Origin of the sequence: Lentibacillus songyuanensis (genome assembly GCF_039548255.1) — a bacterium.
Classification (GTDB): Bacteria; Bacillota; Bacilli; order Bacillales; family Amphibacillaceae; genus Lentibacillus_C; species Lentibacillus_C songyuanensis.
Map to the genome: position 1 here is coordinate 1 of NZ_JBCLVH010000021.1, position 57,671 is coordinate 57,671.

Annotated in this window: 53 protein-coding genes and 4 pseudogenes; 8 read left to right on the forward strand and 49 right to left on the reverse strand. The window is 37.0% G+C overall.

The annotated features are described in order from the left end of the window. Positions 1-207 (reverse strand): annotated as a pseudogene (locus WMZ97_RS16945) (IS21 family transposase); the annotation flags it as partial. A 477-nt stretch (positions 208-684) separates the two neighbouring features. On the opposite strand from WMZ97_RS16945, the gene istA reads away from it, so the two are divergent. Together istA and WMZ97_RS16955 are read left to right on the forward strand one after the other, a co-directional pair. Further along, positions 685-1,599: an IS21 family transposase gene (gene istA, locus WMZ97_RS16950; protein ID WP_343273283.1), complete on the forward strand. Its 915-nt coding sequence runs from the start codon at positions 685-687 to the stop codon at positions 1,597-1,599. A 49-nt stretch (positions 1,600-1,648) separates the two neighbouring features. Further along, positions 1,649-1,861, forward strand: a complete 213-nt coding sequence (locus WMZ97_RS16955) for a hypothetical protein (RefSeq protein ID WP_343273284.1) — start codon at positions 1,649-1,651, stop codon at positions 1,859-1,861. 293 nt (positions 1,862-2,154) lie between these two features. Here the strand turns inward: WMZ97_RS16955 and WMZ97_RS21975 are convergent, their stop codons facing one another. The 14 genes and pseudogenes from WMZ97_RS21975 to WMZ97_RS17020 all read right to left on the reverse strand — a co-directional run bounded on the left by WMZ97_RS21975 (position 2,155) and on the right by WMZ97_RS17020 (position 13,596). After that, a complete protein-coding gene (locus tag WMZ97_RS21975) occupies positions 2,155-2,319 on the reverse strand; it encodes a transposase domain-containing protein (RefSeq protein WP_405027710.1) in 165 nt (54 codons plus the stop codon). A gap of 84 nt (positions 2,320-2,403) precedes the next feature. Continuing rightward, positions 2,404-3,071: pseudogene (gene tnpC / locus WMZ97_RS16960) on the reverse strand (IS66 family transposase); the annotation flags it as partial. 100 nt (positions 3,072-3,171) lie between these two features. Further along, positions 3,172-3,873: an SDR family oxidoreductase gene (locus WMZ97_RS16965; RefSeq protein WP_343273285.1), complete on the reverse strand. Its 702-nt coding sequence runs from the start codon at positions 3,871-3,873 to the stop codon at positions 3,172-3,174. 268 nt (positions 3,874-4,141) lie between these two features. After that, complete coding sequence (locus WMZ97_RS16970; RefSeq protein WP_343273286.1) at positions 4,142-4,879, reverse strand: glutamine amidotransferase; 738 nt, start codon at positions 4,877-4,879, stop codon at positions 4,142-4,144. A 75-nt stretch (positions 4,880-4,954) separates the two neighbouring features. Continuing rightward, positions 4,955-5,989: a linear amide C-N hydrolase gene (locus tag WMZ97_RS16975; protein ID WP_343273287.1), complete on the reverse strand. Its 1,035-nt coding sequence runs from the start codon at positions 5,987-5,989 to the stop codon at positions 4,955-4,957. Positions 5,990-6,165: 176 nt separating this feature from the next. Next, positions 6,166-6,975 carry an energy-coupling factor ABC transporter ATP-binding protein gene (locus WMZ97_RS16980; protein WP_343273288.1) on the reverse strand — a complete coding sequence of 270 codons (810 nt, stop codon included), beginning with the start codon at positions 6,973-6,975 and terminating at the stop codon, positions 6,166-6,168. Position 6,976: 1 nt separating this feature from the next. Further along, entirely contained in the window at positions 6,977-7,828 is an 852-nt protein-coding gene (locus WMZ97_RS16985; protein ID WP_343273289.1) for an energy-coupling factor ABC transporter ATP-binding protein, read from the reverse strand. After that, entirely contained in the window at positions 7,819-8,619 is an 801-nt protein-coding gene (locus tag WMZ97_RS16990) for an energy-coupling factor transporter transmembrane component T (RefSeq protein ID WP_343273290.1), read from the reverse strand. Before WMZ97_RS16990 ends, WMZ97_RS16985 begins: the two co-directional genes overlap by 10 nt. Before the next feature lie 38 nt (positions 8,620-8,657). Beyond that, complete coding sequence (locus WMZ97_RS16995) at positions 8,658-9,299, reverse strand: hypothetical protein (RefSeq protein ID WP_343273291.1); 642 nt, start codon at positions 9,297-9,299, stop codon at positions 8,658-8,660. A gap of 58 nt (positions 9,300-9,357) precedes the next feature. Further along, positions 9,358-10,257: a ribokinase gene (locus WMZ97_RS17000; RefSeq protein ID WP_343273292.1), complete on the reverse strand. Its 900-nt coding sequence runs from the start codon at positions 10,255-10,257 to the stop codon at positions 9,358-9,360. Beyond that, the gene (locus WMZ97_RS17005) at positions 10,258-11,346 is read right to left on the reverse strand and encodes a LacI family DNA-binding transcriptional regulator (RefSeq protein ID WP_343273293.1); all 1,089 of its coding nucleotides are present in this window, start codon (positions 11,344-11,346) and stop codon (positions 10,258-10,260) included. Positions 11,347-11,791: 445 nt separating this feature from the next. Beyond that, a complete protein-coding gene (locus tag WMZ97_RS17010; protein WP_343273294.1) occupies positions 11,792-12,007 on the reverse strand; it encodes a DUF1433 domain-containing protein in 216 nt (71 codons plus the stop codon). 377 nt (positions 12,008-12,384) lie between these two features. After that, on the reverse strand, positions 12,385-12,651 hold the full coding sequence (locus WMZ97_RS17015; protein WP_343273295.1) for a hypothetical protein: 267 nt from the start codon (positions 12,649-12,651) through the stop codon (positions 12,385-12,387). A 663-nt stretch (positions 12,652-13,314) separates the two neighbouring features. Beyond that, the gene (locus WMZ97_RS17020) at positions 13,315-13,596 is read right to left on the reverse strand and encodes a DUF1433 domain-containing protein (RefSeq protein ID WP_343273296.1); all 282 of its coding nucleotides are present in this window, start codon (positions 13,594-13,596) and stop codon (positions 13,315-13,317) included. Positions 13,597-13,689: 93 nt separating this feature from the next. Between WMZ97_RS17020 and WMZ97_RS21980 the strand changes: the two genes are divergently transcribed. Continuing rightward, on the forward strand, positions 13,690-13,911 hold the full coding sequence (locus tag WMZ97_RS21980; protein WP_405027707.1) for a helix-turn-helix domain-containing protein: 222 nt from the start codon (positions 13,690-13,692) through the stop codon (positions 13,909-13,911). Between the two features lie 409 nt (positions 13,912-14,320). On the opposite strand, the gene WMZ97_RS17025 is transcribed toward WMZ97_RS21980, so the two are convergent. Next, the gene (locus WMZ97_RS17025; protein WP_343273297.1) at positions 14,321-14,470 is read right to left on the reverse strand and encodes a hypothetical protein; all 150 of its coding nucleotides are present in this window, start codon (positions 14,468-14,470) and stop codon (positions 14,321-14,323) included. Positions 14,471-14,585: 115 nt separating this feature from the next. On the opposite strand from WMZ97_RS17025, the gene WMZ97_RS17030 reads away from it, so the two are divergent. Together WMZ97_RS17030 and WMZ97_RS17035 are read left to right on the forward strand one after the other, a co-directional pair. Continuing rightward, entirely contained in the window at positions 14,586-15,848 is a 1,263-nt protein-coding gene (locus tag WMZ97_RS17030; protein ID WP_343273298.1) for a lipase family protein, read from the forward strand. 29 nt (positions 15,849-15,877) lie between these two features. Beyond that, positions 15,878-16,204: a hypothetical protein gene (locus WMZ97_RS17035; RefSeq protein WP_343273299.1), complete on the forward strand. Its 327-nt coding sequence runs from the start codon at positions 15,878-15,880 to the stop codon at positions 16,202-16,204. Positions 16,205-16,444: 240 nt separating this feature from the next. Here the strand turns inward: WMZ97_RS17035 and WMZ97_RS17040 are convergent, their stop codons facing one another. The 18 genes from WMZ97_RS17040 to argH all read right to left on the reverse strand — a co-directional run bounded on the left by WMZ97_RS17040 (position 16,445) and on the right by argH (position 38,063). Further along, the gene (locus tag WMZ97_RS17040) at positions 16,445-16,720 is read right to left on the reverse strand and encodes an NAD/NADP octopine/nopaline dehydrogenase family protein (RefSeq protein WP_343273300.1); all 276 of its coding nucleotides are present in this window, start codon (positions 16,718-16,720) and stop codon (positions 16,445-16,447) included. A 240-nt stretch (positions 16,721-16,960) separates the two neighbouring features. Continuing rightward, on the reverse strand, positions 16,961-18,385 hold the full coding sequence (locus tag WMZ97_RS17045) for a YfcC family protein (protein ID WP_343273301.1): 1,425 nt from the start codon (positions 18,383-18,385) through the stop codon (positions 16,961-16,963). Between the two features lie 252 nt (positions 18,386-18,637). Beyond that, complete coding sequence (locus tag WMZ97_RS17050) at positions 18,638-19,933, reverse strand: CapA family protein (RefSeq protein WP_343273302.1); 1,296 nt, start codon at positions 19,931-19,933, stop codon at positions 18,638-18,640. A gap of 20 nt (positions 19,934-19,953) precedes the next feature. After that, complete coding sequence (locus WMZ97_RS17055) at positions 19,954-21,216, reverse strand: amidohydrolase (protein WP_343273303.1); 1,263 nt, start codon at positions 21,214-21,216, stop codon at positions 19,954-19,956. Between the two features lie 202 nt (positions 21,217-21,418). Further along, a complete protein-coding gene (locus WMZ97_RS17060; protein ID WP_343273344.1) occupies positions 21,419-22,651 on the reverse strand; it encodes a threonine synthase in 1,233 nt (410 codons plus the stop codon). A 48-nt stretch (positions 22,652-22,699) separates the two neighbouring features. After that, complete coding sequence (locus WMZ97_RS17065; RefSeq protein WP_343273304.1) at positions 22,700-23,074, reverse strand: Rid family detoxifying hydrolase; 375 nt, start codon at positions 23,072-23,074, stop codon at positions 22,700-22,702. A gap of 11 nt (positions 23,075-23,085) precedes the next feature. After that, complete coding sequence (locus WMZ97_RS17070; RefSeq protein WP_343273305.1) at positions 23,086-23,736, reverse strand: helix-turn-helix transcriptional regulator; 651 nt, start codon at positions 23,734-23,736, stop codon at positions 23,086-23,088. A gap of 560 nt (positions 23,737-24,296) precedes the next feature. After that, complete coding sequence (locus WMZ97_RS17075; RefSeq protein WP_343273306.1) at positions 24,297-25,208, reverse strand: aminopeptidase; 912 nt, start codon at positions 25,206-25,208, stop codon at positions 24,297-24,299. Between the two features lie 473 nt (positions 25,209-25,681). Then, positions 25,682-26,350: an AroM family protein gene (locus WMZ97_RS17080; RefSeq protein WP_343273307.1), complete on the reverse strand. Its 669-nt coding sequence runs from the start codon at positions 26,348-26,350 to the stop codon at positions 25,682-25,684. Further along, positions 26,347-27,291, reverse strand: a complete 945-nt coding sequence (locus WMZ97_RS17085; RefSeq protein ID WP_343273308.1) for a DUF1177 domain-containing protein — start codon at positions 27,289-27,291, stop codon at positions 26,347-26,349. The genes WMZ97_RS17080 and WMZ97_RS17085 overlap by 4 nt, the downstream gene beginning before the upstream one ends. 14 nt (positions 27,292-27,305) lie before the next feature. After that, positions 27,306-28,355, reverse strand: coding sequence for an S-methyl thiohydantoin desulfurase domain-containing protein (locus tag WMZ97_RS17090; RefSeq protein ID WP_343273309.1), 1,050 nt, complete (start codon positions 28,353-28,355; stop codon positions 27,306-27,308). Positions 28,356-28,370: 15 nt separating this feature from the next. Further along, a complete protein-coding gene (locus tag WMZ97_RS17095) occupies positions 28,371-29,942 on the reverse strand; it encodes an OPT/YSL family transporter (protein ID WP_343273310.1) in 1,572 nt (523 codons plus the stop codon). Positions 29,943-29,944: 2 nt separating this feature from the next. Continuing rightward, the gene (locus WMZ97_RS17100) at positions 29,945-30,586 is read right to left on the reverse strand and encodes an aspartate/glutamate racemase family protein (RefSeq protein WP_343273311.1); all 642 of its coding nucleotides are present in this window, start codon (positions 30,584-30,586) and stop codon (positions 29,945-29,947) included. Positions 30,587-30,739: 153 nt separating this feature from the next. Beyond that, the gene (locus tag WMZ97_RS17105) at positions 30,740-32,335 is read right to left on the reverse strand and encodes a PucR family transcriptional regulator (RefSeq protein WP_343273312.1); all 1,596 of its coding nucleotides are present in this window, start codon (positions 32,333-32,335) and stop codon (positions 30,740-30,742) included. Between the two features lie 195 nt (positions 32,336-32,530). Then, positions 32,531-33,613, reverse strand: a complete 1,083-nt coding sequence (locus WMZ97_RS17110) for an NAD/NADP octopine/nopaline dehydrogenase family protein (RefSeq protein WP_343273313.1) — start codon at positions 33,611-33,613, stop codon at positions 32,531-32,533. Continuing rightward, positions 33,610-35,544, reverse strand: a complete 1,935-nt coding sequence (locus tag WMZ97_RS17115; RefSeq protein WP_343273314.1) for a TRAP transporter permease — start codon at positions 35,542-35,544, stop codon at positions 33,610-33,612. Before WMZ97_RS17115 ends, WMZ97_RS17110 begins: the two co-directional genes overlap by 4 nt. Before the next feature lie 33 nt (positions 35,545-35,577). After that, complete coding sequence (locus tag WMZ97_RS17120; RefSeq protein WP_343273315.1) at positions 35,578-36,567, reverse strand: TAXI family TRAP transporter solute-binding subunit; 990 nt, start codon at positions 36,565-36,567, stop codon at positions 35,578-35,580. A gap of 20 nt (positions 36,568-36,587) precedes the next feature. Continuing rightward, on the reverse strand, positions 36,588-38,063 hold the full coding sequence (argH, locus tag WMZ97_RS17125) for an argininosuccinate lyase (protein WP_343273316.1): 1,476 nt from the start codon (positions 38,061-38,063) through the stop codon (positions 36,588-36,590). Positions 38,064-38,322: 259 nt separating this feature from the next. Here argH and WMZ97_RS17130 point away from each other — a divergent pair, with 259 nt between their 5' ends. Further along, on the forward strand, positions 38,323-38,703 hold the full coding sequence (locus tag WMZ97_RS17130) for a helix-turn-helix domain-containing protein (RefSeq protein ID WP_343273317.1): 381 nt from the start codon (positions 38,323-38,325) through the stop codon (positions 38,701-38,703). Between the two features lie 442 nt (positions 38,704-39,145). Here WMZ97_RS17130 and WMZ97_RS17135 read toward each other — a convergent pair whose 3' ends face one another. Next, a complete protein-coding gene (locus WMZ97_RS17135; protein ID WP_343273318.1) occupies positions 39,146-40,270 on the reverse strand; it encodes a zinc-dependent alcohol dehydrogenase family protein in 1,125 nt (374 codons plus the stop codon). 167 nt (positions 40,271-40,437) lie between these two features. Here WMZ97_RS17135 and WMZ97_RS17140 point away from each other — a divergent pair. Beyond that, a pseudogene (locus WMZ97_RS17140) lies at positions 40,438-41,009 on the forward strand (DDE-type integrase/transposase/recombinase); the annotation flags it as partial. On the opposite strand, the gene WMZ97_RS17145 reads toward WMZ97_RS17140, so the two are convergent. Beyond that, complete coding sequence (locus WMZ97_RS17145; protein WP_343273320.1) at positions 40,990-41,190, reverse strand: hypothetical protein; 201 nt, start codon at positions 41,188-41,190, stop codon at positions 40,990-40,992. The pseudogene WMZ97_RS17140 and the gene WMZ97_RS17145 sit on opposite strands and share 20 nt — an antisense overlap. A 100-nt stretch (positions 41,191-41,290) precedes the next feature. Then, positions 41,291-41,389, reverse strand: coding sequence for a transposase (locus WMZ97_RS21985; protein ID WP_405027708.1), 99 nt, complete (start codon positions 41,387-41,389; stop codon positions 41,291-41,293). Between the two features lie 125 nt (positions 41,390-41,514). Here WMZ97_RS21985 and WMZ97_RS17150 point away from each other — a divergent pair. Beyond that, positions 41,515-41,902: pseudogene (locus WMZ97_RS17150) on the forward strand (transposase); the annotation flags it as partial. A gap of 312 nt (positions 41,903-42,214) precedes the next feature. Here WMZ97_RS17150 and WMZ97_RS17155 read toward each other — a convergent pair. The 12 genes from WMZ97_RS17155 to WMZ97_RS17210 all read right to left on the reverse strand — a co-directional run bounded on the left by WMZ97_RS17155 (position 42,215) and on the right by WMZ97_RS17210 (position 57,094). Beyond that, positions 42,215-42,778 (reverse strand): hypothetical protein, encoded by a 564-nt coding sequence (locus WMZ97_RS17155; RefSeq protein ID WP_343273321.1) that lies wholly within the window; start codon positions 42,776-42,778, stop codon positions 42,215-42,217. A gap of 2 nt (positions 42,779-42,780) precedes the next feature. Continuing rightward, complete coding sequence (locus WMZ97_RS17160; RefSeq protein WP_343273322.1) at positions 42,781-44,346, reverse strand: sodium:solute symporter family protein; 1,566 nt, start codon at positions 44,344-44,346, stop codon at positions 42,781-42,783. 496 nt (positions 44,347-44,842) lie between these two features. Next, positions 44,843-45,994 (reverse strand): CdaR family transcriptional regulator, encoded by a 1,152-nt coding sequence (locus tag WMZ97_RS17165; RefSeq protein WP_343273323.1) that lies wholly within the window; start codon positions 45,992-45,994, stop codon positions 44,843-44,845. A 312-nt stretch (positions 45,995-46,306) separates the two neighbouring features. Continuing rightward, complete coding sequence (locus WMZ97_RS17170) at positions 46,307-47,497, reverse strand: thiolase family protein (RefSeq protein WP_343273324.1); 1,191 nt, start codon at positions 47,495-47,497, stop codon at positions 46,307-46,309. A 19-nt stretch (positions 47,498-47,516) separates the two neighbouring features. Next, positions 47,517-49,103, reverse strand: a complete 1,587-nt coding sequence (locus WMZ97_RS17175) for an acyl CoA:acetate/3-ketoacid CoA transferase (protein ID WP_343273325.1) — start codon at positions 49,101-49,103, stop codon at positions 47,517-47,519. Between the two features lie 354 nt (positions 49,104-49,457). Continuing rightward, positions 49,458-50,609 (reverse strand): glycerate kinase, encoded by a 1,152-nt coding sequence (locus WMZ97_RS17180; RefSeq protein ID WP_343273326.1) that lies wholly within the window; start codon positions 50,607-50,609, stop codon positions 49,458-49,460. Positions 50,610-50,647: 38 nt separating this feature from the next. Further along, positions 50,648-51,094, reverse strand: coding sequence for a hypothetical protein (locus tag WMZ97_RS17185; protein ID WP_343273327.1), 447 nt, complete (start codon positions 51,092-51,094; stop codon positions 50,648-50,650). A 63-nt stretch (positions 51,095-51,157) separates the two neighbouring features. Continuing rightward, positions 51,158-52,549 carry an MFS transporter gene (locus tag WMZ97_RS17190; RefSeq protein WP_343273328.1) on the reverse strand — a complete coding sequence of 464 codons (1,392 nt, stop codon included), beginning with the start codon at positions 52,547-52,549 and terminating at the stop codon, positions 51,158-51,160. An 11-nt stretch (positions 52,550-52,560) separates the two neighbouring features. Then, positions 52,561-53,331, reverse strand: a complete 771-nt coding sequence (locus WMZ97_RS17195) for an N-acyl homoserine lactonase family protein (protein WP_343273329.1) — start codon at positions 53,329-53,331, stop codon at positions 52,561-52,563. A gap of 13 nt (positions 53,332-53,344) precedes the next feature. Further along, positions 53,345-54,916, reverse strand: a complete 1,572-nt coding sequence (locus WMZ97_RS17200; RefSeq protein ID WP_405027709.1) for an acyl CoA:acetate/3-ketoacid CoA transferase — start codon at positions 54,914-54,916, stop codon at positions 53,345-53,347. 294 nt (positions 54,917-55,210) lie between these two features. Beyond that, positions 55,211-55,951, reverse strand: a complete 741-nt coding sequence (gene fabG / locus WMZ97_RS17205; protein WP_343273331.1) for a 3-oxoacyl-ACP reductase FabG — start codon at positions 55,949-55,951, stop codon at positions 55,211-55,213. 141 nt (positions 55,952-56,092) lie between these two features. After that, positions 56,093-57,094, reverse strand: a complete 1,002-nt coding sequence (locus tag WMZ97_RS17210; protein WP_343273332.1) for a LacI family DNA-binding transcriptional regulator — start codon at positions 57,092-57,094, stop codon at positions 56,093-56,095. Positions 57,095-57,671: the final 577 nt, after the last annotated feature.

Below are 57,671 nucleotides of genomic sequence, written 5' to 3' on the forward strand. Positions count from 1 at the left end.
CTTAATCCATTTATCTAAAATCGGTTTAACTGGATCCATAACGGGTGATTTACGCTTTTGCTTTTCTTTTTTCTTGAATTCCTCCTGATTAGCGTATTTATTAACCGTACGTGGATCCACCCCCATTCTTTTACCTACACTGGCATATGTTTCTCCTTTTTGGTTAACCTCATGTCTGATATAATCAACTTGTGCCACTGCTAACATCTCCTAATATCCTCCTGTCGAACGTTGTTGGTCCAACGAGGAGTTTAAAGTTATTTGGAGAGGTTGGCAAGTGGTTTTTTAATTTTCATTTAATTTATGTAGGGCCCGGAGGGCACTACATAAATTAAATGCCAATCCTTACATTATTAGTTTGCCATAAACAGTTATTGAGCTGGCAAAAAGAAAAAGGGTGGTTTGTCCATTAGAAGATGAAATGTCGGATAAATGGTTGGAAGAATTACTTTATCCAGGGACAACGTTGGAGGCGTCGGGGTGAAAGCCATTAGATTTTGAATATATTCATAAAGAACTGGCCAAGCCCAATGTGACTCTATCGCTGCTTCATCATGAATATGAAATGGAATGCCCCGCGAATCGTAAAATTCCATATTCCTATCGTAGCTTTGTTCGGCACTATAGTAAGTATGCGGATAAATATAAAGCTACATTACGCATTCGGAGAAAGCCTGGTGAATCATGGAAGTTGATTGGGCCGGTTCAACAGCCTTCATTATTGATAGAGATACTGGAGAGAAATTAAAAGCCTATATCTTTGTCGCAACTTTACCATGCAGTCAATTGTCGTACGCTGAAGCAACATTATCCATGGATTTAAGTTCTTGGATAACAGCCCATAATCATGCGTACGAATATTTCGGCGGTTCCACGCAGATTATAGTACCGGATAATCTGAAGACGAGTGTAACAAAACATACAGCGCGTGATTTAGTATTAAATCCTACTTACAAAGAAATGGCAGATTACTATAACACTATAGTTATGCCTGCCCGGGTGCGTATGCCAAAGGATAAGGCGAATGTTGAAGGCTCTGTTGGTGTTATTTCAACATGGATCATTGCAGTATTAAGAAATACACAATGTTTCAGCATCGATGAATTAAATAAAGAGGTTCAGGCGAAATTGGATGAGTTTAATCAGCGCCCTTTTACTCGCAAACAGGGATGTCGCCTGTTAGCATTTGAAGAAGAGGAGAAATTTGCGCTTTCCCCTCTTCCAAACGCACCTTATAAAATGTCTCAATGGAAAACAGCGAAGGTGCGACCTGATTACCATGTCTCTGTTGAGAGCATGTTTTATTCTGTTCCATACGAGTATATCAATAGAGAAGTGGAAATAAAACTCTCGGATGATCTCATTGAAGTCTTTTTTAACCATATGCGAATTACCTCTCACAAGCGATTATATGGGAAATTCGGTCAATTAGCTACAATACGTGATCATATGCCTGATAATCATAAAACTTTTGTAGATCAGACATCGGAGGCGGCTGAATGGGCTGAAAGCATTGGTCCATTTACCTTAGATATTGTTCATTACATCCTAAACAAGACTCAAGCAGAAAAACAAGGATTACAATCTGTGTTTTCGTAAAAAATTAGAGCGTCGTTATACGAAATACGAAATAGAGCGTGCGTGTAAAATGGTAACAACGATGACGAACAGACCGACAGTCAAGGGTCTTCAAATGATTTTAAAGAACAATAAAAAGAACGATGCCGAGCAAAAACTAAAACGCAAAACGGAAGCAAAAGAAAATAACTTGGCAAATCATTTTTGGCAACTGCATTTGGTGTATCGCAAACAAACGCTCATTACGAAGCGACACCCCCCTCTAAAACCCACATATGAGTGAGCCATATTCAATGGTGATATTCGACTAATAAGCCAAAAAATTACTCGGCCTAACATTGGCCAGTAGGGATTTTCAATCATTGGAAATACATTGGCAACGAGTGGTAAATAACTTGGCAAACGGTGGTAAGAAAGATGGCAAGGGTGGTAAATTCCAATGGCTGTAATCAACAAGCAGACATTCATATCCTCTATCATTTGCTTCGCGCATGGTGGTATGGACGCAACCATCCGTAGTAACGTAAGCATCAAATAAATCCCACCTACTAATGCAGGCGGGATTTGATGTATGCTTTATTTAGATTTAATTGGAACGCGGCATTCTTCCGGGATTGTCTCTGACCATGGAAGGAGTTGAGCGAGTTTCGTTTTATCTGTTGTATCTATATTGGGAAGTTCCCCAAACAAGTAGCTGAGATAGTGAAATGGATTTAATCCATTTTCCTTGGCTGTCTCCACAACACTATAGATGATCGCACTGGATTCGGCTCCCTTTTGTGTGTTGCTGAAAAGCCAGTTTTTTCTTCCTATAACGAAAGGTTTGATTGACCTTTCGCCGCGATTGTTGTCTATCTCTAGATGGCCATCTAGTAAGAATGCCTCTAGTTTTTCCCATTGGTTACGACAATATTTAATTGCCTGCCCAAGCGCGCTTTTCGGCAGTACACGTGGAGTTTGTTCACGAAGCCATGCTGAAAAAGCCCCCTAGCACCGGCTGGCTGCGCTTTAGATCCTTCTTCGGGACTGACGTCCTTGAGTTCGCGCTCGATTGCGAAAAGTTGATTACAAAATGCCAGACCTTCTTTCGCTTTGACTGTAGAAGTACTCGCCGAATCTGGAAGGGCCTTTAAGGCATCTGTATATTTGCGGCGCGCATGCGCCCAACAACCAACAAGCGTTACATCTGAAACTATATGATAACCAGCATATCCATCCACATGCAGATAACCCTGGAAATCCTCTAGGAAACGGGCAGGGTGTTTGCCAGCACGGGTTTGCCGATAATCGTATAGGACATTAGGCGTATCTTCTTTCCCAGTACGATAAAGCCATATATAGGAAGTTGATGTCGCAGGCCGCTCCGGTTCAGAAAGCACCTGCAGCATTGTTTCATCCGCATGCAAAATATCCCTTGTCAGGAGTTGCTCATGCATTTCATCGAAAACCGGACAGAGCCAGGTCTCTGCACCATATAAAATCCAATTGGCCAAGTGCGGTATGGAAATACCAAAGCGTAAGCATCAAAACCGCAGTAAACTCATTTTGAAGTGAATTTACTGCAGTTTTTATTATTTTAAGAACTAAACTATTTTAGTGATTCTCAATAATTACTTCTGGTACATTGAGATTTTTGCGTAATGAGGTATTTACAAAAATTATTTCAGCAACATCACAGGGCTGCATCATGCTGCTTTTCTCATCTTTTTCAAATACACCGTCCCAAAACGGCGTATCCATTCCACTCATATAAATAGCATGGACATGAATATCGGTCTCGCTCAATTCCTTAATAATACTTTCTGTAAACCCTCGTACACCAAATTTGCTTGCACAATAAGCTGATTCATTAACTTTTCCTTGCACACCTGCAGTCGAAGTAATATTAATAATTGAACCCGAGTCGCGTTCTTTCATCGTACCAATCACTTGTTGAGAACAATAAATCGTTCCTTTTAAATTCACATCAATCATTCGATCAATCTGTTCTACTTCTAGATTTTCCGCTAAATCAAAGAAACCTAAACCTGCATTGTTTATTAAAATATCAATCGGTTGTACTTCAGAAGTGATTTTCTCAAACGTTTTTGCTACATCACTATATGAAGAAACGTCCATTGCATAAATTGAATAACTTGAGTTCTTAAAGGTATCTGCAGTGCGTTCCAATTTTTCTCGGGTACGCCCTGTCAATGTGACATAAAAGTCTTCATCATTATACTTTTTTGCCAACGTAGCACCTAACCCACTACCTGCGCCAGTAATAACAACATGCTTCTGTAACTTTTCCATCATTCGCCCCCTTTTTATTATTATTTGAATTATATTATTCAATAAACACATCATCTAAATGATTATTCCATCAACTTTAATATAACAACAACAAGATATACTTGATGTTCGACTTCATTAATAAATGAAACTCATCAGCAATCAGAGTATAAGCATTCGCCATTTAACAATCCATAAAAGGTTAGTACTGAGCCATATCTGTTTTTATTAACCGAGTTTACCCAGCATAGAGCTACCTTCGTATGAATTGGCTGATAAATCTATATTTAAATTAATTAGTCAAATTCTTAATTATGTTATCCCATAATTTAGGATAATACTTCCAATTAACAAATTCCTCACTACCCCAATGTGGAGCCATATCTGAAGTAAACACAAGTGATTTTCCTTTCCCAACTTCTTTCGTTGCAATAAAAGGATCACCATTGATCGTCGCAAGTGTTTTTGAGTCTTCTAAACTAATAGTTTTATTATACCCTAAGAAATGAGGCCATTCTTTGGGAATATCATTGAAGATTGAATGATCTTTAATTTCTGGCAAAGACCCTTCAGGTGTTTCAACTCGATCATCAACTGTCAAACATTCCACAGGTAAAATATCAGCGATCGGGGTGAAGCCATATCGACTAGCACCATTAATTCCTGAAAAGGCCATATAGCCACCAAACATAATAAAGCTACCACCATTTATGACATATTCCTTAATCAATTCAAGCTTGTTAGGAGTTTTAGCGCCATCTACAAATGTTTTATCTGGTAACAAGAACGTATTAGATCCGATATCTGATAAAATGACAACATCATATTGATTAATTTCAGTTAAACTCTCAGGAAAATCATATTGTACTCTATGGTTAGGTATATGTGTTAATTTATAACCAGTTTCCTCCAAAGCTTTGCTAAACCAATATGTCCCTTCCTCGTATGTCGTAGTTGTAAAAGTATCCATTCCTTTTTGATGTATTGAATGTATTGTCCAACTTTCTCCTGCTAATAAAATTTTTTTCATTATTATTCCTACTTTCTTTTATTATTTTATAAAATCAACTGTTAAGCACATTTGATAACAGTGTATTGCGCCTCATTAATTATTATCTTTTATCATATCAACTATTACTTCATCTTTATGAAATGTAAAATACTCGATATCTTCTTTGTCATAATCATTATTATCAAACTTTAATTTTTGTAGCGTTCTATTCTCATAAAAATGAATATATAATGTCTTTTCCGAAACGTCGTGATACAAAGCAAACTGGGTCCATGGCATAATTACTTTGCCATCATCGTAAATTCTCAATGACCCTATTGGGTTATCAACTGTTGCAAGTAGATGTATTAATTGTATTAATGCATTTTCCTTATCTACTTCTACAGAAAGTAACTTGTTATAAGCAGCCCTTAAGAACCTTGATTCAGGTTTAAAGTCACTTGATATTCCCATTAAACCGGTTGTGAATTCATCCTCTTTAAATCCTTCAATTGGTTCATCAATTGAATATTTATATTTTCTATATGAGGATCGTTCTAAGTGTGTTTTAAGATTAGACAAATGCCACTTGAAATCAGGAGCATTGGTAAATACGCCTGTGGGATTTTCATAAATATCAAAACCGTCCTCCCTAGTTGGCTCGACTACTATACATTTTCCTGACTCATCCTGAAATATTGAATGTTGTGGCATTGATCTTCCCGTCATAGGTCCTGGTTCTGAAGTAACGGCAATATCTTTGTTTAAATTTTCAACGATATCATCAACATCTTTATAATTAGTTAAAATCCAAGTAGCTACCTCTTCTCCTCTTAAAGGGATTTTTCCATTTTTTTTGATTTCATCTGCTGGCTTGTATATATAAAAATTATCGAAATAGAATGACCCACCTACTAAACCATTTTCGTTTATTCCATCTAGAAGGACTGGAAATTTTTTAACATCACTTTCCGCCCAAGCAATGCCCATAACGGCATATTTTGTTTTATATGATGTGTACATTGAATCATAATTCCAGTTTCTAGGAATCTTCACGCCAGCATAATCAAAGTTTTTTTCAAAGTCTTGTGTTCTTCCCCAAAATACTTCGTTATTTTTTGTCATTAAATTAATTCCTGTGCATCCCATTCTATTACCCCTTCTTTATATATCTCCGAAATGCTGTTATCATCTAAGAATTGCTTTAAGTCTACCCTAAATAAATGTATTGCCTTCAGATGTATAACGAAGAACTTGGAACTTACAGATACATCCTAAAACATATTGTGTATTTAGAAAAAATGGCCTTTATATCATTTTAAAACTTAATAATTCTCTTCAATAAAATCAACAAATTGCTGAACATTAACGGGTTTGCTTTGCATTTTAACCTTCCGAGCGACGCGACTTACATATGGCTGTTGTAATTGGGCTTTCCGAAGTAAATCTATGTTCCAAAAAATTTCTTCGGGGTTATCATCTGCTAATTTCTTTCCTTGTGACATCACTATTACCCTTTTAAAATTATCAACTGTAAATTCCATATCATGCGTTATTGTGATAACGGTTTTGTTTTTTGACAATAAATACTCAATGATATTTTTTATTATTCTCATACCATTTTTATCTTGACCCGCAGTCGGCTCATCTAAAATAACCACTTCAGAGTCCATCGTTAAAATAGAAGCTGTTGCTACAAATTTTCGTATGGAATATGGTAAATCATAAGGATTTTCTTCAAATGAATCGTCCAATTCGCAAATCTTTGCAACTTCAGTTACTATATCTTCAATTTCTTCATCATCTGATTGTGCTTTTTTGGGGCCAAATGCCATTTCATCATAGACATTATCATGAAATATTTGATCATCTGGATTTTGAAATACATAACCTACTTTTTTAGATAGCTCAGCAGTTGTATGTTCTTTTGTATTCATTTCTCCAATTAGAACATCCCCTTTTGTAGGTCTTAACAATCCATTTAACATCTTAACTAGTGTAGTTTTTCCAGCACCATTCTGACCCACAATTGCTACTGATTCACCTTTGTCTATATCAATGTTAACGCCTGTAAAAACATTTTTTTCATTACCTTTATATTTAAAATCGATGTCATTAATTTTCACAAGAACCATATTAATATCCACCTTTAATATTCTCAATCATTTCAATAGCTTCATTTTCTAAAACTGGAATTTTATTAATTTGATATCCTCTTTTTTTTAATTCCAGACTTAAATGCGTATATTGTGGTAAAAACGCTCCGTTTTCCTCGGTTGACTTTTTTGACAATAATTCATGGGGTGAACCTTTATCAAAAATGGAACCATTCTTAACTAGAAGGATCTCATCGGCATATTCTGCAACTAGCTCAATTTTATTTTCAACGATCACAACAGTTTTCCCTTTTGATTTTAGTAAAGATACAGTATTAAAAATTTCTAGTGTACCTACTGGGTCTAACTGAGATGTTGGTTCATCTAATATGAACAAGTCTGGATCCATAACATAAACCGATGCTATAGCTACTCGCTGTTTTTGTCCTCCTGATAATGCCGAAGGATTTTTTGTTAATAGATCTTGAATACCAAATAAATTAATAACTTCAATAATTTTCTTTTTAATTTCTTGTTCCTCTACACCCAAGTTTTCTAAACCAAAGGCTATCTCTTCAAATACTGTTTCAGTACTTCCAGTTATCTGAGAAAAAGGATTTTGGGAAACATATCCTATTGGTTGCACAAAATCGCTTAATTTTGATTCATACAGGTTTTTCCCATAAATATTTATCTCGCCCTCTAACTCACCTTTGTAAATATGAGGAATAAAACCTTTTATAAGATTACATATTGTACTTTTCCCACCTCCGTTCTCTCCTATAAACGCATATACTTTTCCTTCTTCTAATGATAGCGAAAGATTTTTTAAAACATAATCTTCAGAAGTTGGGTATTTATAATTTGCATTTTCAATTGAAACTATTTCCATATAAACACCCTCCCTATAATTAATAAAATTAAACAAGCAATTAAAGAGATCTGAAAGTAATTATCTAATTGTGTTTTCTTACTTTTATATAATCCAGTTCTTTTCTTATCGCTTGAGAAACCTCTGCTTTCCAATGTAAGCACTCTTTCTTCATTACTTGAAATGGTAGATAACGCTAAGGGTATAATCATTGGAACAAACGATTTTATTTTAGTAACTATTGACCCTTCTGTTTCTACTCCTCTTGATTGCTGTGCCTCTTTAATAGTATTTGATTGCTCTTTTGCCTGAGGTAAAAATTGAAGCGTAGAACTAATAACAAATACTGCATTCTTTGGTAAATTAGTGTTTTCTAAACTTTTAATAATTAAATTTGTACTAGTCATGTGAAAAAATAGCGTTATTGATGCAGCTATAGCTCCAATATTAGAAGAATAAGCTATAGCTGCGTGGACCGATTCCCTGGTTATTGAGATAAAGCCCATTGAAAATAATACTTCTTCCCCGGAAACAATAATCAATTGGAAGATAAATAATATAATAATGATTGGAAGTATCACTTTAATAAATTGACTTATATACGTTTTAAATACTCCTGTAATAAAGGAAAGTAAAATACAAAAAAACATAATGATATAACCGGCACTGTTTAATGGAATTAAAAAACTAGCCAAACTTAATACTATTCCTAACAGTAATTTAGTAGAAGGATATAGTTTTTCGTTATAATAATGTTTTCGAGCATATTCTTCCATTTTTATCATTTCTTCCACTTTTTCCACTTCTCCCATTGTTCAACCCCCCTGTTTCCATTTATTTAATATGACTTTTATCTTTTTCTTTTTGATCCCTTTTTCTCTTTCTTATGCTCCATATAGATATATCCATTTCTAAAATTAGATAACACTCTTGGAGATAATGAAAGAGCCATTAAAAGTCCGATTATTAAAGATATTGTTTTATCAAAAATATTAGAAGCAAGCTGTGTAACCGCGACTGCCGACCATAAAGGCATTCCCGCCTTTACAATTATTCCCGTAACAATATCCATCCCTGTACCGGTTACTCCACCTAATACAAGTACTTGACCTGGTAATGATAAAGCTGTAGTGACAATTGTGAGTATAATTGCTGCTACGACAAATTTCCCTACTTTTAACAACATTTTTTTCTGGGATAAAAACCCAATAGTTATTGCTATACCTGCCTGAACGGGAATACCCATAAACGTCATAGGATTCGTAATACCTAATAAAACATTATTTAATACACCAGTGATTAAACCTATCCATGGACCAGCGATGATAGAAACGAAGGCAGTACCAATTGTATCTAAAAATACTGGTAACTTCAGCAATACTGCTAATTGTCCAGCTACATAGTTTAAAGCTACCCCTAGAGGGATTAACAGTAATTGATATAAAGCAAAATTATCAGCGAATGTAAACTTTTTATTCTTCGTATTTTTCATATTTAATTCCCCTTTATTCATTAAATAAATTACCCAAATACAAAAGGTTTCGTATATTCTATCCCTCTATATTTAAAAGACCATTATTGCTTTTTTTAATAAAAGCCTTTAATTCCTCTTCAGTAGGAATTCCTGAATGCGTACCCAGTTTAGTAGTTGATAAACTAGCTGCATATACAGCTTTTTCACAAGCATTCTGCAATGAACTCCCTGTTGAAAGATAATATGCTAAGACACCATTAAACGTATCACCTGCCCCGGTGGTATCCCTTACTTCTACTTCTGGTGCTTTTATTAATTTTCTTTCATTGTTTTCGTGAAAAGCTACTCCGTTTTTTCCTAATGTAATGATAAATTTATCAATATATTTATTATTATAAGAATCACAGTTAGTTATAGCTTTAAACTCTTGCTCATTTGGTGTAATATAAGTTATCTTATCTAACCATTTAATTGGAAATGGCTTATATGGAGCAGGGTTTAATATAACTGGCACATTTTTTTGGTTAGCGATCTCTAGCACTTTTTCTATAACGTTATGATTGATTTCAAATTGAACAACAACAATATCGCTTTCTTCAATAAGCCTTTTTGAACTCTCTATATCCTTTACGCTTAATTTGCCATTTGCACCTTCTGAGTAAATTATACAATTATCATTATCTTCAATCGTTATCAGTGATACACCCGTCGGTATATTATTAATTACAGAAACATTTTCTGTATTTATACCAAATTGCTTTAATTCTTTTAAATAGCCCTTTCCATTTAAATCGCTTCCAACTGAACCAATAAATGAAACTTCTCCACCAATTTTAGATGCTGATATTGCTTGATTTCCTCCTTTACCTCCATACAATATATCTAAAGAATTAGAGCTAATAGTTTCACCTAATTCAGGTCTTCTATCAACAGAAACAACATAATCAGCATTTAAACTACCAACTACTGTAATCATTTAATTCCTCCTTCCTTCCGCCAACCTTTTAACTGATCCATATTTCATTAATTCTACACCCAAAGTGACTTTCCTCGGATTTACATCAATCTGTGACTCTCCCTTAATTTGTTGAATAAGCATCTGAGTAGCTTGTACTCCCATTTCATGGGTAGGTCGTTTGACTACTGAAACCCTAGGCCGAACAAATTCTGCTAGATTATTTTCATCAAAACCAACAAGGGAAATATCCTTGCCGATAACTATATCCATATCTCGAAGTGCCTTTATTGTACCTTGGCAAATCAAATTGTTTGCGGCAAATATTGCAGTTGGTGGTTCGTTTAGTTCCATAAGCTTTTTGGTTGATTGATACCCATTATCTTCAAACCAATTTCCAAACATTTGATACTCTTTTTTAGACTCAATATTATTATCTTTTTGTGATTGCTGATAACCCCAACAGCGTTCTAAACCATCATTAAAATCCTTTGGTCCCGTTATAATAGCAATTTCGGAATGACCATTTTCAATTAAATAATTTGTTGCTTCATATGCCCCTCTAAAATTATCTATCACAACACCACTAAGCCCAACACCCTCAATAAAACGGTCAACCAATACTACAGGTTTTTTAATTCCTTGATAAAATTCCTTTTCGTTATGTGTTCCAATTAAAATAATTCCATCAACATTTCTTCTAAGAAACCCCTCGAAAAAGTTCTTTTCTTCTTCTTTACTTCCATTTGTGGAAAATACGAAGGTGGAGAACCCCTCATTCTTAGCAACCGCTACCGTACCCTCTATCACAGCAGTATAGAAAGGATTTTGAATTTCAGGAACCACTACCGCAAGCATTTTTGTTTGTTTCGTTATAATTGATGCCGCCATAATATTTGGTTCGTAATCTAATTCTTCAATAATCTTTTGCACCTTGTTTCGTGTTGTATCACTAACTCTATCAAGTCCATTCAACACCCGGGAGACCGTTGCCACAGAAACATTAGCCTTTACGGCTACATCTTTAATTGTTATCTCTTTATGGGACATAAACATTACTCCTACTATATTTTTACATGTAAAAACGTTTATATTATTATTATCAATCAATCAACTTAAATGTTAATATAACAATTGTAAAAACGTTTACATGACTATAATAAATCAGATATTTACAAAAATCAACCTTTTTTTAATTTTAATAACTAGTCAAAAACCGACGATATCCGTCAACTATTACATATTCATCATTACTATCTTACTCAACACTTAATGGTACTTTTATCCCGCGACTATTGATAATACCTATTTTGTCCTCACGCTTTTTGCCTCCTAACAATCAATAAACCAACAAAAAAACGCGAACTCCTATAACCTCATGAGCTAGCGTTTTAATGTTTGCAAATGTATTCCAAATAAATATGACCCTACTCCTTACCTTTCGAGCCTAAACCAACCATCCCACCACCCTCTGTAGAAAAGAATCCACAATAACATCCTCACCAACCGCAATTGCTTTGGATCTTTTCTTCAATCTATCAAACCCCTTAATAACTCACCCCTCAAACCGCTCATGAATATCAATATCCGCGAAGAAACCGGCAGAATTGTTAACAGTTCCTAATATCGCAATCCCGCCCATCGGATGGGATTGAACCGGTTCAACTTCAACTGTCTCAACATTTTCATAGTTATTTCGAATGTAACTTTCAACTTTTTCTTGTGCCTTCTTTATTGTTTTATCATCATATTCTGCCTCATCTTTATTCACAAAACATCCTCCCAATAGTGTAAAAGAAATAATACTTAAAAAAACAGCCTTTTCAATTTAATCACATACTTTAATTAAGTTTACAATTGAATTGAGGTGTTGACCATGGGGAGTTTAACTGAAATTCAAGCTTCAATTGCTTGGCAATCCTATTGGGAAAAAAGATGTTCCAGTGGAAAGACGGAAATGATGAAGACGATAATTACCAGACAATCAGTTTACAAAAGCTACACCGATTGTCGATGAATATAAGACGGACGTTAATACGATGCGGATCTGACCCCAAAACGAACAACTTTATTATTTTTGAGTATATAGAAGAGGCGGCATAATCATTTATTTTCATTAAAATAATTCATACATTTCAATATTAATAATCACATACTTTTTTTACATTCTTCTTTGACTTTTGGAAATCCCTCGCTTTCTCCTATACTGCCGACACAAAAGGTCTCTTCGTCCATATCGATTGAAAAGCCCGCTTTACCATTGACTGTCAATAATCCTCCCATGGGACTTGAAAAATCACCATCATCAAATTCAACCGTCTCAACATTTTGATAGTTATTACGTATGTAACTTTCAACTTTTTCTTTGGCTTTTTCAACTGTTTCATCATTAAAATTATCTTTATAGGTATTCACAAAGCATCTCCCTAATAGTATAGTAAGTGATAGAGTTATTGGTAAACAGATTACTTTCAAATAAATCACCTCTTGCAAATAGATTATGTATTTTATTTAATTTGTTGGTAAAATTGCGCATGAAATCGGGGTTCTGTGAATTTTTTACAGCTATTTCGCGGTCGCATCCTGTGCGGGGTGTAAATGCATTATCAATCGGTGATAAATTCTGATGGCAGTATTCATATGGGTACGGCAACCTCCTCTGCCACCTTTTGTATCAATGGTACCAAATCATGTACCAAGTGAAGCCAACCTACTTACCACGAAGGAAAAGGGGCACCTCTGCTTCGCCTAAAATGGTACGAATGCAACAATCCCTCGCTACAGGTCTTTAGTTTCCAAAATGCAGGTTTCGATGGTTGAAAAGAAATTTTAGTGAGGGAAAATAGGAAAGTCAATTAAAATAAACGGTAAAAGTTCAATTTTAGTGTATTAAATAATATTTCGGTTCAACAAGTAATATAGCATCCTTAACCATCAAGCCATCTAGTTCGAAAAGGAAAGTAAATTCATTAAAACACACAACAAAGACCATTTCCATCCGGCAAAATATGACAAATTTCTGGAAGTGTCAAGCACGGGAACTAACGATCTAGCTTGGGCGCACGATCTAAACCACAGTTAATAATCACACACCTCATCTTCACACTCTTCTTTAACTTCTGGGAACCCCATTTTTTCCCCTAAACTCATGACCCTGAATGTATCCATATCTATATCTGCTGTAAAGCCAGCGGAATTATTAACAGTCCCTAATATTGCAATTCCACCCATCGGATGGGGTTTAACTGGTTCAAATTCAACCGTTTCAACATTTCGATAATTATTGCGTATAAAGCTTTCTACTTTCTCCTGTGCTTTCTTTATTGTTTTGTCATCATATTCTACTTCGTCTTTATTCACAAAACACCTCCTAATAGGATAATGATAATAATATTTAAAAGAAACAGTCTCTTCAATATAATCACCTCTAAGGATTAGTTTACAATAGAACGGATGCTTTTAATAACCTTGGAAAGCATTTTGGATAATAATAGTTCCTATAAATTAGCTGCTCAACAATTATTTGTCGTACGTCAAACCTTGTACCACCGTATGAATAAGATTAAGGAAATATTGAGGGAGGGTTTCCTGGATTCACCAAAAAGACTAGCGATTGAATTTTCCATTAAAGCCTACCGGTACCTCCAAAAATTAAGCAATAAATCATTAATCTAGGCAAGTGAATATTACTATGGGGGGACTTGTTGAAATGTTGATGGGTTTCTTACCAACAGGCGCTTATCAGGAGTTTTAATTCTCAAGCCTCATAAGTTCTCAAAATGTTGTTTTCCGCTTAAAAAGGATGAAAATTCACTTTTAAAATTTTATCTTAATCAAAAAAGTCATTGTTCCTATATCTAAGCTTTTGAAGCCGCCCATTTTAAATATAGGCACGAAAAAGGAAGCACCCAGATAAATAGGCATTTCCTATTGGTATATATATTGGCATTCTATTAATAATCACAAGCCTTATGTTTACATTCTTCTTTTCTTTCTGGAAAACCAGTTTTTTCTCCCAAACTCATAACTCTAAACGTGTCCATATCAATATCTGCGGAAAAACCAGCAGAATTGTTAACAGTTCCTAATATTGCAACCCCCCCATCGGATGGGATTGAACTGGGTCAAATTCAACCGTCTCTACATTTTCATAGTTATTTCGTATATAACTTTCAACTTTTTCTTGTGCCTTCTTTATTGTTTTATCATCATATTCTGCCTCATCTTTATTCACAAAACACCCTCCCAATAGTACAATAGAAATAATACTTAAAAAACACAGCCTTTTCAATATAATCACCTACTTTAATTAAGTTTACAATAGAATTGTGGTATTGACCATGGGGAGTTTGACTGAATTTGAAGCTTCAACAATTGCTTGGCAGTCTTATTGGGAAAATGTAAAAGATGTTCCAATAGAATTAAATAAAGATCATACAATTATATGGAAAAACCTAGACACCATCGAAGACAAAGATACCGGTCTCAAAGGATATGTCCTGCAAAATGAGGATACTGGTAAAGTGGTGATTAGTTTTGAAGGGACCCAGCTTAATCATGGAACGGGACAACTACTTAATGACGTTTCGGAGGATGTTTTTGGCATCGGTCTCGGTGGTCAATCGTATACACAACAAGGTACAACAAGCAAATATACAGGTTCCCAATATCAAGACAGCATGCTCGCTGGCGGGCATGCGGAAATCGATGAAGAGGGCAATTTCAGGACAATAAATAAAAATCAGTTTACGGAAGCTACGCCGATTGTCGATGAATATGTTGAAAAATATGGCAAAGAGAATATTACGTTTGTCGGTCATTCACTTGGTGGGGGATTGGCTGAATACTTTGCTGTCCAACATGATGCCAGTGCAATTACGTTTGCTTCTGCTGCCACCTACAGCTTGCTTACTGATGAACAGCAACAACGTGTGAAAAACGGTGATTATAAGGATAACATTATATCCTATACTTACCCGGATGATACTGTAGGAGCATGGATATATAAACAATCCATCGGATCAACCTACTATATGAGTGACCCCTCAGAACCATCGATGTTAGGAATTAGCACACACACCATGAAAGATAATTATGTGAAGGATCGTTTTTTTGATGAAGATGGATATTTCAAAGCGGGTCTTTTATATGATAGTGAACTCGGCATGCAAATCAATCATTCCCCACTTGAAATGAAAAATAACGGTATCCATAGCTTCAGTATCGTCATCCAATCGGAAATCATCCAATCATTTGCTAAAGACCTGGACATAAATACAGACCTCATAAAAAATACAGAAAAATCACTTGAGAAGTTTTATGATTATTACATACAGACCATGACAGAGATTAAAAGCAACTATTTACGATTAGTGGGCTCAGGCGAGTTTGATCAACTAACTGCAGCGGACGTCGAAGAAATTCTTGCAGAATATGGAAAAATGGAAAATGGTGTTCCTATTCGATTTGATGTTGCGCAATATGAACAACTAATAAACCTGTTTAAACAGTGTAAATCAGATACTGCAGAAATCGCCTTTCATATGCAAAAAATGGGTGATGAATTTGACCATACAGATAAAATGCTTGCTGGCTGGCTAGGATTCAAATAATTTGATGGATAAAAAAAGGAGTGATGAATTTGGGCTATGAAGGGTATAGCATTGTCGGGGATCTTTCAGAAAATGATGCGTGGAAAAAGAAAATGGAAACCTACGCTCAAAAAGAGCAGCTTAAATCCCGCATAAAGCAGAGCGTGGAAGAATCAAACCTGTATTTATCCACTTATTTAGAACACGCTAATGCCACGGGTTCCATGACAAATGATCATTTGCAAATACAAACGAGCGTCAATGCCCTTTTTGATGGAAAAGCGAAACGAGCTTTATCTGAACGTTTCTCAGATAACTTGATCAAACTACGAAATGCTAATATGGAATTCGATCTATTTAAAAACTCAATCACTTAAATTCATTAGAAACATGCACTTCCTTGCGGTCAAATGAGTCTTTACCATGTTATTTGAAAAGTCATTTATGTAAAATTAAACAACCCAAGTACTTTGTTCAATTAACTTCTTGAAACTTTTCCACTAAAACATCTAAAACTTGCGTTGTAATACGATAGTTTGTTATTTGCTTCAAGCAGACAAAAACAAAAAGAGAACCAGAACAAAAATCCTGATTCCCCAATAAACACCCATCCCCAACTACCAACTAACCCGCTCACCGCCCTTCAAATAACCAACCACCTCATCCGCCGACATACCATCCAATCCTAAATCTGCCAATTCAAGTGCATTTCCACGTAAATCTTCATTTCTCAATAAACAAGCTATATCAATAAGCAGATTCGCAACATTCATTGAAAGCCCCACCGCTCTCCCTAGCTTCCCCATTGGATTAAGTCCATATGAGATATACTCATAAATATAACGGTCTTCCAATGCATCAGGTGCCTTACCCGTTTTATAAACCGGATTCATTTAAATATTATCATATAGACTCTTTTCAAGTTGATAACTGAATCCCCAGTTTTTTACCAATCGCAAGCCTCTCTTCCTCTAATTTCTCCATTACCCAACAACAAAGGGAGTTGCGCCATCTGGATAAAAGAAAAACTCATTATCTAATTCGATCCTTCCTGCCACATGAAAGATTGGAATATTAACATATTACAGGTTGATTAAACTTTAGAAGCTTTCACGCGCCAACTCACATTTGTGTTAAAAAGGACCCCAATTAAATAGCATACCAATATATATCGCTATTGAGGCTAAAATCATCCATATTAGTATTAGGCGCCAGATGAATTTAAACCAAGCTCCATAAGGTACGCCCCCCATGGCTAAAGCGGCCATTAGAGTGCCTGATGTAGGAAACAAGCTATTTGTAATTCCGTCACCAAACTGGAAAGCTTGTACTGTAACTTGACGAGTAATTCCAAGAATATCAGCTAGAGGGGTCCATATAGGCATCGTTACCATCGCTTGACCAGAACCCGAATTAACAAAGAAATTAAAAATCGCATTGGCCCAAAGCATTCCAATTGCTGCAATGTTTGCTGGAAAAATTTCTAGTGCCTGAGCAAACCCATTTATAATCGTATCGACTATTTTTCCATCTTCTAGAACAAATACAACTGCCCTGGCTGCGCCCACTATTAAAGCAGCATATACAAGTCCACGCATACCGTTCATGAATTCCGTCACAATTTCGCTCGAATTTAACCCTGCTATAATTCCAGATCCAATAGCAATAACCAAAAATAACGCGGTCATTTCATTCATTCCAAAATCTAATTTCAGAGCCCCGAAAACGTAAAAAGCCATTCCAGCAATAAATAATAAAAGGACTAAGCTATGTTTGACAGTAAATTTAACATCAGTATTGATGTTCACCTCTGAAGTATCATCCGAAAACTTGTTTTCCCCCATATAGCTTTTGGATGGATCCTTTTGTATTCTTTTACAATACCAAATGACATATAAAATAGTGGCAGTGGTAAATACCAGAAAGAGAATAATTCTATACCCTATTCCAGAAAAAAGGGGTAATTCTGCAACCTGCTGTGCAATACCCAACACTTTAGGGTTAAGAAATGCAATATTAAATCCTGACATACTTGTTAGAAACACTATCGCAACCCCTGCAATGGCATCAAGCTTCAATGCCTTTGCAATAAGAATTCCAATTGGAATAAAAGCGACCGTAGCATTTGCTGAGAATCCAGTCGTCAAAAGTAATGCAAACATACTTCCTAATATGACAATTAGGAGAGTCCTCCTATTATCAAATTTCCTTATTAAGGATATGACTCCAGCATTTATTGCTCCTGAGGCCTCCATAATTCTGAACGCACCACCAAGAAATAATATTAAAAATATGATATTCGCTGAGTCAATCATTCCTTCTGAAATAGACATGAAAATTTTAGAAATACCAACAGGACTTTGTTCTACAGAGTGAAAACTATCCGGGTCAACAACCGTTATATCATCTTTTTGAACTCTGTCATATTCACCAGCAGGTATAATATAAGTGGTGACCGCTGCTAAAACGACAAGAAAAAACAATAACACGTAAACATCAGGCATTTTAAACTTAAATTTTCTCTTGTTTTTCTGTTTTATTTCCTCTATATCTTTCATCAGACAACTCCCCTATCTGTAAAGATAAATGATTTATTTTTAAATACCTTTTGCATTTTTTTGAACATCTAAATAAAGTGTGGTTGGAATTTCCTCATCTTTGGCCACTCGACTTATCAGATTCAAGAGTCTTATATCAATCATTATTTTTTTGAACTATTCAGATTTTTATCTTTATTAATGTCTTTAAAACAAATAGTCTAGCAGTTAACCCTGGATTTCAGCATTTCATTTTATCTGGCTGAAGTTACTTTATAACATGACTTTACCTATTCCGTCTGCCATTTGGACGCTCGTTCCGAATGGCATAGAAAGTTTTTGTATTTTCTCTAAAACATCATTACACTTTACAACTTTTGGCCAGCCTCTTTTTGAGCGGGGGTGTTCCATTCCGAGTTCTATGGGATATAAATTTAACTCAACCAGTTCTCCATCTTTGATCTTCCACACTGGGATGATAGAAGACCAAATATTTTTATCAACAACGAATCCCTTTGAATCGCTATCAGTCCTGGCATCAAATAAATCAGCAACCGTATTATTGTGATCTAAACTGAATTTATCATAGAATTCTTTTGGTTGTTTTGTCATGGTATCATTTTGAAAAATGAAGTTACCAAGGCTATAAAAGATTGGACGTTTTTTGTATATCTCTATCCCCCTTACTATGTGGGGACCATGACCAATAACAGAATCTGCCCCACCATCAATGCACTTTCTGGAAAATTGCTTTAAAAAATGAGCTGGTTCCTCGAGATTACTTCCCTCCATTTCGTGAGAATGAATGCTGACAAGAACAAAATCCGCCTGTCTTTTTGCCTCAGAAATAGCTCTTAGAATTCTTCCCAAATCCTCTTCATTTGGAGTTGTAACTTGTCTTTCCTTCTCTCCGATCCTAAACTTATATTCGCCAAATGAAAATAACTCATTATTCGATTCCTTTCTTAGACCTAGTTGAGCATGCAAATTGTTTACAGCATTTATCGATACATGATTAGCAACAGATTGTAACGTTTCCATACTTTCCTTTGAAACCTCATAAACAACATTATGCCGTAGGGGGTTAATACCAGGTCTTCCAATGAGATCCGGTCGTTGTTCCCCAGCTTTCCATGTTTCGTGAAATGTAGAGGTAACAGAGATGATAGCAACTCTACCATTGACAGTTTCCAGGTACCTTGGCTGACTAGCTTCAGCTAGATTACAGCCCGCTCCTGCATGCACAAAGCTATATTTGTTCAAATAATTTTCAGTAGCCTTCAGTCCGCCATAAGAAAAGTCCAGCGTGTGGTTTGTCGCCCATGCGATCAGGTTAAAACCGTATTTTTTTAAATCTTCCAGTACACCTGGATGGGCAATTGCCCAGGACCCACCACTTACCGCTGAGGGAAAACCTTCAAAATGATGGGTTGTAACTTCTAAATTAGTAAATCGAACATCTGCCTGTTGAATAATATCGGAAATCCTGCCAGCATTTTTATCATTCTCCGGTAATCTTCGTGTGATAAAACTATCACCTGTAGCAGTTATTGTAATTGGCTCAGACATATGTGTATCCCTCCATTCATTTAAACGGTATGCAATTCTCGATTCGCAATCCGTTCTAGAAGATTAACTGTTGGCACTAATACCTTTTCATCTATATCAAACGCCTGATTATGGTGAGGAGCTGCTATTGTCGTTCCTATTATCATATAAGTACCCTTGCCTCCATTTTTTTGTACTCTATCTATAAGAAGGCTAGCATCCTCACTCCCCCCACCTTTGTTGTAATCTTTAATTTTATGAAATGCAGTAATTTTTTCTGCTTCTTCTTTTACAACATCAATTAACACGTTATCACAAGAAATTGGTATCGCATTGCCAATCACTTGTGTTTCAAATCCAAGACCATGCATTTCAGCACTGTGTTTGATTATGTTCTTTACACGATCTTCAAATTCTTTATTCACTGTTGGGGAGGTTGACCTTGTTTCTATTAATAACTTTGCATGATCAGGAATGATATTGGCCGCCGCTCCACCTTCCAGCAATCCCACATTAACCCGCGTCTCTTCTGAACTATGTCTAGGTAAACTATGAATATTTAACAAAGCAGTTGCAGCACCAACCAAAGCATTTTTTCCTTTTTCAGGAGCTGCTCCAGCATGAGAAGGTACGCCATAAAAATATGAAAGTAACTTCGTATTTGCAAGCCAATCTTTTGATCCTCCACTAATTTCGCCTAATGGAACATCTAACCCCAAATGAAAGCAGTACAATTTATCCACATCATCAACAACGCCTTTATTAACAATGGAAAATGCGCCCCTTCCACCCTCTTCAGCAGGTTGAAATATCAGCTTAAGTGTTCCAGAAAAGTTCCCGTTTGCCATTTTTTTTGCAAATTCAAGTCCAATTGCTGTGTGGGCATCATGTGCACAAGCATGCATGTTTCCTTCATACTTGGAACAAAAACCATTTGCTTTAGGATGATGCTCCCTTTCGGAACTTTCTTTTATAGGTAATGCATCCATATCAAAACGAAAGGCAACGGTTGGGCCGGGACTTTTCCCTTTTAATCTTCCAATAACCGCAGTAAATCCCCCTTCCATCGCCTTTAAAAGATTGACGTTTGCTCCATCTTTAATCGCCCTTTGATATGCATGGTCTAGTTCTTCTTGTGAAGGAACGCCCCTTCTAGAATTCTTATCCATCGCATCCAAACCAAATAAACATTCATAACCCAGTGATTGCAGCGTTTCGACCACTTTACTTGCTGTCCTGAATTCTGTAAAACCAACTTCTGGATATTGGTGCAGTTCCCGTCGTAGATTAATAACCTCTTCCATGATAATTATGCCCTCCTAATTAATTTTCTGATTACACCTAGAAGTTTCCTTATTAATTACTGTACACTTTCAAAATACTTTTATTAACGTTGCCTTTGTTAACGTTTACATTTACAGGCTGATTTACTAAATATAACATCATGTTACTTTTTATAGGTATCCTCTCTAAAAATAGGGAGGATACCAACATTAAAATCCTTTGTTACAATTTAATAGTGGGATCTCTAACAATTTTTTCATCTTTTTGCAAAATAGGTGCATCAACTTCAATTGTATTTGGGTACTTAATTCCAGCACCCGTGTTCAATACCACTACCCGTTCATTACTTTTAATCCAATCTTGTTCCCGTAACTTTCTTGCGGCTGCAAATGCAGCAGCGCCTTCAGGACAAACAAAGGAACCTTCATTCGTTGCTACAAACTTCAATTCTTCTAGAATTGCATCATCACTTACTGAGATTGCACAGCCATTTGTTTTTCTAATCCCATCTAAGATTAAGAAATCACCCAGAGCCTTAGCTACATTGATACCAAACGCAACAGTAGAAGCATTTTCCCACGGGTCCGCACTTGTTTTGCCTTCCTCCCACGCTTTTACAATTGGGGCGCATCCCTCAGATTGTACAGCTACCAGCCTGGGCATTTTTTCTTCTGCTATCCATCCTAATTCTTGCAGCTCGCGAAGGGCTTTATAAATCCCTATTAGCCCAACACCCCCACCGGTCGGGTAAAGAATAACATCAGGGACCTCCCATTCAAATTGTTCGGCGATTTCAAGCCCCATCGTCTTCTTACCCTCAATACGATAGGGTTCCTTTAGGGTGGACGCATCAAATAGATTGTAGTCTTTCACTGCTTGACCAACAATTTTTCCCGCATCACCAATTAATCCATTTACAAGATACAGATCAGCCCCTGCTGCAACACATTCTTTTCTAGTAATTGCCGGTGCATCAATAGGCATTACAATAGTGGACGTAATATTTGCCCGTGCGCAATATAATGACCAAGCTGCTCCGGCATTTCCATTAGTAGGCATTGCTAATTCTTCTATACCTACTTCTTTTGCTTTTGACACACCTACAGCTGCTCCTCTTGATTTAAACGAGCCTGATGGAATTAAACCTTCATCCTTCATGAAAAGGTTGGGAATTCCCATATGTTCTCCCACCCTATTCATACGTAACATTGGTGTCATTCCTTCACCCAGCGTGACTACATTTTGTGGATCTTCTACTGGCAACAGCTCATGATAACGCCACAAATTTGGTTCACGTTCTACCAGACTTTCAGGTTTAAACGCTTCTTTAAGTTCATTCATCTTATAAGCAACGAGCAGCGGTGCTCCACATTCACATAATTGATTTTTCTCTTCAGAACTATAAGTACGCTCACACTTTGGGCAATATAAATGAGATACATAGCTATATGTCATTTTAATCCTCCTAAGTTTCTTATTTAGTAATGTTTCCAGCAAGTTGAATTATCGTATTGCAATTGATTCGATTTCTATTAATGCATTCTTAGGTAATTCTTTAACTCCCACCATCGCTCTTGCAGGTTTAAATTCGCCAAAAAAACGAGCGTATACCTCATTAATTTCTGCTGCTTTTTCCATAGAAGTCAGGAATATGGTATTCTTTACTACATTTTCAAGCGAAAGTCCCGTTTCTTTTAGTATTGCTTCAATATTCCTTAGTGACTGTTCCGCCTGTTCAACCACATTTGCTTTCATCTCATTTGTTTGAGCGTCTAAAGGTAACTGACCTGAAACAAACACGATATTATTTCTTTCTACGGCCTGAGAATAAGCTCCCACGGCAGCAGGGGCATTATCTGTATGAACTTTAGTAAACAATTAACCATCTCCTAATTATAATTAAAATTTGTTTCCGTTCGTATCTTTTGTAAATAGTTGTAAATAGTGAATTTAGATACTCCCAAAACACTAGCAGAATATTCTGTGGCGCCTTTTATCAAAAATGCCCCTTTTGACTCTAATTCCCTTACAACCTCTATTTTCTCTTCCGTGTCTAAAAGTGTCGGCGTCTTGTGATACTTTTGTAATGCTTGCTTAGTCATTGATTCAATAACATCATGAACATCTGTATGAAAGCTCTCCTTACTTTGTTCTTCATCATTAAAGCTTATAAAATCTTGAATTTCACCTCCAACCTGGACGAGTAAGCTTATATTTATATTGATGCATAGGGCACCAATAACCTCACCTTGATTATTCTTTAAAAAAACAGTGGAAGACTTCATAACCAAACCTTTGTTAGAAGTAGTTTTATAATTGGCGAAATCGGTTACATTTTCACTGCGCAATTGTTCCAATACAAGGTCAGTAATTGGAGAACCAATTTCCCGATCCGTCAATGTCCCGGCTAGATGAATTAAAGATTTTTCCAAGTTACTAAAATCATGTACCGCGACTTCGCAATTTGAACCAAACATCTCCACTAAAATATTCGCAGTTCGTATGGCATGGTCAAAAACTAGTTGATTTTCATTTTTCATTGTGATTACTCCTAATTCCGCTGTTTATTTATTCTGTTAATTATAACTGAGTAAAATGATAACACATGTTTTTTGGAATTACAACAAAATTTTAATTACTAAAAAAATATTGTAAATATGAATGACGTATAAAAGTGATCGACCGGCTGGAGCATTTATCAGGCCTGTTGTCATACTCTTTTTGCGAGTATTTATTCCCCCTATGAACTTCGAATTTTAACCAATATGATAAAGGAAAACTCATTCAGTCGGGGATTCCTTCCCCCACACTGAATAGAAGAACAAAGGCTAGATTCGCAACATCTGAGTTGCAACGCCTTTTTCACCTGCACCGTACAAGTACGAACAGAATCAAACCTTTACAGACAGTTGACTCCCATTTATCTTTTTTGGCCTCATCTCAAAATCTTGAAGTGGACGTCTTACTGCCCATTAAGACTGGGATAAATAAGTATTAAAACCAATAAAAAAGAATCCGTGCACCATGCACAGATCCTTCATATCATTCTATCCACACTAGTCCCCTGAAAAACAGCCTCTTCAAGATCCTTTCCATTCCTCTATTCCCACTCCAAACGAGGATCTTTCGTTACACAATCAATATGCACATCCGCTTTAATCCTACCGCCAAATGTATGGTTCGAACCAAATGCAACATGTATCGTATCATAAGCCTTTTCGTCCTCTAATATCTTGCCGGTTAATCGAGCAGCATAATTCGTACCAATGCCTAATTCGCCTAGAAGTCTTCCGTCACCATCACCAAGTAATTCCAATAGTCGCTTGCCAACTTCGCCAGTCGCATCAACCAACCGACCCTGTTCCACAGTCAAAAGTACTCGCTCATCCAGCAATCCGATTCCGGCAATAGAACCATTGATTTCAATTTCTCCATTCGCGCGACTTTCTAATGGAGCAATAAATGCTTCCCCAGAAGGAAGGTTGCCTGATGCCGCTTCACCCCGAAATACACCTGTACTCGCAACGCCATCTCTTCCCTCAATTGGAATCGTTAATTTATGACCATCTCCTGTAACTATGGTAACCTGATTCATTTCAGTTAATTTCACCGTCATTTCATTGGTTTCCTTTTCTACAATACTATAATCCGCACTCATCGCTCCATGTAACAACATATCCTCTGTAATTCCAGGCATGGTGATCACACTAATGCCTTTTGCATTCGCTTTTTTACGGGCTACTGTGTGTGTTAAAGAATGCTTAGTTAAGCAGAAAACGAGATTATACTGCAGCATTTTTTCAGCAGTTTCCGTGGGTGGTTCTTCACCGGATTTTGTTCGATCCTCCATCACGTGAAAATCGACATTCCATTCTTCAGCAGCTAATGCATTTTTAAATTTTTCAGCTAACTTCTCCGTACTCTTGTCAGTAATAACAAGGATAGCTACACTTTTTTCTACAAAAAAATTATTTTTCATAGTGTTCCTAACAATAGTTTGTATATCACTCATGTTATGCTCCCCTTTCCTTTTTTAGTATACACCTGCAATCAAATATAACGTAACTAAAATTCTGGTTCCAGCGATTAACTGCCAATAAAGTGAAACTTCATTCAATGGGGGGCCCTTTCCCCCACTGAATGTTAGTTGAACAGAATCGGTCCTTTATGGGCAGTTGACCCCCACTTATCTTTTTTAATTTTACCTCAAAATCTTGAAGTGGGGGGGCTTACTGCCCGTTAAGGCGGGATAAACCACCTAAAAAGATGGCTAAAGCAGTCAATGATTCACTATGTAATTATTCCGCGATGGTTGCCTTTTCAGATCCAATAATAGACCATACTCCTAAGAATATGAAAGTAACAAGGAGGGCAGAAATACCGTCCCACCGAACCAATCATCATCAAGAGCCAGCATTAGCCCTCCCCTATACAAACACCCTCATCATACATCTATTTCGCCCATAAGCAGATATTCAACCTTACCTAACCAACATACTCCTTGGCAATCCGAGCAACCAACGTCCGTGGCAAAATAACCGGTAACCCGCTTCCTTTAATGGCATCTTGTTTATGCTGTTCGTTAAATCCCATACAATCAAGAACAATGATATCTGCACCATTAGCTTTTAACGCCCGAGCTGCACCAGCAACATCACTTTCCTCATAAGGTGAAGCAACCTCGATGAGTAGCTCTAAATCTTGATCTTTCCACTTTTCCACAAGAGAATGTCTCTGTTCCTCAAGTGGGATGACCAACCCTAACGAACCCGACATCATAATTGCCTTCATTGTATGATTCAGTACGCGATCTGGATACAGGATAGGTTTATTTACTCTCAGTGTTGGGAAGTCTCCCGTACATAACATAATCACAACATCTACTTTTTCCTCTAATTTCGACAGTTCATTCTGTAATAAAGGAAGTAGCTTACTCTTTCCTATTTTCGTTGATTCGCCATTTCTTAATCTTGAAATATAGGTTGTATCTGAATTACTAGGGAGAATTTCATGCATATTCCCCTCAGTGACGCTGTCCAGTCCACCACTTTCCTTGATTACAACTTCTGACCCTAAAATAGACTGTATTGAGGGCGTTACATCCTTCCTTGGGGATTGACCAATTGTTAATACACCTACAATACCTTTATTCATTCATGACTATCCTTTCCTAATGTCTGTAAATGCCGCATCGAACCATATAGTTCTTCAAGATGATTAAATTCCTTCTCATCATAAAATTCAAATTGCCCCTGGGTAAATTCTTTAGCTGCTTCTATACTAAAGCGTACCGCTTGAGCGACATCTACTTCATGGCTTGCACCAGTACCACATCCCGGAACCGCTGATTGCGTTGTAATAGCCACACCTACAACGGGTGCGTCCGTTGCCACAGCTGGTTGTAAAATACTATTCACATGGTAAACATCATTACCATACGGCGTGATATCTTGTGTCGTAACCGCGAAAGTAACTGGTAACTCTCCTGTTGTCATTTCCATAATACGTACTAAATCATCACAAAATTTAAGAACGTAGCCTGATTTTACTGTTGGAGACAAAGCAATACCACGATGATTAAATACACGATTCCCCTTGGTTGTGTCAATGGATATAACGGCATCCATTTCCGGAAACACTTCATATTTGTTCATGGTTAAAATATCAACCGGCGACCCCATAAAATCAACTGGTTCATGAGCCTGTGTAGGAGCAGTTGGACAAATATGTGTAGTGATATAAACATCACCCGGCAAACGGTCACCTTTCACGGACATATTCGCTAATTTCAGCGCCGTAGTTACTGCTGCTGCTGCACCATCACCATCAGATACAAAACCAATTCGATTTGGACGAGCGCCTAATCCTCCAAGTCGACCTACAATTCCAAGTGAAGGTGCATTGCCGCCAGAAAGTTTACCTTCCGTTCCTTTAACAATAATTTTCACAAAATCGGTCGATCCTTCTTCCCCATGAACCGTTTCATACGTCGCTTCACAGTGCTCAAATTTATCAAATAGATCTACGACGCTTTTCCCGCTAGCTTTGATATCATCAAGAACTTCCATTACTTCCATCGTATACTTTAAAGACATTTTTCTTCATCCCCTTAATTAATTTTCTTTTGGATAATTGGTTCAATTGCTTTCAACAATGTTTCATTAAACATTGTGGAGCTTAATTTTAAATTTTCCTTAGGTACAGAAATAACAGCTATTTTAATGCCTTTTTTAATCTCTGCACTAACAAGCGGTTTCCCTGTTTCAGCATCAAACGTCATAATTAAATCAGGAAATGTTCCTTTGCGTTCACCATGCATCTCCACGGTCATGTACTCATTCCAGAAAGTTAGTTCTAAATCGCCAATGACCACCGTCCCAACATCAAAGCCGCCTGTTTCATTCAACTCAAAATGACTCACTTTCCCTGAATGGATAACTCTTCCTTTTAAATGAGAAGTAACAGCTTCAATACGTTCCGGGCCTTCAGGGACAGAGAGAAATACTTCTCCTAATTCAATGGCCTGTGTAATTCCACCAACAGCGGCGTTCTTTTTAACATAACCTATATCAATCGGATTTCTACAAACACCAACTATTCCTCCAGCTTGGACCGAAACGGATCGCACAGCACTAGAGGAAAGATCAAGAGAAGCTGTAACCGATCCCTTTACTTTTTTACTTCCTTTTCCACCTGCGAAGGTTTGGATGGATTCATAATCTTCTACTTCTGATAGATTCATGGAACCCATCGAACCTGTTGGGTGAGCTCTTCCATTACATGGTGCATCTAAAAAAGGCAGACCAGTTGCCGCAGCCTGTAGCCACCCATTTACCGTTGTTGCCGCACCATTTTCATTGGTCATCAATGCTCTAAGAGGTTGACCAAATTCCTTTTGCATTTGTTTTATAGTTGACGTCAATTGCTCAGCATCAATATAGGCAAACTTAGCGGACGGTGCACCAACTAAAGAAACACTAGCGACATAATCGTCATCTTGTAACTCATCAATTGATAATAATTCCGGATTTCCTATCGTAAACGCTTCTTCTGACTTCTGGAGACCTTCTTCGATCCAGCCACCACCGCCACCACCCAAAATACAACCACCATAAACCGCTTTTTTCGCATCTTCTAATGTTAGAAGCTTTCTAGACATTTTGTTCCCCCCCTATTATTTTGCTTTCCAAATGGATGAAAAGAAGCTATAAATCGCATCACCGGCAATAAATCCTGCAGCAGTCGTAAACATCGCATTTTCAGCTTCTGGCCCCTTCACCTTAAGAATTACAGCACGAATGATAATCCCAGCAATTACTGCCCAACCAGCTATTGGATTAACTATGAGTAACCCGGTAGCAAGCAGAATACCCATTTGCCGTTTTGGCCCACCAATCAATTGGATAACGGCTCCCGGGATTGCCCATAACAATAGAAGCATCCCTACATTTCCTGTTAAGCCGGATTCAATCGTTGTAGCGTATACTTTATCTACTGGCGGTATTAAATCCTGGGCGAAAAAGTGGTTCGCAAACAATACCACCATGACAATCGCAACACCAAAACCAATTAACGAACTTTTCAACTGCATTCTGCGCCCATATAATTCTTGTTGGGAAGTCGCACTCGCACCTTTACGCAAAATAAATCCTGCTTTAAAGTCGTATCCCAAATCGGCAAAGGCCGGTCCAGTTGCTGCGGTGTATCCAACTAGTAAAGCCAGTGCAATCGGAGGGAATCCAAGCATCATTCCAAGTAACAAAGAAATCAACGTAACCGCAAATGCTGGAAACCAACCAGAGTGCATCGCTGCAATCCCAACAATAATTTCACTTACAAGCGCTGCAAAGGCAGCAAATACAACAAATAAAATAATTTGTACGAAACTCATATCTCCAAAGATCCCGCCGATGATCGCAACAACTAATGCACCTAATACATAGAGGACATATCCAAGACCAAAGCCTTTTTTTATATCCTGATCTGAACGAGTTTGTGTGTCTTTAACATCATTTTCAGCAGTCTTTTCTTTTTTTGACTTCCACAGTGTATAAATAAATTGTAATACCGCGACTAAACCGGCACCGATCATCATTCCATGGGGAATATAATAACCATCTAAATCAACACCAAACAATTGGATGTCATAACCACGCAATAACAAGCCCACACCAAACATGGCTAACGCCCAAATATTTCCGATAAACGCAACCCCAAAGGCGGACATGGAAATCCCAAAATGTGAGCCAATCAAACCTCCAGCAATTCCGAGACCTAAATATTTTGCTTTCTTTCCACCTTCGTCACCTGCTTTGATTGCTTCTGCTGTCGCAACACCTGATGGCCATGTTTCGCTCGCAGCAAACAATTTTGAATCAAATACTTTATAAAGCACAAATACGTCGATAAGCAGTGCCACACCAGCACCAATCAGCATAGGAATAATTAACTCCGGCATGCCCATGACATAAGGCAATCCTACTGGAATCAATAAACTATTTGCCGCCCCAAATGTCGCAGCTGAAATCGTTGTCTGGACAAGGTTCTGACTTTCTAGTGATCGATATTTATAAAACATTTGCATTGGAATCCGAGCAATTAACATTGCAACGAGTGCCCCGATGATCGATGTATTTGGGGTAATCCCAAGCGATGTGATGAGCTGCATTCCAATAATTGCTCCAAATATCGCAATTAAGATCGAAAAAAGCACAAATGGGATATCGAATGTCTTTGTTTTATTCATGCTCATTCACCCTTTCCAATCAGTTGGTACGCTATTCCTTGGGCCTCCACCAAGTCAATCACAGGTACGTCAATATGCTGTACGAAATAGTCTTTCAGACGTATCGTTGAAAAACCTGTACAGGCAAACAAAATAACATCCGCACCAGATTGTATCGTATTGTTAACCACTTGTAATAATTCCGTTTTAGCCTTGTCTGAAAACAAATCAGTTGTCTTCCTAAGTTTTGGCGAAAAGGTATAGGAGTGAAATCTTTCACCCAACTCATTTTTCATTCGCGCTGGAGGTTCTTCGGTAATTCCAATGATTCCCACATGGTTTCCAACCATACATGCAGCGTGTGCTCCACAAACCCCAGCTCCTAAAACCGGAATATCTACTGCTTCATTTGCTTCATCCAGAGCTGGATCCGCTGCACAGCTTATCGTAATCGCATCTATTTGTTCATCTTGAGCCATTTGTTGCGCTAATCTTACAATTTTTGGATTTGCAAGAATTTCTGATTCATCGCTGTATATCCCATTTGGCTGATCAGGAATACACTTGGTTATGGAATCGATCTGAAATATTTCCTTCATCCTTTTTCCATGCTCTTGTAAAATAGTTTCTTGCTTTGTCGTCAAAACCCGAATAATACCTAACATATCACTTTCACCCCTTTCCAAGGATTATAAATGTTTTAACAATTCCCTGAAATGTAAAATGTGAGAAACAACACTACCTAAAAAATTCCCACATTTAATTTTCACTTAATTGACTTCAACTTTTTACATAAAAAAAAGACGGGATTACCGCCTTTAAGATAAATCTATTATCATGAGACAAAAACGTAAAATGAAGCGATTCTTCGCATCATTCAGATCCATATTTATTAGTTTATGGATCTTCTGAAGTCTATACGTCAACGTTCGTCGATGGACAAATAATATTTCAGCTGTTTTTGACACATTCCCATTTTCATTTAAATATACTTGGAGTGTTTTTATTAGCTCACCGTTTTGTGTTTGTAAAAGTGGATGCAGCACGTTTTCCGTATAATTCTGTACAAATGGATCAGCAGTCAATTTAATAAGAATTTCATAAATACCTAACTGATCATGCGTATAAATATTTTCCATCGGCCTTACTTTACAACCGATTTCCATAATTTTAGTAACGGAATGGATGGAGTCTTCTAATAATTTGGCATCCTTTATTCCAGAGTTAATTGCTACCTTAAGCTGATCAGCAGGATTCCGTGTATTATGCTGGTCGACTATCTCATTTAATTTCCTTAGCAATTCGGAATAATGAGTACGAGAACAAGACACGAGTGCATAAAAATTATGATACTTTTCAAACACGATTATTTCGCTGTCAGTAAGTTTATCGATTAAATGATTGATCGTCTTTCTAATAAAACAGGAATGATCAATGACATAAAGGGATGGAGAAAAAGGCATCTCCAGCCAATTTGCATGAAAATGAAAAATCGATATAACCCTTTTATTATTTTGCTTCTCAACATTATTCAAGAACCTCTCCATTTGCTTGATATCATCAAGACGTTTCTTTTGCAGATACAACTGTTCGCTCATAAAAAGTTCACCTAATTTACTGCTTACACGCTTCGTATGTGCAGCAGCTATCTCATTCACCCGTGATTGACCGGTATATAATATATGAACAACAGCAAAAACTTTTCCTCTCGTAATTAGAGGTAGAACCAATCGATCACGAAAACCTTGTATCTTAAATATGGAATGACCTTTTTCAAGAAACTCCATCCGCCACATTTCTAACAATTTGTGATAGGATAAATAAGAGGGTTTCGAGAACAGCGATGTTGATTTTCGCCAACCATCAGCATGAAAATCGTTCGATACGTATAACAGCCTACCTTCCGAATCCTCAATATAAACGGATGAGCCTGCAATTTGAGATAATTTTTCAACCGCATCAGACACCGTTGATATATTTGTTTCTTCCAATGCCGAAAATGGATTATGAGAATTTTCTTCCTCAATTTGTTTCTCTTTATATAATCTTTCATAAAGCGGTGTTAACACATTAATATAGGAAATATGCTTGGGTAGTGTAATGATTGGAAAAGCATTCTCATTTGCAAGTGTCAATATTTCTTCGGGTATAACATCGACGAACCTTCCAAGTTTAACAACAATTCCCGCTGCATTTTTATCGATTAATGTCTGCACAATATTAATTTGTTTTAACGGTTCCTCTTTAACTGAATAAAATGTAGTCATTACTAAGATACCAGGCGTTACCCAGCTTACCACTTCCGGAACTTCCATCACTTCAATGGACCGGATAACCCGCGAAAGTCCTTCTTGACCTGCAATAATCGTTCCTTCAGCTAGATTTCCTGTTAATAAAGCATCTTTTACTTGCATGAGAATCGCCTCGCCTTTTAACAGTATTGTATTGTTTTGAAAAACCTTTATAAGTCCCGGCTACAAGTTAGTCAAGTAGTACTTCATAACTATCGCAGATATCTAATATTTCGTCAATTGATGATATTATCAATTCAAAAACAAAAAGAGAACCAGAACAAAAATCCCGGTTCCCCAATAAACACCTATCCCAAACTACTGAATAACCCGCTCACCACGTTTTAAATAACCAACCACCTCATCCGCCGACATACCATCCAATCCTAAATCTGCCAATTCAAGTGCATTCCCACGTAAATCTTCATTTCTCAATAAACAAGCTATATCAATAAGCAGATTCGCAACATTCATGGAAAGCCCCAACGCTCTCCCTAGCTTCACCATCGGGTTAAGTCCATATGGAATATCTTCATAAATATAACGGTATTCCAACGTATTAGGTGCCTTTCCGGTTTGATAAGCTGGATTATTTTGAATGCTATCATATAGACTCTTTTCATTTACCTGATAAAAACGATGCAACAATTCCTGACAAGTTGATAACTGAATCCCCAGTTTTTTACCAATCGCAAGCCGCTCTTCCTCTAATTTCTCCATTACACCAACAACGGAGGGAGTTGCGCCATCTGGATAAAAGAAAAACTCATTATCTGATTCGATCCTACCTGCGTTGAATAGTGTAATTGGCACATGAAAGATCGGATTGCAGTTATCTAATGTCGTTGTCAAAACACTGTCTGTCAATGTTAGTTGTGGGTAAACATCACTAAAGCGCTCTTTTACTTTCGGACCATCATTAGCGGGTAACGTGGCAAATTCCAGTTTTTCTTTAATCTTTCGTATTCGAACATGACCTGGTCGGATGGATCGACAGGTATAAATAAGTGATTCCGTTTCTGCGATATACACATTTTCCTTTACATTCAATTCCCTAAAAACATTTCGAAATTCAAGGGCACCCCAGTATCCTGGAAAAATCATAATGACTTGTCCATCTTTTACATATGGTGCAATCGAACGGGCCACATGTTTATGCGCGGTACCAGTAGTGGTAACCATGATCGCATCTGCTCCATCGATAGCTTCCTCCAAATCAGTAGTCGCCTTTACAGGGGCATAGCCTTCTATTACACCTTCTGCTTTAATTCCTCCATATTGGTTGATTTGTTTGATTAACTCTTCCTGAATATCGTATAAAACCACATCCTGTTTTAAAAAAGTTAAGTGAGCAGCCATACTCTGACCGCCATTACCTGCTCCTATAATCATAAACTTCATATACTTTCCCTCCTTGATTCCTCTATAATAGTAGACTTCCTGTTACGAACAACCTGAAAAGCGATAGCAATCAAAATCATAGCTATTCCAACAATATCTGATAACCAATTAGGCACAAGTAATAGCAACGAAGCAATGGAGAGGATAATCCTAATAATTATGTTTGCTCTGGCCCCAATAAACCATCCCTCCACCGCTGTTGCTAAGGCAAAGGCACCGATAAGCGCTGTGATGGTAGCAAGCAAAATCTCTAGATAAGATCCTTCAAACAAGATTGCTGGTCCATATACGAACGCAAATGGAATAATAAATGCAACGATACCAACCTTGACTGCTGTCATAGCAACCTGCATTGGTTTCGCATTAGCAATACCTGCTGCTGCATAAGCTGCTAATGCTACAGGTGGGGTAAAAGCGGACAAACAGGCAAAATAAAAAACAAACATATGCGCCGCAATCGGTGAGACACCCATTTGTATTAATGCGGGTGCAACCACTGCCGCAGTAATTAGATATGCTGCAGTGGTTGGTAGACCCATTCCCAGAATAATCGTTGCAATCATCGTTAAAACTAAGGCAATGGATAAATGTCCTCCAGAAAAGGAGATTACCAATGTTGCGAACTTTAACCCTGCGCCTGTTAAATTTAAGACCCCAATGATCAATCCTGCAGTAGCACAAGCAGCAATCATTCCAAGTGCCGATTCTGCTCCATTTGCAAGACTATTAATAAGCTTACGAATCCCCAATCGTGTTTGCTTATTCCAAATGGAAACAACTATTGTTGATACAATTGCCCATATGGCAGCTTTTATAGGACTTGCTTTCAACACCGTCATGACAAAAATGAGAACGAGCAATGGTATAAATAAATGCCCCTCTTTTTTTAACACCTCCTTTAAATTCGGAAGCGTCTTCTTATCCATTCCTTTTAATCCCAATTTAGCTGCTTGCAAATCTATGATGACTAAAGCGGTTACAAAATAAAGCAAAGCAGGAATAATGGAAGCTACAACAACGTTAAGATAGGGAACTCCTACTAGCTGAGCCATGATAAAAGCTGCCGATCCAAGAATGGGAGGCATGATTTGTCCTCCAGTTGATGCTACTGATTCAATAGCTCCAGCATATCTGGACGGATAGCCGATTTTTTTCATTAACGGAATAGTAAACACACCAGTGGTTACCACATTGGCTACGGAATTTCCTGATACCGATCCAAATAAAGCACTGGAAAGGACAGCAGCTTTAGCAGGGCCACCTCTTCTACTCCCAGTTGCGCCTATTGCAAAGTTGATAAAGAATTTACTACCGCCCGTTTCATTCAAAAATGAACCGAACAGGATAAACAAGAATACAAAACTGGCAGAAGCACCAATGGGAACACTAAATATTGCATCCATACTGTTAAGATAGCTGAGTATCCGGCTCCAATCATAGCCACGATGCTCTAAAACACCAGGAAAAGAAGCACCAAAATAAGCGTACAACATAAACAGAATAGCCAGCACTGGAAGAATAATACCTGTTGTTCTCCTCGTTATTTCTAGCACAACAATAATGAGAATAAGACTTACTACTAGGTCCAAAGCTGTCGGTGCTACCCCAATCCGATAGACCAACTCGTCCATTTCCACTATTAAATAAGTTCCAACAAACACAATGCCCAATATTAGTAACAAGTCTACTATGGTAACACTCTCACTCGTTGACTTTCTAAATGGGTACATCAAAAATACTAATACAGCTCCCAGTCCCAAATGAACAGTGTATAGCAGCCATGGTGTAACAGGTTGAAACCCTAAGACATAGATATGAAACAATGACATGAAAGTGGCTATACTAATAAATATTTTAAGCTGGTATCCTTTTAAATTCCGCTTCGAACTATTACTTTCTAACAAAGATGCTGAATCATTATGTTCAGACATGATATGCCTCCTTTCCGGTTCATGTAATATGCCCTACTTGGCTTCTGGCGGGATTAATTCGTCCGGTATATCAATCCCTTGTTCTTCGTAATACTTAAGCGCACCAGGATGCAACGGAATTGTCGTATGAAGTATGTTTTCCGCTACGGTATCTTTAGCTGTCGGGTCTACAGTTAGTAAATCTTCCTGTTGTTCAAACGTTGCTTTGGTCAAATTGTAAACCAAATCTTCTGATAAATCTTTAGATGCTATGGCCACATTCCAAAAGGCAATAATGTTAAGATCTTCTTCTTGATGTTTATACGTTCCTTTAGGTACTGTTATTTCATCCCAATATGGATATTTATCTAATGCTTTTTCTATTTGGTCATCAGACAACCCGATATGCTGGACTTTATGTGTCGTTTCTAAATCGAGCATAAATGGGCCAGGAACCCCGGTTACAGCAAACCCTGCATCAATGGTTCCGTCACGCAAATTGTCAACAGCGGTATTTGTCGGCAAACCACTGATCTTATCTGGTTTGATCCCTAAAACGTCTAATAACCCTTCTCCTGCTTCTGCACTGGTACTCCCTGGTGCACCGGTACTAACATGTTTGTCCGCAAAATCGTCAATAGTCTTAATTCCACTATCTTGTAGGGCGTACATATGCATCACACTAGGATACATGGTGAACATACTCCTGATCTTATCCTGTTTTTCATCCGCCCAGCCTTCCCCATTGTAGCCCTCTCCACCTAACCAAGTAGTCACAAAACCCAGTTCCATATCTCCTCCCTGGATTAGTTGGATATTAGAGGTTGGACCACCAGTTACCTCAACGGAGATATCCGTATCTGGCATATTCTTCTTCATGATGTCTGCCCAACCACCTCCCCATACATAATAAGTCCCACCTTGGCTTGAGGTTCCTAATAGTAGTTTTGATGGATCACTTGTCTCGCCATCCGATTTCTCTGAACATCCCGCTGCAACAACTAACATCACACAAATGAACATAAACAGCCACAATTTACGCATCTACTTACCTCCAATTCATTTTAGATTTGTGCTTGCAACAATGACTCTTTTCGATTATGAATAGCATTTTTTTGCTCTTCAAACCATTCCGTGTCTCTCTCTAACCTGTTTTTTAAAGCCTTTAACTGATTTTCCACCTCAAGTGGGGCTGGCCCTCCAGATGCATTTTTGGAATTTACATTCAATACTGGGTCTAATGCCTTTTGAATAGCTTCCTCTTGTACTGATATTTCGGAATTTAACACTTGAAAAGCCACATCTTTAATTAACTCTGGAGTGATATCAGTAACTGTCAGCTTCGATTCAAGCAGATAATTTACCAACTGGCCGACAATTTGATGTGCTTGTCTAAATGAGACTTGTGCTTCACGAACAAGTATATTGGCTAATTCTGTTACAGTAGAAAAGTTCCTTGTTGCTTGTGATAACATTCTTTCTTCATTGAATTTCATTGTTTTAATCGTTTCAATTAAAATCTCTAGGGAAGCTTCTGTTTCATTCATTGCATCCCAAAAACACTTTTGACTTTCCCCAGCGAGATCCCGCGAATGTCCATATGGTGTATTCTTTATACTACTGGTAATGGATACTAATGCACCAAGTACATGGGCGGATTTCCCTTTAATATGCTCGAGTGTTATCGGATTCTTTTTTTGCGGCATAATACTGCTGCTAGCAGCAACTGAATCATCCACTTCAACGAGAGAATATTCGTCTGTTGACCAGATATATAGGTCATAGCTAAGCCTGCTAAGTGTATTCATAAAAATGTTCATCGCCGATACAATTTCAAGCATGTAGTCACGTGATGCAATCCCATCTAATGAATTACCCAATGCACCTGTAAAGCCTAATAATTGCGCCGTTCGCTTTCGATCAATCTGAAAAGTTGTTGATGCCATTGCACCGGATCCAAGCGGTGACAAATTCGTATTTTGGAATGCACGCATGAACCGGCAGAAGTCCCTTTCCAGCGCATAGAGTATGGCTGAAAAATAGTGCCCCAATGTAATGGGTTCTGCTGGCTGCATATGCGTATATCCCGACATAGTTACTTTCTTATTATCCTTTGCTAACTTTAATAAAGTTTCTCGAAGCTCTAAAACCAAATGACAAAGTTTTAGAACGGATTTTCGGCTATTAAGTCTTGTTACGGTAGCGTATAAATCGTTTCTGCTCCTACCTGTATGTAGCTGCCCACCTATCTCTACACCGACCTTTTCTATCAACTTAGCTTCAATATTAAAATAAAGATCCTCCAGGCCGGGATCTATCTCTAAATCGCGGCTCCCTGACTCACTAATTTCCGTTAACGCTTTCATAATTTTGCAGCCAACGTCTTCCGCAATGATATCCTCTGATACTAGCATCATTAAATGTGCCTTATTGACCTCCATCATATTTTCAAAAGATCGATTACACTCTCCTTTAATAGAAGGTGCAAATAAATATTGGATTACCTTTTCCGACAAATTAGACTTTAGTCTTTCTCTCATTGTTAATCACCCCGATTTAAACTTGATAACTAATTCTCACCATAACCTTCTAGCAATCTCCTCTCCGGACAGCACTGTAAATCATGAATAAAGCACTAAAAACAATAAGTATTACTTCCTCCTTTCGACTTAGTGCTATTCATTATACACAACAAAATGTTGTTTGTAAATATATTTTACAACAATTAATTGAATTTAGAAGGTTTGTCCAATTTCTAATTGTATAATTCGGTAGAGAAGTTAAAGAAGGGGTCTGGATATGTACATATTTAGCGAACGATTGAAGGATCTTCGTATTGAATACGGATATAAACAGGAAGAAATAGCTAAAGCACTTAATGTGACTACCAGCGCCTATGGCTATTATGAACAAGGCAGAAACGAGCCTTCATTAGAAACGGTAAAAAAGATAGCTAACACGTTTCAGGTTTCTACGGATTATTTACTTGGTATAATCGATACACCAAATCACTCGGTGCATTATTCGGTAACAGAAGACTTATCATTAAGTGAATCGGAGTTACTTGCGATAAGAAAAATGAAAGAGTTGTTTCTTGAGGAAATCAGTAAGCAGCCAGAAGATAATGTGGAGCGGTTACAAAGATATTGGGAGTTTATTAAGAAGGAACACAATATTTGAAAAAGCCCCAGTGATGCACTTTGGGATGCACCAATGGGGTTTTTAAAAATTAGTTAGAATAATAGTTCTTATAAATAGGCTAAGGTCACCATACTATTATAAAGTGAAACTTTATTCAGTTGGAATTTCCCTTTCTCCACCACTGAATGTTAGTTGAACAGAATCGGACCTTTGCGGGCAATTATCCCCCACTTATTTTTTTTAGCTCCACCTCAAAATCTTGTAGTGGGGGCTTACTGCCCGTTAAGGCGGGATAAATCGCAACCATTCCTATGAGGAATCCACCTTTAAGATCTACACTTTTCGTTGATGTGTCTTGCAATAATTACTAGTAGTATTCCATCTACTGTTTTAATGGTGCCGTCTGGTGATAATACTCCAAGAAATGCTACAGATCAGGAATGGGATCTTTAATATCACTTACTTCCTTCAAGATTCCAAGTTACATTCGAATCACAATCCTTGATGCTTCTCCTCCTGCCAGTTTATCAAAACCTTCATTAATATCATTTAATGCAATGGTACCAGAATGCAATTTATCAACCGGTAGCCGGCCTTGTTTAAACAGGCTGATAAACCTTGGTATATCGCGACTCGGCACACAGCTACCGACGTACGATCCTTTTAATGTTTTCTCTTCTACGGTTAAGCTGACATATGGAAAGGAGAAATGGTCGTCTGGATGTGGCAAACCGGTTGTTACCGTTGTGCCACCGCGTTTCGTTATCCTATAGGCAACTTCCATGGCAGATACCGCCCCAGCAGTCTCAAAAACATAATCAAGCCCGCCTTCTGTTGCTTGACGAATAGCTTCCACAACATCAGGATCATTTGAATTAAATGTATCAGTTGCTCCCAATTCCCGTGCCTGCATTAATTTTGTTTCATTTAAATCAACCGCAATAATATTACTGGCGCCCGCTGAAACAGCACCAAGCAATGCGCTCAACCCAACACCACCAAGTCCAATAATTGCTACTGTGCTTCCAAGGGTAATATTTGCGGTATTGACCACCGCTCCTATTCCTGTAATTACCGCGCAACCAAAAAGCGCCAAATGCTCAAACGGTATGTCTTTGTCGACCTTAACTAAGGAATTGCGAGAGACGACTGTATAATCAGAAAAGGCAGAAACACCAAGATGATGATTTACACTCTCCTTCTCTGAATGTAATCGTATGTCTCCATTTATCAATGTTCCAGCTTCATTTGAACGGGCGCCTGGTTCACATAAAGCTGGACGTCCTTCCTGACAGGGAACACAATGACCACAACTGGGAACGAATACGCATACAATGTGATCTCCTGGCTCCAAATCTGTTATTCCCTCCCCGACTTCTTTTACAATACCAGAAGCTTCATGTCCTAGTGCCATCGGTAAAGTACGTGGCCTACTACCATTGATTACCGATAAATCTGAATGACAGAGACTTGCCGCTTTGATTTGAATTAATACTTCTTCCCTCCCTGGAGGGTCAAGTTTCAATGATTCGATATGAATGGGTTTGGTTTTGGCATACGGATATTCCGCTCCCATTTCCCTCAAAACCGCTGATTTGATTTTCATATTATCCCCTTCGCATGATAAGTCGTACTGTCAAATGTTTCTTAGTAAAACCCAATAGTTTTCCCGATTTCATGCGCTTTTATACAAAAAAACTTGCCACCCCCTCTAAAATAGGCTGTTAATGAGGTAACCACACACCCAAAAACACCTAAAAAGGAAGTGACAAGTTGTTACCTCAATTTATAACTTATTTGCTCCAATATATCAAGTATCAGGAGAAAATAATTTTTGGACTTCTCGGGATCATACTTGGTAAATCCGTTTCCAAGTCCCAATTTGACGAGCCTGTGAACCAACCTTACCGAAAATTAGAAGTCGATGATATGCCTGTCATCGAGACCCTAGAAAAACTTGATTTTCAAGAACTTATTCTGGAATACCAGGCTAAACACGGTAAAGCGTTAAAACCTGTCGCCCGACGCAAAAATAGTGTGGTTAAGGTGCCGGCGACATTGACTTGCCCCAAGTGTTCAACTCCAGCTTCGTATCTATATGCCAACAACGGCGACAAAGGACAATACCAGTGTAAAGTGTGTGGTTGCCTGTTTAATAAACAGAATCGCTTTTTGAAAGAGGCCATTATCAAATGTCCTCATTGTTTGAAAACACTGGAACGAATCAAAGAACGTAAGGATTTCTACGTCTTCAAGTGTAAAAACAACCATTGTTCCTTTTATCAAAAGAGTTGAACCAGATGACCAAGGAAGAAAAAGAACGCTTTAAACAAGACCCGCAGGCAGCACTGGCTTGTAGTAAAGACTGGAACGATTGATCCCAAGCAATTCAGCCTGTTCCGAGATAGATAGTTCTGCATTGTTCCATTCCACCAATTCCATACGTTCTTTTTTAGTCATGGTGGATGCTAAATTTTTTTTGAGCCACGATAATTGCGTGGTTAGTTTCCCGACTTCTGCATACAAGTTTTCCACCTATGCTTCATGTTCGGCTTTCATTTTTTCCAAGTCTTTGTTTTATTTCTCAAAGATTTGGGGCACATCTTGCAGGAACTGTGTCTTCCATTTATGAATCCGATGCAATTTGGCTCATAGATTTTTCTTCCTTCAAGACTTCTAACACGATTTGTGATTTAAATTCGGCTGTATATCTTTTTCGTTTCATATACCTACCTTAACATCTCCTTTTTTCGTGTCTAGATTCTTGGGTCCATTATATGAGAGCATGTCAATTACTTTTAATTCAAGATTTAATCAAATTGACTTTCCATAGTCAACGGCTTTTCATATTGGTATTCCCGTTATATCCTTAGCTGGGAATTAGGTCAGACGCTGGAAATAGGCTTTGTTTTGGAAGCAGTTCAACGTGCATTTACCATAGGGAAACCTGAAATATTCAATAGCGACCAGGGCAGCCATTTTACAAGTCCTAAATATATTAATCTACTAAAAAAACACCATCTGTCCAAATCAGCATGGACAGCAGAGGCCGTGCATTGGATAATATTATGATAGAACGTTTTTGGAGAAGTCTAAAATACGAAGGAGTTATTTAAAAGACTATGGCATCCCAAGGGAGGCAAGACGCAATATAAGAGATTATGTTGATCTTTATAATCACGATCGGCCTCATCAGTCGTTATGTTATAAGACGCCAAGTGCCATCTATTTTCACTAGGTCATTGTCCTTCCTCTTCCCATCTTTAGGCAATTATCTTTCCTATGTCAGGTTCTGTCAAGGGAAAATACGCCCTTGACAGAACCTGACATAGGAAAGGCATGGTTAGTAAGATGGGAAGGGGCAAAAATTATAACCCCCTTATTTTTATAAAATTAGTGTCTTGACAATGGGTTCCACTTTAATTTGATGAATGACCAACACAGCTTATTCCCTTGATTTACATGGGTTTGTAAGTCATCTTTGAATTTCTGTGAATAATTCAGGGTTAATCTTATTTTTTAGTTTTTAGTGTTCAACACCATGGATACATTATAATTTGGAATAGACTAAATCCTTTTTTGTATCCATGCATGTTTGCTCGTTTAGGGATGTTAAAACTTTCATAAACATATCTTCATTTTTATTAAGTTCCTCAGGAGTTGTTGATAATGAAGCAACAACCATTCTTTTTGTTTGCTTAGAGAAGAACAATAATTGAAGAACTTTAACCAATTCGTCTTTGCCAAATATACGATAAATACTATGATTTGCGACAAATTCAGTTTTAAGTAAATAAGCTTCCTTACCATCTACTTTGTATTTTAGTTTTTCGTTAATTTTATATCTGTCTTTATTACGGCTCTTCTTTTCTTTTTTAAGGAACTCTTTTGTCAATTCATTGACATAGTCATTTAAATCTATATTTTCTCTCATACTTGCCCACCTAATTGATAAAGATGTCGCTGTTTTGTTGGAAACTGATATTTTATCTATTTTTACTAATCCTTCTTTAAAAGTAAACTTGTTATTAGGGTTAACAAAAACTTGCCAATCACTTGGATGATATATTCCTATACCGTATACATTAAACAGAAGTAAATTAAAATCCCCCACGTTTATACTTCCTTTCTATTGTTCAATGCGGAAAGGGAAGAATCCACAGCAGAATTAATTTCGGTTCCTGCGTTTATGATGGAATCCACTCTTATTATATATTTATTGATTATTTCCTCTGGAGCTTTAGTTATAAAGCTAACCCCGATATAAGCAATTGTATTCGTTAAGAGTGCCCAAGCTAAGGCAGAAAATCCTAACGGTGGTGTAATAAAAAATGTAAATAATGTTGTTACAATTAATCCTAATATAGTACCAGCAAACGCACCTTCTTTTGTCCCTCTTTTCCAAAAGAGCCCACCTAACGTTGCGGGAAGAATTTGAGCAAAAAATGGCGAGGACAAAGCATAAGCATAATCAACTATATAAGCTGGCCTTAACGCGACAACAACCAAGGTTAGCAACATCAAAATCACTAGTAGTATCCGTCCAAAATAAACAACACGTTTAGGGTCGACATTCTTTCCCTTCAATTCAAATGCATGGCGAACATAAATATCCCTTGATCCAATGGCACTTGCAGAAAGAAGCAACGAATCTGCTGTTGAAACACCAAAAGCAAATAAACATAACAAAGAAACAAATGAAATAATCGGCGGAGCATATTCGGTAGATAATACCGATATAATACTGTCAGTATCAGCAAAATTTGGTCCCAATATTGCTGGAGCTAGTATACCTCCAATTATTGCAATTAAGAAATAAACAAAGACGTAAGAGACTGGCAAAGACCAAGACATTGATCTGAAGGTGTCTTTATTCGCGGCAACATACATTCTCATGAAAATGTGTGGCCAAACTACAGTTGCAACTGCTCCAGTCAAGACATTAGATAGTGTTCCTTGCCAGTTAAATGTTCCATTCGGTCCAGGGTGAGATAGGATAGGGGCCAAATCTGGGTCATTCATAATTGTACTTACTGCCTGTGCGAAACCTCCTTCTGGAAAATAAGTAATCGTTAAGTACACAATTAGCACAATTAAAGTGCCAGCACCTAAGAGGAAATGGAAAGTGTCCATCCAAGCAACGGATTTTAATCCACCACCAATGATATGCAAAGAAACAACAATTGTAGCAAATCCAACGGCTAAAATATAAGGAAACATACCATCTGTGGTTACTACCGTTGCATCTCCAATGGCTATAAGTTGCATAGCAACGTAAGGTACTATAAATAACACTAAAATAGCTGCAACTAACAATCCATAACCTTCCGAATTATATCTTGCTCTCAAATAATCAACAGGGGTGACAAATCCATACTCCTTTCCCAAAATCCAAAGCCGATAACCGATTACGACAAATAGTAAACCAGCAATCATCCCCCCTGTATTAGAGAGATATCCAATCCCTTCCCTATAAATAGCCGCTGGCACACCATAAAATGCTAAAGCTGAAAACACTGAAATTGCTGTAGTGGCAAGCAACACAAGCGGATTTATACCTCTATCAGCAGTGAAAAATGCTTCAGATGACTTACTTGTTGCCTTAAAGGAGCGAAATCCATGGCTAACGAGTATTGCACCGTAAATTAATACTCCAATAATAATTAATACATTTGCATCCATACTCTTGCCTCCTTTCCTATTCGTTGTATTTCACATGTGCTTGAGTCTTGAAGTAGCAATGGAAGTACAGTCCCCAAATCAAAGCAGCTACCAAGGGAGCAGTGAACAATAAAAATAACTGTAATGGAATCCACCCAAATAGTATAGGATTAGAAACATAAGGTAAGAAAATCCAATCGAACAAAAAATATACTATGTTAAAGATAATAAAAATCACTTTTGTAGTTGATTTCATCCATTTTCCTCCTTCATTTTTTTTGAGTTTCTACTGCTACATTCAGTTCATAACGGAAAGCGCTTTCTACATTAATTATAAATTTAGCGTTCGGTTATTGATACATTCTGTATAACAAAAAAATCACAATAACCAGTCAACTGCCTTGTTACGTATAACAAAGTTGTTAACTGGTTATTGTTAAAGCTTCAAACCAAATTAATAAATTAATTTCAACTGTTACATTTATTATTCTACTGCGTAGAAGTATTTACAGGTAGTTTATACTAATTGAGCTTCTCCATCAACAGTCCTTCTATTTCTTTCATTTTTTACGAATAAATAGGCAAGTTTTAATACCATAAAGTCCCGGTATCTTCTCAAATCGTAACCTGTTATATTATGCAGTTTATTTAATTTGTATTGTAAAGTATTTTTATGAATAAACATTTCAGAGGAAATTTGCTTAATGGAACCATTATATTTCTCGAACAAAATAATTATTTGCTCGTATTCCGCGATATCATTATCATCTAAATTTCCTATTATCTTGTTACTAAACTCTTCTTGTACATTTTTAGATATGTTTTCAACTATCATTTCAACATCAATGTCATTATAAAATTTAATGTACTCCGACTTATTAAATAAAGACCAATTTAAAGCTACAAGTGCTTTTTCATAGGAATCTCTCATTTTAGAAAGATCATTTTCTATCGTTCCTACCCCAAATTTTAATTTCAAACCATAGTTTTCATGAACAATTTTAGCAATATCTTTTAAAATATATGCAAGGTCTTTAGAGTCCTCTAGCACCATTATTATTCTATTTTTGTTTTGCATCATGAAATTCTTGGGGTATTTAACCAGTTTATAGTCAAATATGTTCTTTATTTTACTATTACTACATATTAAATTATAGCTCTCTCCACAAATTTCTGAAATTACTATGACTCTTGATAGATTCTCTAGAATGTTAAATACCTTTAATTGGTTTAAAATGCTCCGGGTATTTTGTTTACCGCTAAACAAAAGTTCCTCTATAATTATCCTTTGATTTTCTTTTTCTTTATTTTTTAAGTCTGTCATGTATGCGTCTTTAATAAGTAACTCAGTCATTCGTTTAATTATTGCGGCATATTTCTCAACTTCATGACTCTCGCCAGTAATGCCAATAGCACCTACTATTTTGCTATCAAAATATATAGGCAGATTAATTCCCTTTCTAGAACCTTGGTATTCACCATCATATCGTATAATTAAATTATCACTTGTTTCACTGACTTTCTTGCCGCCACCATGAAATGATCCTATTCGATTCTTATTAGTACTTGCTATTATAATTCCATCGGTATTTATATAATTTATATCCTGTTTGATAATTTCTTTCATATCAAATACAATTGCCTGAGCTAATTTTGTAGAAATATTCATGTATGCTAACCACCACCCACTGTAATGTTATAATATTTTATAAAACACGGGGGCACAGCCCTTATAATTTATTTTCAGTGCTATCCGTAATTCATAGCTACAGACTTATTTGAAGCGGTTTTATATATACAAATTCAACGTCGATTCAATAATTTTTCAATTCTGCAGTTAAACATAAAGAGGATAGCAAAACTACTATCCTCTTTATGTTAAAAAAGACTCCATTCTATTCAAATATTTTCTAAATTCCTTAAAATTTATTATGCATCAATACTCCCATTTTTCTCTTGCAGTTCTCGTATTTTCCCCTTTTTATTCACACCTTTCAAATAATGCTGAGATACCTTGCCCCCCACCTATACACATAGAGACAATACCTTTTTGTAAATTTCCACGCTGCATTTCATACATCAATTTAACAGTTAAAATAGTACCTGTCGCTCCTACTGGATGACCAAGACTTACAGCTCCACCATTGACATTAACCTTATCAGGATCAATGTGTAAATCTCTTGTGACTGCAAATGCTTGAGAAGCAAATGCCTCATTAATTTCAAAGAGATCTATTTTGTCCAAATCGACATTTAATTTTTTTGCTAATTTTTCCGTTGATATTTTTGGAGCATAGCCCATAAGTTCTGGACTATTACCAGCAACAGCATAGCCTTTCATTTTTAAAATAGGCTTGATACCTAATTCTACCGCTTTTTCTTTGGACATCAATACGACAGCTCCAGCTCCATCATTTATACCGGAAGAATTCGCTGCAGTAACAGACCCACCTTCTCTAAAAGCTGGTTTCATTTCCCCAAGCTTTTCCATTGTCAGCCCTTCTCTAGGATGTTCATCGGTATCAAAAATTGTTATATTTCCTTTTCTATCTTTCAACTCAATTGGAACAATTTCATCTTTGAATCTTCCTTCTTTAATAGCTCTTAATGCTTTGTCCTGACTGTTAATAGAAAAAAGATCTTGTTCCTCTCGGGAAACACGATACTTTTCAGCTACGTTTTCTGCCGTTACACCATTATGGAAAGGTCCTCCCGGCCAAGTCAGAATTGATAACACCCCATCCTCTAATACACCATTACCCATTCGATAACCAAAACGAGAACCTTTATCATAATATGGTAATTGAGACATGTTCTCTGTTCCACATGCAACAATAATATCCGCATTTCCCGTTTGGATTTCAAGCATACCGTCTACAATAGACTGCATTCCCGATCCGCATTGTCTATTGACAGAATAAGCAGTTGTTTCTTCCGGTAAATTTGCTTTTAATGAGATCATTCTTCCTATAAAACCATTTTCCGCTATTTGTCCAACATTCCCTACAATTAGTTCGTCTACACTATCTGATTCCAGTCCAGCCCTCTTTACCGCTTCCTTAACAACATGTGCTGCAAGGTCAACAGGATGTACATCCTTTAAACTCCCGCCAAATTTGCCAATGGCAGTTCTTGCACCAGATACAATTACAACTTCTTTTAACTCATCCATTTATAATATCCTCCCTAGTTTAACCTACTGATTTTTTATCCATAAAATCTTTCAAGCCAAAAACACCATCAATAAATAATCTCTTATCCATTGTTTTTAAATTTTCACTAATAATTGGCACAAAGTCCATCATTTCTAATACGTCTTTTTGTAAGTCAATTCCAGGTGCAATTTCCGTAAGCATTACACCGTTTTTTACTAATTTAAAAACTGCTCTTTCAGTAACAAAAATAACATCCTGTCCTTTTTCCCTTGCCAATTTTCCGTTAAATGAAACTTGGGACACTTTTGGAACCATTTTTTTAATAGAACCCTCTTTATGGATCACTATATTTTGATTATCAAAGCTGATTCTCGCGCCGCCCGTACTAAACGTAGCACAAAAGACAACCTTTTTAGCATTTTGGGTAATATCAATAAATCCTCCAGCCCCTGTGCATAAGGAACCCATTTTAGTCGCATTAACATTTCCTTCGCCATCAAGTTCACCAGCACCCATAAATGTTACGTCAACACCAGCGCCATTATAATAATCCATTTGTTCCACGTGTGAAATCATTGCATCTACGTTTTGTCCGATTCCAAAGTCAATTCCACCTCCTTGTATACCTCCATATATTCCGGATTCTACAGTAATCATAATGTCTTCAGATATACCTTCCTCATTGGCAATATTGCCAATGACATCATTTGGAATTCCTGTTCCTAAATTAATAATATTTCCATTATTAATTTCAAACATTGCTCTTCTACCAATAAACTTTCGTATGTTCAAATCCAATGGACTAATGGATGTTTGCGGAACTCGTAAACTACCGGAATAGGAAGGATCATAATACCAAGAAGACGTTTGTCTGTGATCTTCTATAGGATTCTTACAAACAACAATTCCATCCACAAACACTCCAGGAACAGTCACATCTTTCGGGTTAATTGTACCGTTTTGTGCAACTCGTTTTACCTGTACAATTACCTTTCCACCAAATCTTTTCGTTGCAAGTACCGCTGGTAATACCTCCAACTTCATCGCTTCTTCTTCCATTGAGATATTTCCCATTTCATCAGCTGTAGTACCGCGAATTATACAAACATCTAACGGAATCTTTTTATAAAACATAAATTCTTCATTTTCAAATTCTACTATTTTAGAGATATCTTCCAATTCTTTCGTTCTTTCATTCATTTTTCCGCCTTCTACACGTGGATCAACGAATGTCCCAAGACCAACTTTACTCATCTTTCCCGGAAGGCCACACGCCATCGATCGATATAGTTGGGCGATTTGTCCTTGAGGTAGACAATATGCTTCTACTTTATTTGTGGCGATCATATCCATCCATCTTGGTTGAAGCCCCCAATGAGAACCAATTATTTTCGTAACTAGCCCTTCATGTGCAAAATGTTGTATACCATCTTTTCGATCACTTTGACCTGCTGAATGAACCAACGTAAAATTTTTAGGGCGACCATTCATTAAAAAGCTGTTTTCAATTTCTTTTAAGATGGATTCCGATGCACCTATTAAGGTCATCCCCACTGTTGTAATTGTATCCCCATCTTTGATGAAATCCATCACATTTTCAGCTTTTATAAAATTAGCTTTCAAGACATTTACACTCCCTCTATATAATTAAAATATCTCCAAAATGCTCTTATTTTCTTAGAATTTCTTAAACACCTAATTAGGAATTTCACAGGAGAAGCGGGTGTTGTCCACGGTACAGAATATTCTAACACATCCTAATCCACCCTAACGACCAAATTGTAAACATTTGGTTAAAACTGGTACAACCATGCTTCATTACCCCACACAACTTATGGTCGCTCACCCTCCTATGTATCATGGGATTAAATCCACACATTCCTTCGTCCTGCGTATCCACAAGGTGGAGATCGGAAAAGCTCCTTTATCTTTTAAAATAGATTTTCAATTGAAAACTTTTCTACTTGTATTCACTATTTAAGATTCCAATTTGTGCGTTTCCCTTTTTCCTAGATAAAAGGCTCTAATTGCCCTTTCTCCTGCGTCTTCTGTAAGTTCACGAACGTTTTCCATTGCGTCTTGCATACCCATAGGCCTATTAATGATGTTTATTATTAAATCAATGCCATGTTCATATACTTCATTAACACCTGCTCCTTCACTCCCAACAATGGCAATAACAGGAACACGATAATTCTTTGCAATATTAGCTACTCCTATGGGTGCTTTCCCATTAATTGATTGAGAATCCATCATTCCCTCACCGGTAATAACTAAATCTGCACCTTTTATATGTGCTTCCAAGTCCAGCATCTTTAATACCGTTTCTATGCCTGAACTTGGAATTGCATGACAGAATGCCATTAATCCTGCTCCCAACCCACCAGCAGCTCCAGCACCTTTTTGATTCATAACATTTATTTGTAATTCTGTTTCAATCATTTTCCCAAATTCATATAACAGTGAATCTAATTTTTTAACATCATCTGCAGATGCCCCCTTTTGAGGCCCATACACATAGGAGGCACCATTTTCGCCACATAAAGGATTTGTAACATCCGATAAGATCGTTATTTTCGTATTTTTGATCCTACTATCTATTTTTGTTATATCCATCGTTTTAATATCCGCAATTGATTGGGCACCGTATCCTATTTCTTCGTTGTACTTGTCTTTAAAAGATACACCCAGAGCCTGGGCCATTCCAACACCAGCATCATTGGTTGAACTGCCACCAATACCAATAAGAATCTCCCTTACACCATAATCTAATGCTGCTTTTATTAATTCTCCTGTACCATACGTTGTTGTTAAGAAAGGATTTCTTTCTTCTTTTTGGAGAATCGTAAGCCCGGATGCCTTCGCCATTTCAATCACAGCGATATCCCCAATAATCCCAAATTTTGCTTTTACTTTTTTCCCTAATGGACCTGTTACCTCTCTTTCAATATATTGACCATTTAATGCAGTAGTAAGTGCATCGACAGTTCCTTCTCCTCCATCTGCAAGTGGAAGTTTTATTACAAAGGCATTAGGTACAACACGTATTATCCCTTTTTTTATAAAACTAGCTATTTCAAAAGTCGATGCACTACCTTTAAAGGAATCTGAAGCTATAACAATCTTCAATACTATCCTCAACCCTTCGATATAGTACTACCTTTTTATCAAGTGTATTCTTTTACTCTATGTTCTACCATAATATTATGTTTTTTTGCATACACAGCCAACCTTGGATATAGCAAATTGATTTTGAACCCATACACAAATGATAATTGGATAGGTAACTTTTTATTATACTTATAAATTAAAATAGAATTTGAACTAGCAAGTACAATCTTCTTTATAAGGTGTGCTTTTATATACTTGTGATTATACAGCCATTTAATAATAATATCGTTATCAGTAATCGTAACTTTTGGTTTCATAAAAAATAAAAAACTGATGACAATCACATAAAAAATGGATACTGTGATATTAAGAATCCAATTAGATGTTTCTTGAAAAAATGCAAAAGCAAAAAGAAATATACCTGGGAGCATAACAGGAAAAAAGCTGTAATAATTTCCCTCTAATGTAAATGGAAAAGAAGTTTGATTATTTGATTCCCTCATAATTCAAAACACCTCTATCTTTCTCAAATAAGGGAATAGATCTATTTTTAACAGTTTTTTTCATCACTCTATTCCACAGGATTTCTTACTTACCAATGCCCAATCCTTTCCACGTCTTTTTCCAGCGGTTTCTCTTGTAAATAGTAAGGTTATGATAAACGCAAGAACCATACAGCTGGAAAGGAAATACAAGCCAGTAATATAGCCTCCTTGAGCATTCCAGCCACCGCCCAGATTAATAAAAAACCCCAACACAGCTGGTGAAGCACCCCCGATATACATCCCAGTTTCAGCTAATCCCATTGCAGTACCCGTATAGCCCTCAGTTGCCGAATCTGTTACCAATGAAAAAATAACAGGGAAGAGAGCGTTCGTACACATACCTGCAAATAATTGCACTGCTACTAGCATAAATATACTACTAGCACTAAATTGGAAAAGTATTAGTGCTACTGTTAACCAAACAAACGCAATTAACATTGTTCTTTTTCGACCAATAACATCAGAAATACTTCCCCAAAAAATTTGTCCAATCCCTCCCGTAATAGAGAAAATAACAGACCATCCTGCAGCAGCAGCATAATCAAAATTCCCGACAAATGCCAAGTAGGGTGCGAGCCAAAAATTCAAACCAGTAAATGCAGCTTCAGCCAAAAGAACAGCTATACATCCTACTAGAATATTTGGGTTTTTCAAGGACTCTAATATTGCTCCTTTTTTATGGGACGTCTGTTCCATAGATGGGTCAATAGCAGGAGTTAAATTCATTTCTAAAGTATCTTGTTCATACTTTTTAAACCTCTTAGGTGATGAAAAAATCCAATACCCTATATAAATTGGAATAATTAAAAGTGGTACAATAAGAAACGGCATGCGCCAATTATCATTTGACTGTACAAGAATGAAAGAGATTAATAAACCACTTAGAAGTGTTCCCCACGGATAAGCAGAGTGGTGAGCCCCCAATGCAAATCCCCTACGTTCTTTTGGCCACCATTCTGCAACAGTCGTAACCTCAATAGATTCTGACATACCTCCAAAGGCATTCTTTATCACTTGAAAAACGACAAAACCTGCTACAACAGAAGTAAATGCAGGAACTCCCGTTAAAATGGAAAATAGGGTAAACCCTAGAGCCGCCCAAACACCACTATATTTCCGAGCCCATCCTACACCTTTTTTATCTGACCATGATGCCCCCCAAATCGAAAAGGCACCGGTAGCAACCATAATTAGAGCTACTATATTCCCCACTACATCTGCTGTAAGGTTGTATTCATCAACAATTGCCGGCATTACACGGTTCATAATTTCCCTGCTTGTTGCGTTCATCGCAAACAGAAGCCAAGCAAAGAGTAGAGCGATCCAAGACATAGTTGGAGCCTTTGGTATTAAACTGCGTTTCGCCCTAACAGGTGGCTGTAGCTGTTCATATTTTTTAGCCAAATCTTTCATTGTTTGACCTCCTAATTCATTTGTACACTATTCTTTTCTATTAATGGGAAGTGGCTATTTTGAAATTTTTCAATTGAGTATTCATGACCAGGTAAAATAAATTCAGCTTTTTTACGCACTTTTTCCATACCTTCATACATTTCCTTATTACACGTTAATATTCCAGCTGGAATATTTTCATAAATATTTTCTAAAATATTGACAATATCTCCTGAAACACATAGAGTACCTTCGTCTGTATTAACGATAACTGATTGATGTCCATCTGAATGACCTGGCGTTAAAAATACTTTTACTCCTGGCACAATTTCCTCCTCCCCATTTACGAACCGCCAATCGAAATAATTCACTGCGGTGGAATCGAATAGTTCCTTCAAATATATATTTTTTTGGCAAGGAATAGGATTATTAGCTGCTTCCCATTCTTTTTTTTGAACGATAAAACGTGCATTTTTAAAAAGTCTGTTATTACCACAGTGATCATAGTGAAGATGTGTATTAATAACAATGTCAACATCTTCTGGGGACCAGCCAACTCCTTTTTTTAGTGTCTCAACAATTGTCTCATCTGATTGTTGTCGAACTGGACCAATATTATCTTCCACCCATTTCAAATCATGAATTCCAGTGTCTATCAAAATATTGTATCCTCCTGCTGACAGTGCTGTTGCCCACATTGGAATCCACAAATATTCACCAATATCTTTTTGGTAGGTTAAAGAAGATTTCTCAACATATAATTCGCCCATCCTTAATGCAGTTGCTTTCCATTTTGTGTTCATGTATACCCTCTCCTTATTGATCAATTAAAATTCTCCCTGCACTAGGTTCCTCTTGGAATATTCCTATATCCATTTCTTTTAGATTAGGTGAAATAATTGGAGTAAATTCCATTTGATTTAATATATCCTTTTCCAAATCAATACCGGGTGCTATTTCTGTTAAAACTAATCCTTCCTTTGTCAAAACAAATACCGCACGTTCGGTTATATACTTGACATTTTTAGAATGAGTAGACGCATATATTCCACTAAAAGTAATTTGATGCACTTTATTTTTGACTTTTTTTATTTTTCCTTCTTGGATAATTTTCAATGCATTATCTTTTATTAAAACTTTTAATCCACCACTAGTGAAGGTAGTACAAAAAAACACATTTTTCGCCGTTTGAGTAATATCAATAAACCCACCACAACCTACTGATCTTGTACCGAACTTAGATACATTAACATTTCCGAAACTATCAATTTCAGCAGCGCCCATAAAGGTCATATCGACTCCAGCGCCATGATAGTAATCAAATAAATATTCATGATCCAATATAGCATCTGCATTTCTGGCTATTCCAAATTCATTTGCTCCAACAGGTACTCCACCAACAATTCCAGATTCCAGAGTTAAGGTCAACTGATCATTTATACCTTCCTCATTTATAATCGGACCTATCACATCTCCGGGGATACCAATCCCTAAATTGACAACAGAAGATGGTGTTAATTCCGCCACAGCTCTTCTACCAATCACTTTTCGTATGTCTAATGGTATACGCTCAAGACTTTTAGCAGGTGTTCGTACATTGCCAGAAAAAACAGGCGAGTATACAGTGCTCGGAACCTGACGATGCTCTGTTTCTGGATCATCCGCTAAAACATATGCATCAACAAGATACCCTGGTACTACAACATCTTTTGGATGAAATGTATCCCTTCTTGAAACATATTTTACCTGCACTATTACTTTACCACCATATGCCTTTGCTGCTTGGGCAGCTGAAAGAATTTCTAGTTTTAAAGGCTCCTCTTCCGTTGTTATGTTTCCATTTTCATCAATACTTGTACCTCTAATAAAAACATAATCAAATGGAATCGAAGGATATAGTAAAAAATCCTCACCCTGAATGGAAATAACTTTTATTAAAGAGTCCTTGTTTTGGCTTTGTTTATTGAATTTCCCTCCCTCAACTCGAGGGTCGACAAACGTTCCTAGGCCAACGGGAGAGATTTGTCCAGGTAATTTGTTTGCCATTGCACGTAAAAGATGAGTTAGTTGACCTTGGGGCCAACAATGACATTCTACTTTATTTTCCTCAATTAATTTTCTTGTTTTAGGAGCGAGCCCCCAGTGTCCACCAATAATACGCGAGATGAGATGTTCCTCTGAAATATGCTCAATTCCGTTTGAACCATCAGATTGACCGGCCGTATGAAAAACGGTTAAATTATTTGGTTTTCCAGTTTTACTAAAGGAGCGCCCAATCGCCTTTAGAACCTTATCACATTGGCCCATTCCACCAAAACCAACTAAGGCAATGGTGCTACCGTTAGGTATTTTCGAAACTAGAATATTAGGATCTATAGAGGTAACCAATTTTTCCACTCCTTTAAATGAATAATGGGTCTATATTGCTATTTCAAAACTCTTTTTATTACAGAAGTATTCTTAAGCAAAGATATCGCTTGCATACAATAGAAATGACCTTTTACATCAGGAAACAGTATATTACCATAATTCAATATATATTATGGAGATCGCTTACATTTTAGTTGAATACCATAACCATCATTATTCTTTATATCTACAAAATCTATTTATCTTATTTGGGTTCCGAAATCATGAGTGCAATCTCGGAATCCATTAACTTACGCATTTTATCATTTATACTTAAAGAACCATTCCACCGCCAACATTAATAACTTCTCCATTAATGTAAGAAGCCTGATCAGATGCTAAGAAAGCAATGCAATTGGCTACATCCTCTGGTTTTCCAGCCCTCCCCATAGGAATTTTAGAGACCATAATATCCCATACTTTTTCAGGTACACCACGAGTCATTTCTGTATCAATAAATCCAGGACAAATTGCATTGGCAGTAATATTTTTCTTTCCTAATTCCCTTGCTGCTGTTTTGGTTATTCCAACAACACCAGCCTTTGCTGCTGCGTAATTTGCTTGTCCAATATTTCCAAGCCAGCTTGCAGATGCTATGTTAACAATACGGCCATTTTCTTGGCTGCGCATAATAACGCTCGCAGGTTGCATTGTATTAAATACGCCAGTTAAATCCACCCCAATAACCTGATCCCATTGTTCATGTGTCATTTTATGAAGCATTGCATCACGATTAATACCTGCATTGTTTACTAGAATGTCAAGCTTTCCATGTTTTTTAGCTGTTGATTCGATAAGTGATTTTGCTTCGTTTGCATTTGCAACATTACAAAGGTAGGCTTCAGCACTGCCACCGCTTTCTTTGATTTTAGAAACCGTTGATTCGGCTCCTTCTTGATTCATATCGCTTATGACAATATGCGCACCTAGGCTTGCTAATTTTACTGCAATTCCCTTTCCAAGACCTTGTGCAGAACCCGTTACCACGGCAACCTTCCCTGTTAAATCAATCATGTTTACTCCTCCTAGCTCTATTGCACCTTATTTGATTAAACACATTTAAAAATTTGTATAACTACTACAGTTTTTCAACAGTCGATTGTTATTTTGTATGTCTCTGTAACGGTTTCTTACAATAGACAATCCAATTAATATTCATAATGAACGGTGGCTATCCCTTATTACAATTTCGGGTTCAAGCAAACACGACACCATTTTATTTGAGTCTTTACCTTCCAATTTAGTAATTAGCTTTTCACAACCTATTTTTCCGATTTCATAACCCTTTGCATCCACCGTGGTTAAAGGTATTCTAAAATCCTTTGAGAATGAAATATTATCGGATCCAATTATGGAAACATCTTTGGGTATATGATAACCGTGGTCTAACAAGGCTTTTACTGCTCCGAAAGCAATCATATCGCTTGCTGCAAATATTGCTGTTGGAATTTCTTTCTTCTTTTCTACAAATTGACTGATGTCTTTATATGCACTTTCAACATCATAATTACTTCTTATAATATTATTTTCTTTAACTTCCAACCCATATTTGATCAATGTATCTTTATAGCCTTTTTCGCGTTCTGAGCTATTCAGACGATTACCACCAATAAATACAATATCTTTGTGTCCGCTTTTAATAAGAAATTCTGTTGCTAATTCACCAACTTTGCAACTATTAATACGAACAAAACCACCATCAAAACGATTTGGTGCTCGGTTTATAAGCATAAGTGGAATTTTTTCTCTTTTTAAGAAATCCAGACTTTTAGCGCTTTCATTATCAACCGTCGCTAATATCACCCCATCTACACCATACTCCAACATAGACTGGACTAATTCATATTCTTTATGGGGATTGTCATCGGTAGTACAAAGCATAAGCTTATAGTTATTAGCTACAGCTACATCTTCAATACCTTTTATCATAATTGGATAAAATGGATTAGTAATCTCTGTTACAACAACCCCAATTAAATATGTTTCCTTCTTTTTTAAACCTCTACCAATTCTATTGGGTCGATAGCCTAATTCATTGATTGCTAGTTCCACTCTCTGCTTTAACTCAACACTAACAAATTTGTTACTGTTAATAACTGCTGATACTGTAGCAATTGATACACTAGCCTTTTTCGCAACATCTTTTATTGTAACCACATGTGATACCTCCAGCTAAACGTTTAACTCTTATTATATATATTTCCCATCCGTTTAACAATAACAAAGATTATTATGGTTAAACGTTTAGTTAAACGTTTCGCTGATTAAACTTTAATATAACCTTTTATAATTGTCAATAATTTTTGTTAATAAAATAAAAACAAATTAATCTGCGCAAATGCTTCATGAGGTCTGTGATCCCCTAAAATTTTCTTTGGCAATGTATTCATCCACTTTGCCACACTATCAATCTGTTTATCTGAGTCTTCATGAATTGGTTGCCCTTTCTTAATAAACCTTTGTATCAAACCATTATGACACTCATTTGACCCACGCTCCCATGATGCATACGGATGGGCGAAATAAATATTTATTCCTAAGGATGCTCCTTATTCTGATAGCTCAATGAATTCTGATCCATTATCCGATGTAATCGTTTTAAAACATACTGGCACATTTGAGTACTCTGCAAATAACTTAATTAAAGCCTTGGTTACTGCTGAAGCAGATTTGCTGTCTATGCATTTGATAATTTTATGACGCGCATTCCTTTCAATTAGCATCAACAAGGCGT

Bases quoted from the DNA above. Each gene is read 5' to 3' on its own strand.
- WMZ97_RS17190 (WP_343273328.1), bottom strand. From the start codon at position 52,549: ATGAAAGATTTGGCTAAAAAATATGAACAGCTACAGCCACCTGTTAGG.
- WMZ97_RS17095 (WP_343273310.1), bottom strand. From the start codon at position 29,942: ATGAATAAAACAAAGACATTCGATATCCCATTTGTGCTTTTTTCGATC.
- WMZ97_RS17060 (WP_343273344.1), bottom strand. From the start codon at position 22,651: ATGACATATAGCTATGTATCTCATTTATATTGCCCAAAGTGTGAGCGT.
- WMZ97_RS17160 (WP_343273322.1), bottom strand. From the start codon at position 44,346: ATGGATGCAAATGTATTAATTATTATTGGAGTATTAATTTACGGTGCA.
- WMZ97_RS17055 (WP_343273303.1), bottom strand. From the start codon at position 21,216: ATGGAAGAGGTTATTAATCTACGACGGGAACTGCACCAATATCCAGAA.
- WMZ97_RS17105 (WP_343273312.1), bottom strand. From the start codon at position 32,335: ATGCAAGTAAAAGATGCTTTATTAACAGGAAATCTAGCTGAAGGAACG.
- WMZ97_RS16995 (WP_343273291.1), bottom strand. From the start codon at position 9,299: ATGAAAAATACGAAGAATAAAAAGTTTACATTCGCTGATAATTTTGCT.
- WMZ97_RS17120 (WP_343273315.1), bottom strand. From the start codon at position 36,567: ATGCGTAAATTGTGGCTGTTTATGTTCATTTGTGTGATGTTAGTTGTT.
- WMZ97_RS16990 (WP_343273290.1), bottom strand. From the start codon at position 8,619: ATGGGAGAAGTGGAAAAAGTGGAAGAAATGATAAAAATGGAAGAATAT.
- WMZ97_RS17075 (WP_343273306.1), bottom strand. From the start codon at position 25,208: ATGAGTGATATACAAACTATTGTTAGGAACACTATGAAAAATAATTTT.
- WMZ97_RS17165 (WP_343273323.1), bottom strand. From the start codon at position 45,994: ATGAATATTTCTACAAAATTAGCTCAGGCAATTGTATTTGATATGAAA.
- WMZ97_RS16975 (WP_343273287.1), bottom strand. From the start codon at position 5,989: ATGGGATGCACAGGAATTAATTTAATGACAAAAAATAACGAAGTATTT.
- WMZ97_RS17000 (WP_343273292.1), bottom strand. From the start codon at position 10,257: ATGATTACAGTAGTTGGTAGTTTAAATGCTGATTATGTTGTTTCTGTT.
- WMZ97_RS17085 (WP_343273308.1), bottom strand. From the start codon at position 27,291: ATGTCTTTAAAGTATACGATGGAAGTAATGGAAGTTCTTGATGATATC.
- WMZ97_RS17090 (WP_343273309.1), bottom strand. From the start codon at position 28,355: ATGTCTAGAAAGCTTCTAACATTAGAAGATGCGAAAAAAGCGGTTTAT.
- WMZ97_RS16970 (WP_343273286.1), bottom strand. From the start codon at position 4,879: ATGAAAAAAATTTTATTAGCAGGAGAAAGTTGGACAATACATTCAATA.
- WMZ97_RS17070 (WP_343273305.1), bottom strand. From the start codon at position 23,736: ATGAAAAATGAAAATCAACTAGTTTTTGACCATGCCATACGAACTGCG.
- WMZ97_RS17110 (WP_343273313.1), bottom strand. From the start codon at position 33,613: ATGAAGTTTATGATTATAGGAGCAGGTAATGGCGGTCAGAGTATGGCT.
- WMZ97_RS21980 (WP_405027707.1), top strand. From the start codon at position 13,690: ATGCTTTTAATAACCTTGGAAAGCATTTTGGATAATAATAGTTCCTAT.
- WMZ97_RS17080 (WP_343273307.1), bottom strand. From the start codon at position 26,350: ATGAATAAAGGTATTGTAGGTGTATTAACAATTGGTCAATCCCCAAGG.
- WMZ97_RS16985 (WP_343273289.1), bottom strand. From the start codon at position 7,828: ATGGAAATAGTTTCAATTGAAAATGCAAATTATAAATACCCAACTTCT.
- WMZ97_RS17195 (WP_343273329.1), bottom strand. From the start codon at position 53,331: ATGAACACAAAATGGAAAGCAACTGCATTAAGGATGGGCGAATTATAT.
- WMZ97_RS17185 (WP_343273327.1), bottom strand. From the start codon at position 51,094: ATGAGGGAATCAAATAATCAAACTTCTTTTCCATTTACATTAGAGGGA.
- WMZ97_RS21985 (WP_405027708.1), bottom strand. From the start codon at position 41,389: ATGAAACGAAAAAGATATACAGCCGAATTTAAATCACAAATCGTGTTA.
- argH (WP_343273316.1), bottom strand. From the start codon at position 38,063: ATGAGAGAAAGACTAAAGTCTAATTTGTCGGAAAAGGTAATCCAATAT.
- WMZ97_RS17115 (WP_343273314.1), bottom strand. From the start codon at position 35,544: ATGTCTGAACATAATGATTCAGCATCTTTGTTAGAAAGTAATAGTTCG.
- WMZ97_RS17135 (WP_343273318.1), bottom strand. From the start codon at position 40,270: ATGAAAATCAAATCAGCGGTTTTGAGGGAAATGGGAGCGGAATATCCG.
- WMZ97_RS17045 (WP_343273301.1), bottom strand. From the start codon at position 18,385: ATGAAAGATATAGAGGAAATAAAACAGAAAAACAAGAGAAAATTTAAG.
- WMZ97_RS17100 (WP_343273311.1), bottom strand. From the start codon at position 30,586: ATGTTAGGTATTATTCGGGTTTTGACGACAAAGCAAGAAACTATTTTA.
- WMZ97_RS16955 (WP_343273284.1), top strand. From the start codon at position 1,649: ATGGTAACAACGATGACGAACAGACCGACAGTCAAGGGTCTTCAAATG.
- istA (WP_343273283.1), top strand. From the start codon at position 685: ATGGAAGTTGATTGGGCCGGTTCAACAGCCTTCATTATTGATAGAGAT.
- fabG (WP_343273331.1), bottom strand. From the start codon at position 55,951: ATGATTGATTTAACAGGGAAGGTTGCCGTGGTAACGGGTTCTGCACAA.
- WMZ97_RS17130 (WP_343273317.1), top strand. From the start codon at position 38,323: ATGTACATATTTAGCGAACGATTGAAGGATCTTCGTATTGAATACGGA.
- WMZ97_RS17040 (WP_343273300.1), bottom strand. From the start codon at position 16,720: ATGAATCCGGTTTATAAAACGGGTAAGGCACCTGATGCATTGGAAGAC.
- WMZ97_RS16965 (WP_343273285.1), bottom strand. From the start codon at position 3,873: ATGATGGAAAAGTTACAGAAGCATGTTGTTATTACTGGCGCAGGTAGT.
- WMZ97_RS17170 (WP_343273324.1), bottom strand. From the start codon at position 47,497: ATGGATGAGTTAAAAGAAGTTGTAATTGTATCTGGTGCAAGAACTGCC.
- WMZ97_RS17050 (WP_343273302.1), bottom strand. From the start codon at position 19,933: ATGTCTGAGCCAATTACAATAACTGCTACAGGTGATAGTTTTATCACA.
- WMZ97_RS16980 (WP_343273288.1), bottom strand. From the start codon at position 6,975: ATGGTTCTTGTGAAAATTAATGACATCGATTTTAAATATAAAGGTAAT.